Raw genomic sequence first — 57,671 nt, 5'->3', positions numbered from 1 at the left:
CCGCCTCGGCCAGCACGCGGCGGTGCGTTGCGAAGCGTGGCGCTTTGAGGGCGAAGACGAAATCGTCGGGCGTTTCGTCGCGCCACTTCGCGAAGCTTTCGGGCTTTTGGGCGCCGTAGAACGTGCCGTTGACCTCGATGGAGGTCAGCTTGCGGCTCGCGTATTCGAGTTCGCGCTTTTGCACGAGTCCTTCCGGATAGAAGGTCCCGCGCCACGGTTCGTAGGTCCAGCCGCCGATACCTATGCGAATATCGGCCGTCGAGTGTCGGGCAACTTTCAATATCGGCTCCGGTCGGGGTTGCATACCGCGCCGCGGCAGCCGGCGCCAGAGCCCATTTTAGGCAAAGTCGGCCGGGTTGGCCGCCAACTGCGCTATGCCGGTTGCCAAGCCCTCAGCATTGCTGCCTGGGCCCGACAAGGTATTGCTCGTCGGTCACCGGCTCCGAACAGGCCCGGCCCGGCGCAGCGCAGATCAGTCGGAGACGAATGCGCGCGAGCGAGCGCTCGTCGTTGCACCGGCGAGCACTGCCGCCGAGCGGCGGTGCGTGTTCCCGAGTCTGCGCATCAGTGGCAACAGCAGGATGGAGATTAGCGCACCTGCGGCGGCGAGCCACCCGAGTTTTGCAAAAAGATCGATATAGAGCGGAAGCGATTGCACCGCGGGCAAATCGTTCGATGGCAATTGCGCGAGATTGGCGACGACGCTGCCCAGATATTGCGCGACACCCGTTGCAACGAAGTACGCGCCCATCATGAAGCCGCCCATGCGCGCCGGGATATAGCGGGCGATCATCGCCAGCCCCAGCCCGCTGACGAGCAGCTCTCCGAGCGAATTGAGCCCATATCCCAGCACCATGAACCACGACGAAACACGGCCGTCCATCGCGTAGCGGCCGCTTACCGCATAGACGAAAAAGCCGGCCGCCACGGCGACGAATCCAAGCGCGAATTTCGTCGCGATGCCGACGTCGCGTCCGCCTTGTGCGAGGCGCGTATAGAGCCCCGCGAGCAACGGACTCATCAGCATGACCCAGATCGGATTGAGCGCCTGGAACTGGGCGGGGCTCCACGAAAAAAGCGTGACGCCGGCAATCGAGAGGGCCGGGTCGACATTGCGCAAAGCGAAGAGCGTCAGCGAGGTCGACATCTGTTGATAGAACACGAAGAAGAGAATCGATTGCAGCACCAGTACGAACGCCGCCACGAGTCCGGCACGCTCGGCGCGCTCGCAGGTCAGCGTCATCAACGCGAAGATCGCGACGATTGCCACGGCGGCGACGTAGACGCACGCGACGGCAAGCGCCCGATGCTGAAGAACGAAGACCGTCGCAAGTGCCAGCGCTGCGCCCGCCGCCAGCACCATGGCGAGGCGCCGACGATGCACGGGCTTGTCGTCGGGCGCCGAGCCGATCCGCACGAGCGTGCCGTATCGCGCGAGACAGCAGAGCACACCAACGGTCATGCCTGCACAGCACACGCCGAAAGCCGCATGCCAACCCCAGCGGTCCTTGATCCACGGCGTGGCGAGCATCGATACCGTGGAGCCGACGTTGATCGCCATGTAATAGATCGTGAATGCGCTATCGATGCGGGCATCGTCGCCTTCATAGATGCGCCGCACGAGGTTGGCCGCGTTGGCTTTGAAAAGACCGTTGCCCACCACGATCACGCCGAGCGCGGCATAGACGAATCCGAGCCTGTCGTCGGGAACGGCGAGCATCAGGTAGCCGACGATGAGCACCACCGCGCCGAGCAGCATCGTGCGACGCGTGCCCAGCACCTTGTCGCCGATCCATCCACCGATCGAAGGCGCGGCGTAGACGAGCGCCGTGAAGGCACCCCATGTCAAGTTGGCATTGGCGTCGCTAAAACCGACGCGCTCGATCATGAAAAGCACGAGTAAAGCGGCCATGCCGTAATACCCGAAGCGTTCCCACATTTCAATCATAAAAATGGTGGTAAAGGACCGCGTTTGCGATCTAGAGGAATTCATCGATTAGGACTCCTTTATGCGGATTGTCATCGCGAGCCGCGGTTGCGATGCTCAAACCGTGTTTCGCGAGTGGGCGCGAGCGCGCCGGAAGGTGGCTAGGCGAGGCCGCAGCGCCAAGGCGGAATCCGTGGTGCGCCTGAGCCATCGCAATGCCGCGGCGATTCTCATGAAGCGCCCGAAGTGCGTCACCTCGGGAATACACGGAGCACATCCTCCCCCGCACAGTTGATAGCTGCACACAGGCAATTTATCGTGATTTGATGCCGCCTTTCTAAGCACGTATCAGCTATTTAGGTTTCCTAACTAATTTTATGCGTATAAAAACACTGATAGAAGAGCGGTGAATGAAAAAAGACAGCTTGTTTGCGGCTCGCCGTATCGCGTCGGTGCTTGCGATCGGGGCAACGACGTGGGCCGGCGCCGGGTTGGTTCGCGCCGACGAGCCCGCGGTACCGCCAGTGCCCTCGGCCGTCGCCAATGCCGATCAGATCGAGGGGTTACCTCCCGAATCGATGCCCATGTCGGCGCAGCCGGCAATGGCCGGGCTGCTTGCGGGCAGCCGCCTCGATTTCGAGTTCCGCAATTACACTGACTATCTGCATAGCGTGGGCGGCCTGTCGCGCCATGCGTGGGTCGAAGGCGCGCAACTCAGATGGCAATCCGGCTTTACGCCGGGCTTGGTTGGCCTGGGCATCGATGGGGGTCTGTTCGGCGCACTAAAGCTCGATGGAGGAAACGGCTCGGGCAACATGGTGCACGTGGCCCGGCGCGGCGGTGGGGCGAACCAGCTCGCATGGGCGTACCCTGGGCTCTATGACGTCAAGGCACGTGTATCGGAAACCGTACTGAAGTACGGCGTGCATGCGGTTTCCAATCCGTTTCTCGAACCTCATGACAATCGTGCGTTGCCACCGACCTTTCTCGGCACGTCGCTTTCGAGCAGCGACGTGCGCAATCTCACGCTCCAGGCGGGCAGCTTCACCAAAGTGAACGCGCGAGGGCGCACCTCGTTGTCGGGCCTGCGCACCACGTACGGAGGCGTGCCGCTCGATCGCGTCAGCTACCTGGGCGGTACATGGTCGTATTCGCCCGAGGGCAGCGTTTCGTTTTTTGCAGATCAGGCCGACGATGTCTGGCGGCAATATTATGCGTCGATTCAACAGAGTACCGGCCATGTCGATACCGTGAAACTGACCGGCACCGCCAACGCCTATGCGACGCACGATGCGGGCGCGGCGCGCCAGGGACCCATCGGCAATCGTGCTTACAGCCTTGCACTATCGGCGCAGCACGGCCCCCATGCGCTGCTCGTCGGCTACCAGAAGATTGCCGGCGACCAGTTTTTTGATTATGTGGACGAAACGGCGGGCGATTATCTGATCAATTCGATGGACGTCGACTACAACGCGCCGCATGAACAATCGCTGCAATTGCGCTACACGTTCGATGGTAAATACGCGAACATGCCAGGTTTTTCGACACTGGTATGGGCACAGCAAGGCTGGGGCGCGGATGCGAGCGCATCGGCTACCCGTTACGGAGCCGGCGGCCCTGCCCACGGTTCGATCTACTTCAAGAACGGCCAGGCCGTGCATGGCCGGCACCACGAATTCGGCATCACGCCCACCTATGTCGTGCAAAGCGGCCGCTTCAAGCAAACGAAAATCGCCCTGATTGCGATGTGGCACGTCGGGTCGACCTATTATTCGGATCCGACGAGTCAGGTCTATCGCCTGGTCGTCACCGTTCCGGCCCGGGTGTTCTGAAATCGATATTCGCGCACAAAGAAAAGCGGCGGGCATCGAGCCCGCCGCGATCGGTCGAGACAGTCCGGGAGGCGGCTTCAGCGCGCGTGCTGTTCGCCTGGCAGCTCGGCGCCGTTGGCGCGAATGGCGGCGATCAGCTCCGCCGGCGTGATTTCGTACCGCACCTCCCGGTGAATGCCGGGCTTGCGTTCGTCGATTTCGATGAGAAGGATGCTTTTGCCGTCTTCCGCCGGCTCCAGCCGCAGCGAGCGCACTTCGCGTCCGCTAGGCTCGTCGATTTCGGTGAGCAGGGTCATGGCCCCGGTGCAACGGGTGGTGCGCATCGAACGTTTCCTCGAGTCGTGAATGAATTGATTTTACGGGCAGATCGGCCATGCGGACAGTGCCGCACGGAAAGCCTGCCGGCGCGCCACGCAACTCGGCCGCGCCATGCCGGCGACCGTGCTGCATGGCCCGATTCATGTCGATGAGTGTAACGCGACTTTTGCGCGCGTCAGTGGGTTTTTAAGGTGCTCGAACAGTGCCCGGCATGCAAGAATCCGTAGGGAGCGCTCAGCCCCTCCCGGTTGGTGCCGCCAGGCCTGCCGAGCCGGGCGCCGTCAGACGCAGTGCACGCGCTCGCTCTCGATCAGCGTCTGGGCGACCTCCCACGCGTCGCGTGCGGCGTCGGTGCGGCCACTCAACTGCCGTGCGAGCGTCGCACCGTCGAGCAGCAGCGCGCAGCGTTGTGCGAGCCGGACGGCAGCCGCACCGTCGAAGCGTTCGCCGAGAATACGCTCGAGCTGATGAACGAACGCCCGCCGTTGCGCAGCCGAGGCGGCAAGAATTTCGTTCTCCTCGGCGTGAAATTCCGATGCGGCATGGATGAGTATGTTGCCCGTGAACGATTCGGAGCGGAACCAGGCGTCGTGCCAGAAGAAGATGGCGCGCAGTTTGTCCAGTGGTTCGGTATGCGATGCCGTGGCGGCGGCGATTCCCGCGCTCAGTGCCGCCCCCTGCTCGTTGATGACCTCGACGACGAGACGGCTTTTCGATGGGAAGTACTTATACATCGTCATTTTCGCCACGCGCGATTCAGCGATGATCCGATCGATTCCCACGGCATGAAAGCCGAACTTTGCAAATAACCGGGTGGCGGTATCGATCAACGCTTTCTTTTTCTCACTCATTTTCGGCCCGCTTAATATATGTAGAAGTTGTGCATCTTCGCGGTAATTCCCGGTTGCCGAGAGATTTCTTCGAAGAAAACGTTGTTTCCCAAAAAAATATTTCTCGGCAGACGGCTTGCGACCCGGACGTCCCGCGCACCTCTCAATGCGCGGCGGATCGTAAGTGATGTCATTCAAATCGAAGCGCGTGCCGAAATCAAGTCCCGCGTTTTAAATCGCCTCGATTCCCACGTTTTGATTCGCGCGACACCAACGGGATCCGCCCGCCCCGCTGGGCGCCGCACCGAGCAGGGCATACAATCGGTAGGCGTGCAAATTTGTTCGGGCGAGAGATGGTCACGCTTTATGACGTGCTGGGTGTGCGCGACGACGCCACCGAAGAGGAAATCAAGCGGGCGTACAGGAGGGCGGCGATGCGCTCGCACCCCGACCGCAACGTCGGGCGCGAGGCAGCCGCGCATGCCGGCTTCCAGCAGGTGAAGGAAGCCTATGCGATTTTATCGGACCCCGAGCAGCGGCGCATCTACGATGCCGTGTATGCGGAGGAAATGGGGCGTCTTACCCGTCACCGCGAAGAGGAGCGCCGGCGAGCCGAGGAGGAGGCCGAGGCCGAATATGCCCGGTATGTGACGCTCGCCATCCGATTCGCGGACCAGGGCCATGCGCGCGATGTGCTGTTCGGCGTGCTGCTGGGTCGTGACTGCGAGCCGGCGCTTGCGGCTCGCATTGCCGATGGGGTGGCTGCGCTGCAGGCATCGCGTGCGGCCGAATCCGTTGCGGCGGATCCGGGGGCGCAAGCTGGCCCAGGCGACGACCTTGCTCGGGACGCACATGCGGCGCGTGAGGGCGGGGAGGACCGCGAGGTCAGCCGAGACGACGAAGGCCGCGAAGGCGACGAAGGCCGCGAAGCGGGCGATGCTATGCGAGCGCGCAGCGAAGGCGGACACACGAACCTTTTCAGCGCGCTTTGGCATGGCATGTTTGGCCTGCGGCCGTAGTCTTCACTAGCGAGCGGGCGTGCGCCTACGCCTTTATGCAACGCTTTGACTCGGCGCGCCGGCCTGATTCGCATAGTCTGTCTGGGATAAACGGGGATCACTCGCATTCCAGCGAATTGGCACGAAGCCCGATTGCGTCGCAATGTAATAACAAGACGCTGGCAGCGTGGCATACTCCGCCCATTCAAAAAGAATTGGGATTGATTCGATGAGACTCGCATTGCTTCGGGCGCGGGGGCGCCACGTGCTCTGTCACTCGGCTCATGCGGCCGCACTGTCTCTGATGCTTGCCGGATGCGGCAGCAGCGCACCGCTGTTTACGCACGATGGGCGCCCCACGATCCTCGTTCAGTGCGCGGCGCAGGGTCCGGCGAGCGCATGCATGGAAAATGCACGCGGCATGTGCGGCGGGGATTTCGACATCATCCAGCAATCGATCACGGACGGTACACGCAATCTGCTTTTTGCATGCAAGGCCAAATGAAATTGCACTTTTGCGCGTACCACCGGTCACAGCGGTACTATTCGGCCTAACAAAAGGAGGCGTATATTCATGGCAACGTATAGGCAACTCACCGAACAGCTTGCAAAGGTCCAGGCGCAAATGGCAGCAGCGCGAGAAAAGGAACTAGCCGCGACGATTGCTCAGATCAAGGAGCAGATTGCGGAATACGGAATCACGGCCGAAGAACTCGGCTTCTCCGGCAAACGCACGCGCAAAGCTCAATCGGGCGGATTGCCGCCGAAGTACCGCGATCCGAAGACAGGCAAAACATGGAGCGGCCGGGGCCGGGCACCCGCATGGATCGGTAAGCGCCGCGACCGGTTCCTCATTCAGGAATGATCGTTCAGGCGTTCGCCCTCGTCAGCAGGCAAAGCCATCGGAACGACGAAGGTAGAATTGCTCGGGAGCGGGCGATCGATTGGCGGATGCCTTTTCCCTAAAGATCGATGAAACATAAAGTCATCTACGATACGGATCCAGGCATCGATGACGCGATGGCGCTCGTCTTCGAGGCGCTGCATCCCGACATCGAACTGCTGGGCGTCACGAGCGTCTTCGGTAATGCCGCGATCGAAACGACCACGCGCAATGCGCTCTATCTGACATCGCGTTTCGCGCCGGGCGTGCCCGTCGCCCGCGGCGCGGCGGGGCCGCTCGGAGGCAATGCGCCGACTCCGCTTCCGGCGATACATGGTGACGACGGGCTCGGTAACATCGAGCCGCATTTGCCCGATGGCTGCCGCGCCGATGAGCGCGCTGCGTCCCGGTTCATCGTCGATACGGTGAAAGCCCATCCCGGTGAGGTAACGCTGATTGCCGTTGGGCCGATGACCAACCTCGCGCTCGCGCTCGACGAAGAGCCCGCCTTGGCTTCGCTCGTCAAGCAGGTCATCGTGATGGGCGGCGCGTTCGGCATCGGCGGTGTCATGGGTAACGTGACCCCGGCCGCCGAAGCGAACATGCATGGCGATGCGCAAGCGGCGGACCGTGTGTTCGGTGCCGGCTGGCCCATCGTTATCGTTGGGCTCGATGTAACGCAGCGCACGGTCATGTCCACGGACTACCTCGCGCACTTGCGCGACACGGGCGGAGAGCCCGGACGTTTCGTATGGGATATCTCGCGGCACTACGAAGTGTTTCATCGCGCAAGCGAAGGAGTCGCCGGCATCTACGTACATGACGCTTTGGCCGTCGCCTATCTGCTCGCTCCACAATACTTTCAAACGCGCAATGGGCCGGTACGGGTGCTGACCGAAGGTATCGCCGCGGGACATACGATCCAAAAACCCGAGGGGATGCCCGTTCCCGCGCCCGAGTGGGACGCAAGGCCCGCGTGCACCGTCTGTGTCGATGTGGATAGCGACGCAGTATTGGCGCTTTATCGGCGCACGTTGTGCCCCAGCTGAACGCCGCCCATGCCGCTCCCCGAAAACACTCACCTTTAGCGCCGCGGCCAACCCCGCGCACGCGTACACGGCCCCGTCCAGCGGGGCTTTCGCGGCGCGACCCGCTTCGTTTTTCCCCTGCTCCCGAAAACGCTCACCTTCCGTTGCGGACGACGCCATTGGCTATCGACATTCGCAGCTATCAGGTCGAGCAGTTGTTTCTGCGCCGCGCGCTCAATAGAGTGAATCGGACTTGACGATCGGCGAAAGCGCGCCGAACCGAACAACGACACCGATTGCCGTGCGACCGCCGAGCGCTCAAAGCAAGCGCAAAGCGCTGTCTCTCGACCGCCACGGTAATGGGACAGGAGACAAAGCGCATGGAACGTCTTTTATCGGCCCTTTGCGGCGGATTGCTCTCGCTCGCCCTGGCAATGAGTTCAGCAACGGCGCTGGCCGCACTAGGTCCCGGCGCGCCGATCGACACCCGCAGCGGACATGGTGAGGCAAAGCGACCTCCGATGCCGCGCCCGCCCTCGCTCTTGCCGCGCTCGCGCGAAGAGTGGCTTTTCGATCTGGCGCCGTCCGAACGGTTGCGTCCCGAACTGATGACGCCGGAGATGCGGCGCCGCGCGAGAGCGAAACGGCAGGCGGGGGGCGAGGCGTGCCCATCGATGGACGCGATGGCGGGCCTGCGTGGCGAAGCGCTGGCCGAGCGGGTAGCCACGCTTGCCGACTCGACCTGTGCGAATGCGTTCTTCGAAGCCACCCGCGAACAGGCCCGGCAGTTGTTCGGCGACGAAAATCTGAGGTCTGTCGCGACGCGTTTCGCAACCGAGGGTGCCGCATATGGGCCCGGCAATCGCGCCCTGTTGAACCTGACGCTCTTTCTAAGGGCTGCTTACTATCTGGCGAACCAGGGAACGGTACCGCCGCTTCCCGCCGATATGACCGACAGCTTGCGCCCTGTCATCACGCGAGTACTGACGGGCAATGCGATTCTGCTCCCGAACCCGAGCGCTGCGACGAGCGCCGGTGAGCTCATCACGCTCGTCGTCAATATGCACGACGAACCGGCGTACCTGCCGCTCGCTCGGCAATGGGTCACGCGCTTCACGAATAGCGCGCAGTCTCCGGCAATCGCCAGTTCGCTGGACGAGCCCGGTCTCGCCTATGCGTTCACAGCTATTCTCAAAGTGTTTTACTTCGCGCACTATCGTCACGACGCGGCGCAGATCGTTGGAAACGACCCTTCCTATGCGCTCGCGTTATACGGCTTCGTCAAAGCCAATAAGCGCGATTTGCTTGCCGCGCGGCACGCGAGCTACTTGCTCAATCAGGCGGCGAGCGAAGCATTTCGCTTCGCGACCTATCCGAGCCTGCTGCCGACGATCAGACCGCTCATTCAAGACGCGCTGGCCGACTCGACGATGGCGGGGCCGGACCGTCTCGTTTGGCTTGCCGCGGCGCAGGCCGTTCAGGCTTACGACGCCGATCATTGCAGTGTCTATGGCACGTGCGGGTTCGAAGGGCCGCTGGCGGACGCCATTCTCCCGCGGCGTTATCGCTGCGCGAATGGGGCGATTGCACTGCGCACGGCATCGCTGACGCCCAGTGAGGCGGATCAGGCGTGCACCCTCATGCGGAAAGAAGCGCCTCGTTTTCATGAAATGTTGCGTACTCATGAGATTCCCGTGGCCGATGATCACAATACGACGCTCGAGGTCGTTGTCTTTTCGGATAATGCAGAGTACGAGAACTATTCACCGGTACTGTTCGGAAACGAGACGGATAACGGAGGCGTCTATCTGGAAGGCGACCCCGCGGCACCGAAAAACCAGGCGCGCTTCATCGCGTTCGTGGCAACCTGGTTGAAGCCGCATTTCGAAATATGGAATCTACGGCACGAGTTCGTCCATTACCTGGATGGGCGATTCGACCTCTATGGCGATTTCGAAGCGTCGACGAACGTGCCGACAGTGTGGTACATCGAAGGGCTCGCCGAATACATCTCGCGCGGCAACGACGACCCGGAATCGATCGAGGCGGCGAAGACGGGGCGCTACCGGCTCAGTGAGATCTTCGCCAACACCTATACGATGGACGACTATGTGAGCCGGGCCTATCGTTGGGGATACATGGCCGTGCGCTTCGTCTTCGAACGGCATCCGGAGGTGTTGTCGACGATCTTGCCGATGTTTCGTAACGGAGACTACGCGGCTTACTGGAGCTATATGTCGGGTTTGCCGTCGCAGCTGGACGGGGAGTTCGCCGTATGGGTGCGCACCGCGACGGCCGACGGCACCTCGGATGACGATTGATCGCGCTCGAGCGCGTTCATGCCGCGGCGACGCGCGCGATATCGGCCTCGACCATCATCTTGCAGAGCGCCTCGAGCGACGTTTGCGCATGCCAGTCGAGCTTCTCGCGTGCTTTGTCGGCGCAGCCGATCAGCAAGTCGACTTCCGCCGGGCGGTAGAACTTCGGATTGACCTCGACGAGCACCTTGCCTGTCGCCACATCGATGCCGCGCTCGGTCTCCTCGCGACCGCTCCATTCGAGTTGATAGCCCGCCGCGGCGAACGCGATGCGCACGAAATCGCGCACGGTCTCGGTGCGCTGGGTCGCGAGCACGTAGGTGTCGGGTTCGTCCACCTGAAGCATGCGCCACATGCCTTCGACGTATTCGCGCGCAAAGCCCCAATCGCGTTTCGCATCGAGGTTGCCGAGCTCCAGCTTGTCGAGCTTGCCGGCCTTGATGCGGGCAACGGCGTCGGTGATTTTGCGGGTGACGAATTCGAGGCCGCGCAGCGGAGATTCGTGATTGAACAGGATGCCGCAGGCGCCGAAGATGTCGTAGGACTCGCGGTAGTTGATCGTCGTCCAGTGAGCGAACAGCTTGGCGACGCCATAGGGGCTGCGTGGATAAAACGGCGTGCTCTCGACTTGGGGGATGGCTTGGACCTTCCCGAACATTTCCGACGTGGAGGCCTGGTAGTAGCGAATGCTCCTGTCGACGATCCGGATTGCCTCGAGCAGATTGAGCGCGCCGATGCCCGTGACTTCGGCCGTGGTGACCGGCTGATCGAACGAGACGCCGACGAAGCTCTGGGCGGCCAGATTATAGAGCTCGTGGGCGTGCGTTCGAGCAGCCTGACGGTCGAGCCGAGATCGGTCAGATCGTGTTCCACGAGTGAGAGATTGGGATGTTGCTCGATGCCGAGCTCGGCGATTCGCCAAAAATTGACCGAACTGGTCCGGCGATAGGTGCCGACAACCGAGTAGCCCTTTTCGAGTAGAAGTTGCGCGAGGTAGGCGCCGTCCTGCCCGGTTACGCCGGTGATGATCGCTTTGCGCGCGGGGTTCATCGGAATCATGGAAGTGCTCCTTTTACGTGTAATCCAATGGACGCCGCTTAATCACGGGCCAGCGCGACAGACGAAAGACCCGACCGGCGCTTTTCGCCGCGCACGAGGCGTTTCTCGAGCAGGAACCAGCTCGCGGTTGCGAACGCGAGCGTGAGCGCCAGCGCCGCGAGCGCGCTGGAATACTTGCCGTAATTGAATTTCCACATCAGGCCGATGAATGTCACATGCACGAGATAAACCGTGTAGCTGATCGTGCCGAGATAGACGAGAACAGGGTGGGAAAGCACCCGCGTGACGATGCCGCGGCTGCGCAGGGCGAGAATCACGACCGACGTGGACAGCACGAGCGTCAGGCTGTAGAGCCCCGCATTCGACAGCGGCCGATTGGAGTCGCGGATGTCCGGATAGTGGAAGTGCAGCCATGCCAGGATGGCGAGCGTACCGGCAAGCATGGCCCATGCGGCCCAGCGGAGCTGTTCCGGCAACTCGGGACGCCGGCGCATCAGTACTGCGAGCAGCGCGCCTGCGCAGAGCAGGTCCATGCGAAACGGGGTAAGAAAATAGATGGGCCAGAACGAGCTGAAGAGTGGTGTGGCGGCCGCGCGCAGAATCGGCGCGACGATAATGCCGGCAGCGGCGACGATGCCGAGCGTGCGCTCGGAGACCAGCAGGACCACGATCGGCCAGACGAGGTAGAACTGTTCCTCGACCGCCAGCGACCACAGCACACCGAATCCCGGGTTGCCCGAATCGCCCAGCGATTGCCCGATATTCGTGGCGAAAAATGCGTACCACCACCACTGCTTGAGCCAGCCGAGGCCGAAGAGCAGCGACGACAAAATCAGCAACAGGATGTACGGCGGCAGAATACGCTTCGCGCGACGTGCGTAAAAATAACCGAAATACGATTGATTGCGCGATTTTCGATCGACCAAAATACCGGTTATCAGGAAACCGCTGAGCACGAAGAAAAGATCGACGCCCATCCATAGGGAAACGCCGAACGCGTGGTTCATGAATACCGCGAGCACGGCGACGGCGCGCACGCCATCGAGCGAGACGATGCGCGCGTGCGGACGGGCGATATCGGTTTGGGGCCGATGAGGCGTGAGCAACTCAGACATGGGTATCCTTGCGAATTCCCTTCGCCGGCGCACATCCCCGGCTTGGGCCAAAAAAGTCCGCCCCATTCTGCGGAAAAAGAAATTGACGAAAAACCACTGATCGTGCAGCGGATGCCTGCCGACCGGAGCGGGGCGGATTCCATTCGAAATAGAGTGCCGCATGGCACGGCGCGCGCCCAATGGGCACGAGAATTTTTTGGAATTATTTGCGCGTTTCCGCCAAATAGTTTGTTCGTACGCTAGCGGTCGGCTCTCTCTCGAATTCAAGGAGGCATTTCGTGCGTGTTCTGTCTCGCGCGGCGCTTTTCGCCGTCGCCCTCGGCATCGGCGCGGTCGCAGGCCTGTCCGCGTATGCGGCGGACGAGGACAACGATAACGTCCTGCCTGCGGTCACGTCATGGATCGGTAACACGTTCGGTTACGGCCACGGCATGTGGACCCAGATCGATATCACGTCGATCGCGGTCTCGCCCGACGGCAAGGTCTACACCAATTCGCCTTGGGACGAAAGCGGCGCCGAGGCGAGTGTCTATCAGAACGGCAAGCAGCTCGAATTCGCGGGCGGCACGCACGGCTGGGGGCGCGCGGGCGGCGAGGCGGTGGCCATCAACAGCCGCTATGTCTTCGTGGGCACATCGGTCGGCAACGAGCGCGGCAAGCTCGTTGCCGAGGGCGTCTGGCCGCCAACCGGCGAGCATTGGTTCGGCATTTCGCGGCGGGAGCTCGCGAGCGTCAAGAAGACGGTACCGTTTCGCGCGGTGGCGCGCGCGGACGCGCACGGTCAGCTTGCAGCTGGCTTTCTTCCGGTCAACCGCGTGTCTTCGGGTACCAAAGCGCCGATCTATGGTTTAGCCGCGAGCGAGACGACTGTCTACGCGTCCAATACCACGCGCGACGAAATCGACGTGATCGACGCGGAATCGATGCAGCAAAAAAGCGCGTGGAAAGTTCACGAACCGGGGCGGATTGCCCTCGCGCCGGACGGCACACTGTGGGTGCTGACGGACAGCCTGAGCGGCCCCGCGGCTCGTCTCGCGCATTACACGGCCGACGGCAAGCCGCTCTCGGACAAGGTCGCGTTGCCGCAGGACGCCATTCCGGTCGATATCGCCGTCGACAAGAAAGGGCGCCTCTATGTCGCTGACAACGGTTGGCGTCAACAGGTGCTCATCTTCACGGCATCGCATCCCGGCCAATACGAGCTGACCGATACGTTCGGCGAGCGCTACGGCATCTGGGCCGGCAAGCCGAGCGAGCAGGGGCGGCCGGGGCCGCTGCGATTCAATGGCTTGACCGGCGTCGGTGTCGATGCGGGCGGCAACATCTATGTCTCGATGAACGGAGTGGGCCCGCAACTGGGCTCGACCGGCGCGGGGCTCGGCGCTTCGCTGCAGAGCTACGCGCCCGACGGCAAACTGCGCTGGCAGGTCGATGGGCTGCTTTTCGTGGACGGTGCCTGCATCGATCCGTCTCGTCCCAACAGCGTATTCACGGGCAACAAGCGCTTCGAACTCGACTGGTCGAAGCCGCCCGGGCACGAATGGAAATATGCCGGCTTCCTGTCGAACCGGTTCAAGTATCCCGAAGATACCGTCTTCCATATGGATCAATGGCCCGGTACGCCGATGGCGCGACAGGTGAACGGCAGAACGTTCCTCTATCTGACGGACATGTACGCCGATCACCTGAAGATCTATCGCTTCGATCCGGCGCACGACGGCGAGACGGCGATCCCTTCGGGCTTCATCGCGGGCCGGCCCGGTCCGGTGCACGCGATCACGACTGCGCCGCCGGGCGGCGAATGGATCTGGCGCAATACCAATGGCGACGGCAAATTCAATCCGCAGGAGTTCCAGCGCAATAGCACCGACGAGCATCTAGCGGGGGGCTGGGGCTGGTGGGTCGATGCGAAGGGCGACATCTGGCGCGCGAACGACACGCGTATTCATCGCTTGCGCTTCGGCGGCGTGGACCGCTCGGGCAACCCGATCTACGCGTACGACAAGATGACGACCTACGCGATTCCCGCGCCGTTCAAAGTCGTGAAGCGCGCGGTCTACGATACGAGGACCGATTCGCTTTACGTCACCGGCTATACCGACGACGCCATGCCCAACAGCAACGACGTGCCGAAAGAGATCGGCCGCGTGCTGGCACGCTACGACGGATGGTCGACCGGCAAGCCGGTTCTGCGCTTCAAGACTCAATTGCTGTGGCAACCGCAGGGCAAGGAGCGCCGCACACTCGTCAGCGTGACGCAGGAGGGCGACTACGTTTTCGCCGTCGAGTTCATCGGCACCGTGCATGTATTCGACCGCAATACCGGTGCGCAGATCGGTGTCATCAAACCGGGACCCGAAGTAGGTAATGCCTCGGGACACGTGGACGTCGCGAATGCCATCAGCGCGTATAAGCGTGCGAATGGCGAATACGTCGTATTCGTCGAAGAGGACGCACGCGGCAAGGTGCTCATGTACCGCTGGACGCCCGCCGCGGGCCAGAAGAGCCAAGGCGGGAAGAAAGGCGCGAAGGATCAGGCAGCCGGCAACGGCATCGGCGAGGACTAATGACTGGGCATTCGATGGATAAAGGCATGCTCAAGAATGTCGCGATCAACTTTTTCGGGTTGGTCCTGCCGACGTTCGTTTCACTGGTGACCGTGCCCAGCTACATCAAGCTGCTCGGTGTCGAACGTTACGGCGTCGTGAGTCTCGTGTGGACGTTCATCGGCTATTTCGGCGTGCTCGATCTCGGCATGAGCATGGCGGCGCAAAACCATATTTCGAAGGCGCGCGCCTCCAACGACGAAGGCCAGAGCGCGCTCGTTTTCTGGAGCGCGTTCTGGCTCAACCTCATCACCGGGATTGCCGGCGGCGTCATCATCTATATCGGCGGTTATCTCTATACGGCGTATTTCACACACCTTGCGCCGCTGATGCGCGCGGAAGTCATACATGCGTTGCCGTGGCTCGCGCTGGCGATTCCGATTGCCAATGTTTCGTGGGTTTGCGCGGGCGCGATCAACGGCGCCGAACGCTTCGGCGTCTTCAATACGAATCAGACGCTCGGTACGTTCCTCTTCCAGTTGATGCCGCTGGGCGCCGCCTGGCTCATCGCGCCCACGCTGCCGAACGTGCTGGCCGCAGCCGTGGTTGCACGTGCGATCGCCGCACTGCTGCTCGCGCGTGCGAGCATGCGTGTGCTCGATATCAAGCGCGTGATGATGCCGAGTCTCACCGTGGCCAAGGAGCTCTTCCGCTTCGGCGGATGGATGCTTGCGGCAAGCATGGCCATCATGGTCGGCGATACGCTCGATCGTGTATTGCTGGGTGCCGGACTCGGCGCGCGCTACGTGACCTATTACACGGTGCCGCAAAATCTGGTCACGCGACTGAACATGCTGCCGACGGCCTTCGTGCGCACCCTTTTTCCGCGCTTGTCCGCCGTCGAGCGCGACCACGCGGACGAGCTCGTGCGGCAGGCGCTGGAAGTCCTGAACGGGTTGTTCACACCGGTCATGATCGTCGGCATGCTCGCGCTGGGGCCTTTTCTCAATCTGTGGGTGGGCAGCGAGCTCGCTGCCGCATCCGTGAACGTGGGGCGCGTGCTCATCATCAGCGTCTGGCTCGTGGGGCAGGCCGGTGTGACGCGTCTTCTCATTCAATCGCAGATCGATCCCGCGCGCGCAGCCTGGATCGGCATCATCGAGCTACCGTTTTTCGCCGGCATTCTGATGCTGGGTATCGCGCATTTCGGTCTGACGGGGGCCGCCGTCGTCGTGGTCGGTCGTTCGCTGCTCGACTATGGCGTGCTCCTTTATCTGTCTCGAATCCGTGCGCGACAGATTCTGTTCGACATGCTCGGACATCTGGCGTTTCTCGTGGTGGCGGGCTACCTCTCGCATGAGGTGACGAATCTGGCCGCGCTCGTCGTATTGGCGGCGGGATTGTGCCTGCTGAACATGGTCTGGTCCATGACGACGTCCCCCTCTCTGCGCAACATGGCGCGCGCGCTGCTGTTGCGAGTCAATGCAAGGAGAAGCGCATGAGCGACGAAACCCTTGCCGCCGCGGAAACTGCCGCATTCGTACCCGCAACACAGCCGCGGCGCCTCACGCCGGCCGTCGTCACATCGCACATTCCGCGCGTTGCGATCGTGCACGATTGGCTCGTCACCTATGCGGGTGCCGAGCGCGTGCTCGAACAGATCATCGCTTGTTTTCCCGATGCCGATCTCTACAGCCTCGTCGATTTTCTCGACGACAGGCGGTTCGTGCGCGGCAAGCATGCGACGACCTCGTTCATCCAACGCATGCCGTTCGCGCGCAAGCGTTATCGGGCCTATCTGCCGTTGATGCCGCTCGCGATCGAGCAGCTCGATCTCAGCGCGTACGACCTCGTCATTTCGAGCTCCCACGCGGTGGCAAAAGGCGTGCTGACCGGGCCCGATCAAATCCATATCAGCTATGTCCATTCGCCGATCCGCTACGCGTGGGATCTGCAACATCAATACCTCGAGCAATCGCATTTGACGCGGGGGCTGCGCTCGGCATTCGCGCGCCTGGTGCTGCATTACATTCGAAATTGGGACATCCGCACGTCGAATTCGGTCGATCATTTCATTTCCAATTCGGAATTCATTGCGCGCCGGATCAAGAAGGTTTATCAGCGCGACGCGCAGGTCATCTTTCCGCCCGTGGACGTCGATGCGTTCGAGCTCAGCGAACAGAAGGACGATTTCTATCTGACCGCATCGCGGCTCGTGCCGTACAAGAAGATCGACCTGATCGTCGAAGCGTTTTCGCGCATGCCGGACAAAAAGCTCGTCGTGATCGGCGATGGGCCGCAAATGAGCGTCGTACGTGCGAAGGCCGGCGCGAACGTCGAGGTCATGGGCTTCCAGCCGTTCGACGTGCTTCACGACCACATGCGCCGCGCGAAGGCGTTCGTTTTCGCAGCGGAGGAAGACTTCGGTATCGCTCCGGTCGAAGCGCAGGCGTGCGGCACGCCCGTCATCGCTTATGGCAAGGGCGGAGCGCTCGAAACCGTACGCGATTTGTCGCAAAGCCGGCCCACCGGCATCTTCTTCCACGAACAGACACCCCAGGCCGTGATCGCGGCCGTCGCTGCCTTCGAGCGCGAGCCACGCCGGTTTTCGCCGCGCGAGTGCCGCGCGAATGCCGAACGCTTTTCCGCCTCGAACTTCCGCGATCGCTTCACCGCTGCAGTCGAGGCGATGTGTCCCGGAGCGACACGTCGGGGTGCGGCCGGCGTTGCCGGCGCTGCGGTACCTTCAACGAAGATCCTGGCGATCGATCAGACGGGCGTGCTCGGCGGTGCCGAGCTTTCGCTGCTCGAATTCGCGCGGCACAGAAAAGAGAGTGTCGATGTCGTGCTGTTCGACGATGGACCGTTTCGCCGCGCGCTCGCGGATGCCGGCGTGAACGTCGACGTGCTCGATGCCTCACGGCTGCGTGGCATGTCTAAACAAGGCGCGCCGACGCTCCGCTCGCTGACCGGGATCGCCTCGCTCGTACGCGAAACGGTCCGGCGCGCGCGAAACGCCGATGTCATTTATGCCAATACGCAACGCGCGATGGTCGTCGGCGCGATTGCGGGCGTCATTGCGCGCCGTCCCGTCGTCTGGCATCTGCGCGACATCGTCAGCGCCGAGCATTTCGGCCGGATGCAGCGCATGACGATCAAATGGTTCGGCAGGCTCACGCTCGATCACGTCATCGCCAACTCAGCCGCATCGGCTGCGGCGTTCGTGCAACTCGCGAAGGTGCCGCTCGAACGTGTCGACGTCGTATTCAATGGCATATCGGAAGCGCCGTTTCGCAAGCACGACAACACGCCGCAAACGGTGTTGCGCGAACGCCTCGGTCTGCCAGGCGATGCATTTATCGTCGGTTCCTTCAGCCGCCTCGCGCATTGGAAAGGACAGCACGTGCTGCTCGAAGCGGCGTTGCAAGATCCTCAATTGCACGTTGCGCTCGTCGGCGCGCCGCTTTTTGGCGAGGACGCCTACGAAGCGGCGCTCAAGGCTTTCGTCGAAACGCACCACATGGCCTCACGCGTGCATTTTCTCGGGTTTCGCGACGACGTGGCCGCCTGCATGCGTGCCGTCGACGTGATCGCGCATACCTCCATCGCTCCCGAGCCGTTTGGCCGCGTCATCGTCGAAGGCATGCTGGCGAAGCGGCCCGTCGTGGCGATGCGGGCGGGCGGCGTGACGGAGATCATCGACGACGGCATGAACGGCCTGCTGTGCGAGCCTGACAGCGCGGACGCGCTTTCGGCCGCCATCACGCGTTTGCGCACCGATGCGCAATTGCGTGCACGGCTCGTCGACACGGGCTACGACATCGCGCGCCGCAGGTTTGGCACACGCACCTACATCGATGGCGTAAGCCGTATTCTCGCGGCTCACGCCAGGCGGCGTACGGGCTGAGCGGCGCGCGCAATCCACGCTTTGGCTGGCGGCAATCTCTCGCCTTGCCCCGCATATTGCCGGGGCAAGGCCTGCGGCTTCACGCCGCGGCGGGCTGCTCGACGTTGGGCCGGCGTCGCCGGATGCTCGACGACCAGCGCATCGCCGGACGTTCGACACACAGATAAAACAGGCAAGCCGCGCCGATGGCCACAGGCATGAATGCGAACGTCGGCAAGATCGACAATTGCAAGGCCGAGCGGAAGAAAACGGCCTGCAGGCAAATGAAAATCGGCAGATGGATGACGTAAAGCGAATAGCTGAACAGCCCACAGCGTGCGAGCGCGCGCATCAGGAAAGAGCCATTGCCGAGGGGAACAGCTTCATTTTCGGCCGTAAGCGTCGTGCGCATGAGGCATGCGAAAGCGATCGCCCATAACTGGAATGCGATGTACTGGCCGATATAAACGCTGTAATTGAAGATTGCGCAGCCGAGTACTGCGAGGGCCGCTGCGGCCAGACGCCAGCAAAGCGTTTGCCGCCGCGTCAGCGTCAAGTCTGCCGCGGCGACTCGCCTTTCGGCAAGATACGCGCCGAGCGTCCACGAGAACCAATAGGAAGTGAAAAAGTAGATCCATACCGGCTCCAGCAGATAGCCGGAGATGACGTTGATTGCCGCGATGACAGCCATGACGGCCGGCATGCCGAAGCGACGCCGCGCGGCGAAAAGCAGCGGATAGACCACGTAGAACTGCACTTCGATCGCAAGCGTCCATAGGGCGCCGTTCGAACCGTAAGGATGCGCAAGCACGCCTTGCAATGAGAGCAGGCTGATCAGGAAAGCCTTGGGGCCGATGGACAGAATCTTGTGATTGACCGGCGGCAGGCTGAGGCTGATCGAATCGAACGCGAGCGTGAGCAGCAACGCCGCGAAGAGGACGGGGTAAATACGCGCGAACCGCCGGGCCCAGAATATCGGAGCGTCGAGGCGATATGCGGGATCGGCGGCCAGCCGGGCGGCAGGATTGCGATGAATGCAGTAGCCGCTGATGACAAAGAAGATCGAGACGCCGGCCGAACCCCAGGCGATCGGCATCGTGAGATAGCCGAGCAGGACGCTCGGCGCGAGCGAGAAGCCCATCGCCTGATGGAAGTGATGCAGCCCGACCCAGGCGACCTGGCGGCAATGGAAATAGGCGACGAGCAGCGCCGCCATGCCGCGCATGGCATCGATGAAGGTCTCTTTCGCGGCTGCCGCGGGCCGCACCGCGTCGATGCGTTGCGTGGGTGCGGCGGCCGGCGCGGTCGCGGAAACCGGGAAAATCGACGAATCGCTCATACAGTGCCCCGACCGATGCGCTCGGAAATAATGACAGATTGTCTTATCACGGAGATATAAAAAGTTCCGAATCCGCGCCTATCGTAGAACGAAAAAAATCGCCGAAAACCGGTTTTTAACAAACGCTCACAACCACCTGCTGTGCCTTGCCCGGCAAGGCCTCGCAAAAAATTTCGCACGGCCGCAGGAGATTATTGTTCGGTTTTTTCGTGTTAACTTGCAGTCACCGACAAATCGCAAATGGAGCCGCATCATGGATTTACATTGGATAGCCGGCGTGGCGGTGCTCTTGATTCTCGTAGCCATTTCCGCTTATCGCGAGGCCCTCGAATCCGACGGGACGATGCGGATCGGCGCGTTCAAGCGCGAGCGACCGGTGCCGCGCGAAGCGGACCAGGCGATGGAACGCGTCTGATCCACGGATGTTACGAATTCCTTCATGGAGCCTTCATACACAACGACTTTCCCAAGAGGGGATGAACGATGTTGAAAGTCACCAAAGCGGTATTTCCTGTGGCAGGTCTCGGCACGCGGTTTCTGCCTGCCACGAAGGCCAGTCCCAAGGAGATGCTGCCGATCGTCGATAAGCCGCTTATTCAGTATGCGGTGGAGGAGGCAATCGACGCGGGTATCACGGAACTGATTTTCGTTACCGGCCGAAGCAAGCGCGCTATCGAGGACCACTTCGATACGTCGTACGAGATCGAGGCGGAGCTCGAGGCGCGCGGCAAAGAGAAGCTGCTCGATCTCGTGCGCAACATCAAGCCGAGCCACGTCGATTGCTTCTATGTGCGTCAGCCGGCCGCGCGCGGACTCGGTCATGCCGTGCTGTGTGCCGAAAAGCTCGTATCCGACAGTCCGTTCGCCGTGATTCTGGCCGACGACCTGCTTCATGGCGAACAGCCTGTCATGAAGCAGATGATCGATGTGTTCAATCACTATCACAGCTCGATCGTCGGGGTGGAGGCGATCGCACGGGAAGACAGCCGGTCTTACGGCGTCGTCGAAGGCCGCGAGTGGGAAGAGGACATCTTCAAGCTGTCAGGCATCGTGGAAAAGCCGTCGCCCGAAGCGGCGCCGTCGAATCTCGGTGTCGTCGGCCGGTACGTCCTGATGCCCAGCATCTTTTCGCATCTGCGGAAAATCGAAACGGGCGCACTCGGCGAGCTGCAACTGACCGACGCGCTGCAGGCGTTGCTCGCCGAAGAGCAGGTGCTGGCCTATCGCTACTACGGCACGCGTTTCGATTGCGGCAGCAAGCTGGGCTATCTGAAAGCGACAGTCGAATTCGCGCTGCGCCATCCCGAGATCGGCGCGCCGTTCGATGCCTATCTGCGCGAACACATCACGCAGATGATTTCCTGACGTCGTTCATCGCCTGAGCCCGCTCGCGGCCAGCGCTTCGCTTTACTCCCCTCTCACCGGTACGCCCTGACGGGCGTACCCTTTACCGCCTCGTGTATTGCCGATCGCACTTCGCATCGATGCGTCATGTGCGTTTCATGCAAGAAGGGGCGGGATTCATTGCATCGAGTCTCTCCTCTAACGCACGCTTGCCACATTGAGACGAATGCGTGTTTCGCGCATAACGTTCTTCATCAAGGCGACACGATTCGTTTTTATCGTGTCCGCCATCCGAGGGCCTGTTCACTACAGATGTGCGCTGTCGAGGTCCCATCGTGGGAGGTTCAATGCCAGAGCGTCGACCCTGCAGAGCATGTGGCCGATGTATTTCGTTCGCGCTTGCACGGGCGGTATGCGTGGGACTCGTCGTAGCGCTGGCCGGCTGCGGCGACGATCACGGCAGCCGCGCGGACGATGCGCTGTCGCGCGACGCCGAACGCGTGCCCACGTTGCCTGGCGCCAATCCGGCGCCCCACACTGTCGAGCCCGCGAAAGCGGTTTTCGCGCAGCGTTTCGGCGCGGGCGGGAGCGCTGTTGCGCCGCCGCCCGCGTCGGGCGCGCTATTGCCGCCAGTCATGCACTCCGCCGACTAGCGGGGGTCGTCAACAGACAGGGTTCGTTCGGCGCGGGTTGCCCGCGGCCGACGACGGTTCAGTTTCAAGTAGTCCGCATGTGTTCGTGCGTGTTCGCTTTGGCCTTACCCGTCGACGTGTCCCGCTTGCGCGAGACCGTCTCGTTCCACTTCCGCCCTACGAATCGAAAATGACCTCGACAAGCCGCCGTGACTTCCTGCGTGCCGCCGCTCAAGCGGCGGGCGCCGCTGCCGCCATGGGTGCATTGCCCGCCGGTATCCGCAATGCGCTCGCCATTCCCGCCAACGATGCGACGCGCAGCATCGACGACATCGAGCACATCGTCATCCTGATGCAGGAAAACCGCTCGTTCGACCACTACTTCGGCACCCTGCGCGGCGTACGCGGCTACGGGGACCGCCGCGCGATCACGTTGCCCAACGGCCGGCCCGTCTGGTACCAGCCGGCTGCGGCGGATCTCGGTTACGTCTTGCCGTTTCGGCCGAGCGCGCCGGAGCTCGGCATGCAGTTCCTGCAAGACTTGCCGCACGACTGGACGACGACGCATGCCGCATGGAACGGGGGGCGCTACGATCAGTGGGTACCGGCCAAGAGTACGACGACGATGGCTTATCTCACGCGTGAAGACATTCCATTTCACTACCAGCTTGCCGATGCCTTCACGATCTGCGATGCCTATCACTGCTCGGGCATGACGCCGACGGATCCGAACCGCTACTACATGTGGACGGGCTGGGTAGGCAACGACGGCAGCGGTGGCGGTCCCGTGATCGATAACGCCGAAGCCGGCTACGGTTGGTCGACGTTTCCGGAGAAGCTCCAGACGGCCGGCATCTCGTGGAAGATCTATCAGGACGTCGGGACGGGCCTCGACGCGAAAGGCTCGTGGGGTTGGACGCAGGACGCCTTCATAGGCAACTACGGCGACAACTCGCTGCTCTATTTCAACCAGTACCGCAATGCTCAGCCGGGCGATCCGCTTTACGACAATGCGCGCACGGGCACCCATGTCGCGGTGAGCGGCGACTACTTCGACGTTCTGAAGCGCGACGTGCAGGGCGGTAAGCTCCCGCAGGTCTCGTGGATCGTTGCTCCCGAGGCGTACTCCGAGCACCCGAATTGGCCTGCGAATTATGGCGCCTGGTATATCGATCAGGTGTTGCAGGTTCTGACATCGAACCCGGCGGTATGGAGCAAAACAGCGCTTCTCATCACCTACGACGAAAACGATGGCTTCTTCGATCACGTCGCGCCGCCGTTTGCGCCATGGTCGCCGAGCGTCGGCCGCTCGACAGTGGACACGATCGACGAGTACTACCCGGGCAAGGACGGCAATCCTGCGGGGCCCTACGGTCTGGGGCCGCGGGTACCGATGCTCGTTGTTTCGCCGTGGTCGAAGGGCGGCTGGCTCTGCTCGGAGACGTTCGATCACACGTCGATCATTCGCTTCATCGAGCGCCGGTTCGGCAACGGCGGAAGCCGCAATCTGAGTGAACTCAACATCACGCCGTGGCGCCGCGCGATCTGCGGGGACCTCACGCGTGCGTTCGATTTCGCTCATCCGAACGCCGCATTCCCGGCGCTTCCGGCAACGACCGGCTATGTGCCGCCCGACAAAGCACGCCATCCGGACTACGTACCGGTGCCGCCGCTCGTTCAGGCGAAGCCGAATCAGGAACCGGGCGTGCGACCGGCGCGTGCGCTGCCGTACGAGCTGTTCGTCCACTCGCGCGTCGAAGCGGCGCAGCGCGCGCTTCGCCTCGAGTTCATCAATACCGGTTCGGCCGCGGCCGCGTTTCTCGTCTATCGTGCAAAAAGCCTCGACGCCCCCCGCTCGTACGCCGTCGAAGCGAAAAAGCGCGTTGCCGATACACTGGCGCTGCCCGTCGACGGGCGGTACGACTACACCGTGCATGGTCCGAATGGGCTGATGCGCCGCTTCGCGGGTGCGGCCGTGCCGATTGCCGCAAGCGGCTGGAACGCGGGCACGGCGATGCCCGAGGTCACCGAGTCGTACGACGTGGCGAACGGAAACATCGAACTGCACTTGAAGAACTTCGGCAGCGCGGCTTGCGTGTTTACCGTCGTCAACGCTTACGATGGGAGCCTCGTCAAACGCAGGGTCGCCGGTGGAGAAAGTGCGGACCTGTATATCGATTTGCGGGCATTTCATGCGTGGTATGACTTGAAAGTCAGCATCGATACCGATCCGGCGTTTCATCGAGCACTTTCCGGTCACGTCGAAACCGGCCGCGACAGCATGAGCGATCCGGCCTTCGGCGCGCCTTGATCGATCGAACGGGTTCGCTCTTGGGGCGGACCCGTCCTTCCGTTCAACGTCACCGCTCCCTTCTCTCAATAACGTTTCCCCCGTTCCCTTTCCCGTCCCTCTCCTCTAACACGGCCGCCGCGCATTGCGATGGACCGATCGATGGTCCATAACGTCGCTCATCTCGTAATTGCGGGGTCCAGCTCATGACGTCGATCAGCCGCCGCGTTTTCATGCGGGCAGCCGCGCAAGCGGCAGGTACATTTGCCGCTGCCGGTTTGTTGCCGACGGGCATTCGCAATGCACTCGCGATTCCCGCCCACGATACGACCCGCAGCATCGAGGACGTCGCGCACGTCGTCGTCCTGATGCAGGAAAACCGCTCGTTCGATCATTACTTCGGTACGCTTCGCGGTGTGCGCGGCTACGGCGACCGCCGCGCCATGACGCTGCCGAGCGGCAACCCGGTCTGGAATCAGCCGGTCGTCGCCGGATACGGTCAGCTTTCGCCCTACCGGCCCGGCGTGGCCAACCTCGGCATGAAGTACATGCAAGGCCTGCTGCACGATTGGGCGACGACTCACTTCGCCTGGAACGGTGGCCGCTACGATCAATGGGTGCTGGCGAAAGGGCCGACCACGATGGCCTACCTCACGCGCGAGGACATTCCGTTCCACTACGCGCTCGCCGACGCCTTCACGATTTGCGATGCCTACCATTGCTCGAGCATGGCGCCGACGGACCCGAACCGCTATTACCTATGGACGGGCGGACTGGGCAACGACTGTACCGGCGGCGGCCCCGTGATCGATAACGCCGAGGCGGGCTATACGTGGTCGACTTTTCCCGAGAAACTGCAAGCCGCCGGTGTCTCGTGGAAGATCTATCAGGACATCGGTATGGGCCTCGACGCAAACGGTTCCTGGGGGTGGACGAAGGACCCGTTCATCGGCACTTACGGCGACAATTCACTGCTCTTTTTCAACCAGTATCGCAACGCGCGGCCAGGCGATGCGCTATACGACAATGCGCGCACCGGTACGAATGCGGCGAGGGGAGACGGTTACTTCGATATCCTGAGGGTCGACGTGCTGAACGACAGGCTGCCGCAGGTATCGTGGATCGTTCCGCCCGAGGCGTATTCCGAACATCCAAATTGGCCGCCCAACTTTGGCGCCTGGTACATCGACCGGGTATTGCAAGCGTTGACGGCAAATCCGGCGGTATGGAGCAAAACGGTGCTCTTCATCGCCTACGACGAAAACGACGGCTTCTTCGATCATGTCGTGCCGCCGTTCGCGCCATGGTCGGATCAGACCGGACGTTCCACCGTCGACACATCGAACGAATACTTTGGCGGTGCGCCGGGCAAAGCGTCCGGTCCCTACGGATTGGGCCCGCGCGTACCGATGCTCGTGGTGTCGCCGTGGTCGAAGGGCGGCTGGGTGTGTTCGGAAACCTTCGACCATACGTCGATCATCCGCTTCATCGAACGCCGGTTCAGCCGCGCCGGCAGCGGTGCGCTGCGGGAGTCGAACATCACGGCATGGCGGCGGGCGATCTGCGGCGATCTGACGAGTGCGTTCGATTTCGCCAATCCGAACACCGCGTTTCCAGCGCTGCCCGGTACGGATGAATATGGGCCGGTCGATCGCCAACGCCGTTTCAGCTATATTCCGCTGCCGCCGCTCACCGCATCGCAACCGGCTCAGGAGGCGGGTGTACGACCCGCGCGAGCGCTGCCCTACGAGCTCTTTGCTCATGGTTACATCACGGCGAGCGAGCGCACGTTACGGATCGAGCTGACGAACCGCGGCCGCGCGGGTGCCGCGTTTCTGCTTTATCGCACGGGCAGCTCCGACACCCCGCGCGCGTATGCCGTGGAGATCGGCAAGCGTCTGTCCGACGATGTCCCGCTCGATGCCGATGGTCATTATCACTACAGCCTGCATGGGCCGAACGGGTTTTTCCGGCGTTTCAAGGGCTCGGCAAAGGCGACACGCGGGTGGGGCGGCGGTGTTGCGCTGCCCGAAGTGACCGAAGCGTATGACGTCGCGAACGGCAGTATCGGCTTGCGGCTCCGAAACATCGGCAGCGCGGCTTGCGAATTCACGGTGCGCGATGCCTACGGTTCTCCCTCCGTCAAACGGCGCGTCGTGGGCGGCGAGATTGTGGACGTCTACTTCGATTTGCGCGCTTCCCACGGCTGGTACGACCTTGCGGTGTTCGTGGACACCGATTCCTCGTTCGAGCGCGGGTTCGCCGGCCACGTTGAAACCGGCCGCGGCAGCATGAGCGACCCGGCGTTCGGCATCGGTTGAGTACGCAAACGTAGGGTTCGCCCCAGGGCGGGTCCGTCTCTTGCGCGCCGAGCGCTTTGCGTCCAAACGATTTCGAGGGGGGACGTCCGCCGTTTTTCGTGACTTCCGTTGCGCGAGACACGGGCATACAGTCTGCCGAACGCAACAAATTCGGCGTCTTGGCAGGCCTTCATGCATAAAACAGATGCATGAAGGCGCGCGGCGCTTGTAGAATCCGGCCTTGAAGCGCCGCGCATGTTGTGCGTGCTTCGTGCGTTCAACGACCAACAGGTAGGAGAAACATGTCGACTTCCGCAAACAAGGTTGCGAAAAAGGCTGCCGCCGCACCGGCGAAGAAAGCAGCTGCGAAGAAAGTGCCCGCGAAGAAAGCCGCGGCTAAGAAGGTCGCCGTGAAGGCGTCCGGTGCTGCGTCGCCGATCAAGGACACCTTCACGAAGGCCTCGCTGGCTGCCCACCTTTCGGAGCGCTCGGCTGTCGAGCCGAAATCGGTGAAGGCGGTGCTCTCGGCGCTCGAGGACACGATTCTCGGCTCGGTGCACAAGAAGGGTGCCGGTGAGTTCACGCTGTCCGGCCTGCTGAAGATCGTCGTGCAAGCTGTGCCGGCGAAGAAGAAGCGCTTCGGCAAGGATCCGTTCACGGGCGAAGATCGCTGGTTCCCGGCAAAGCCCGCGTCGGTGCGCATCAAGGCACGTCCGCTGAAGAAACTGAAGGACGCGGCTTCGGCCTAAAACCGCGTTACATCGCGCGTTTTTCGCAAAAATCCCTGTGGGCCTCGACGGCTCACAGGGATTTTTTATGCGAAAGCGCGCTTCACCGCTGTCGCTGTGGCTTCGATGGCGGCACCGCATAGCCGTCCGTCAACGTCTTCAGGAAAGCGATGATGTCGGCAATGTCGGCGGGTGTCATAGCCGGCGTGTCACCGGGATTGCGATCGAACGGCGCATCGGTCTTGTCGATGTTCGCCCGGTATTTGAAGGGCAAGTCGTCGTATTGCTCGACTTTTCCCTTGGCGTCGCGCGGATAGATCTTTGCGGGATCGAGGTCGCGCAGGTTATAGAAGGTCAGCACCTCGTCGAGCGAGCGGTAGACCCCGTTGTGGAAAAAGACACTGCGCGTGGCAACGTTGCGCAAGCTCGGCGTGAGGAACATGCCGCAGTACTGAGTCTGATTCGCGAGATCGGTCCGGTGGGGACCGCACAGACCGAGGTCGTGATAGTTCGCGTTACGGTTGACGGCCAGCAGGCGGTTACGGGGCACGCCGAGCGCTTCGTACTCGAAGTCCGTGAACATCGGCGGTTGGCCGTCTTGGGTCGGCGTGGATAGATGGCAACCGGCGCAATTGGCCTTTTTCGGATCGTTGAAGAGGCGCAGGCCACGCATTTCCGCACGGGTGAGACGGACTTTGCCCTCGAGCCAGTAATCGTATTTGCTCGTGTAGGGATGGAACGTCGGATCTTCGACCTGATAGCGTGCCACGGCGAACATCGCCTCGGAAAGCAGCAAACGCGGATCGCTCAATACACTCGCGCCGAAGAGCTTCGCAAACGCATCGCGGTAAGCGCTGTGGGCCAGTTTGTCGGCCGCTTCCTGTTCGCTTGCATTGGCCATTTCGACCGGATTGAGCAGCGGACCGTACGCCTGCTGCTGCAAGGTATCGGCGCGCCCGTCCCAGAAGAGGCCGCCTTGCGGCACGAGCTCCGGAGCAGCGGGCGCGGTGCCGGCGGTTTTTTGCGCACGCGTCGCGCTCGATGCCTGCTGCGCGGCTTGTGCGAGATTGGTGGGCTCGTCGGCATCCGCTTGCGAAGGACCGATACCGAAATTCGGCTGGCGATACAGATACATGAGCGAGGGCGGGGGACGGTCGCCCTGAAGCGTCATGTCGCTGCCGCCAAACTGCACAGGCAATGCATTGGGCGGGCCGTATGCGCGCGCGGGGCTATGGCATGACGCACAAGAGAGCTTGCCCGAAGCCGAAAGCGTCGGATCGAAGAAGATCGACTTGCCGAGCATCGCCATTGCGCTCAGCGGAGCGGTTTGCGGGCGCTGCAGACGGACCGGGTGCAGGTTCACACCGGTCAGTTGGGCGACGATCCTTCCGATCGGGGCAGGCGCCGAGCGCGGATACGCTGCGGCCAGCGCCAGTGCGCTGGCCGCGAGGAGCGCAGCCGCGGCCGCGAGCACGGTCCATCCTCGGCGGCGCGGCATCGATCGAGCGGGAGGGGGCGCGTGGGTAACGTTCGTTTGCATGGCGTCATGGCGCGCAGGACAGTGCGCGAAAGCGCGTTTTCATCGTCACGATCCAAACAAGCCAAGGCCCGCGAGGGGGCCCTGGCTTGCAAACGTCGCGGTGTGGGGCGGACTACTTACTGCTCGTCGCCTTCATGGCGTCCATGGATAGGCGTGCCCAGCGTCGGATCGAGAATGAGGCGCTGGGGATGCGGTCTATGGAAGTCGAACATATCGGAGATATCGCCGGCCGTCGCGTCGAACGAGCCTCCCCCGATGCGCGAGCCGTCGAGCCAGTTGTCTTCGATGAAACGGACGATCGAAGCCTGCGAAATCTGCGTGTGGCTGACGTAGTTCGGCTTCGTCCACGGCGAAATCACGAGGAACGGAATACGCGTGCCCGGGCCGCAGCGGCCATTCACGGGTCCGCCGTTCACCCCGAGCGGCTGCTGACCCGTGCCGCACATTCCCGAGCCGTTGAGCTGATCGGCGACCGGATCGAACGATGCGCTCGTCGGTTTCACATAAGCATGGTCATACCAGCCGTCCGAGTCGTCCCACGTCACGATCACCGCCGTACGGTCCCACTCTGGCTGCTGCTGCAGGAAATTGACGACCTTCGCCGTGAACGCCTGCTCGTCGAGCGGATCCGAGTATCCCGCGTGACCGTCCTGATAGGCGGGCGCCTTCAGGAAACTCACTGCGGGGAAGTTACCGGCCTTGACCGCCGAGAAAAAGTCATCAATATCGTACTGGTGGTTGGCCGGGTCCCTGGTCCTGCCGTCGTCCGCCAGCGAGAAGCCGACCGATTGCAGCGAGCTCGGACGCGAGTGTTGCGGGTTCGACGTGGACGCGTAGTACTGGAACCAGTTGTGGTGCGGGATGTAGTCGGCCGTCGAAGCGTTGACCACGTTCGACAGCGAGCTGCGAGCGCAGCCCGTCGTGCCGTTCGCGTTCATCGCCGACAAGTCGAAGCCGCCCATGAAGCCGCCCCACGGGATCGCCTTCGCATTGAGCAGATCGCCGATATTCTTGCCCGACATCATGGCCTGATCGGTCGCGCTCGAGCAGAGGTCATAGGCCGGATCGACGTCGTTGATCATCGTCAAGCCGCCTTGCGTATCGTTCACGTAGTACGAGTTTCTCGACGATTTGACGATCTGCATGCCGTTCGTCTGGCCCGCAATCGCTTCGAGCGCGCCAGGCGTCGACGGACCGTAAGTGTCCGTATAGGCGTTGTCGCTCATCGCGAAGCGCTGGGCATAGTTCCACATGGCCGCGACCGTATTGCCGTCGTAGTAGCCCATGACTTGGCCCTTGGTGCCGAAGGCGCCCGCGCCGCCGCTCGAACCCTTACCCGTGTACTTCGGAAAGAGATCGGCAGCACCGTTGTCGTAGGCCTGCTCTTCGGCCGTGTAGGCGTGATTCTGGTCAGCCGTTGCCGCTTGCGTGCGGTCGAGGCGGAACGGATTCGCGGCACCGGTGCCGTTGGCCGTGTTCGTAGAGTTCGGATTGCTCGTCAGCAGTGCGCCGCTCAGACCGTTGACCTTCGGCGTGCCCGGCGCGGCCACGAATACCGGCTCGCCGGCGGGGTTCGTCGCATGCGGGTAGGTCGCGAAGTAGTGGTCGAACGAGACGTTCTCGTTGTAGATGACGACGAGGTGTTTGATCGGCGTAGCGGTCGGGAACGTATCGGCGAACCGGTGCCAGTGCCGTGCCTGAGAGTTGTCGCCGTACGCGGCAAACGCGGTCAGCGACACCGCGGCGAGTAGGGCAGGAAAGTACGTGCGGCGAAACATGGGGCGTGCTCCTGATCGTGGGGGAACGGGCGCATTGGAGCACGCGCAAATTAAGGGACCGAGGCACCGAGCTTTCAGAAGTCGATCAACCAGCTTTCTAGTTGCTTCGCGTTTGCTGGCGATGCCCCCTGCTCTGCGTTGGGCAGGAGTAACCGCTGAAGCGGTAACTCGGGCCTAGCTCTGCGTTGGGCAGGAGTAACCGCTGAAGCGGTAACTCGGGCCTTGCTCTGCATTGGGCAGGAGTAACCGCTAGAGCGGTAACTCCGGCCTTGCTTTGCATTGGGCAGGAGTAATCGCTAAAGCGATAACTCCTGCCGTAAAAAAAAAAACCGGCCGGGAACGATCCCTGCCGGTTTGGCATTGCATCGGAGTCCTGACGATCGCTCGTCGCGACCCCGTTCGACTTCGATTAGAACTTGTGGCGCAGACCCACTGCCACGAGTTCCTGGCTGCTCGTGCCGGCGTAGCCGTACGAACCCACCGACGCTTGCGCGTTGACAACCGCCGTGCCCGTCGCGTCACGCGTCTGGCCGCTGGCATGTTGATATGCGCCAACGAGGTACACGTCCGTGCGCTTCGAGAGCGAGTAGTCGGCACCCAGCGAAACCTGGTGGTACTTGGCCGACGTATCGCCGCTCGACTTCGTGTAGCTATAGCCGAGGCCCAGCAGCATCGCCGGCGTCAACTGGTAGTTCACGAAGCCTTGCCCCGTGTTGTACTTCTCGGTCGAACCGAACGTCGACAAGCCGTCCGACTTGTATTGCGCATTGCTGTAGCCAGCGCCGACCGTGAACGCACCCACCGTGTACTGCGCGGCAACGCGAGCGATATTGATCGACTTCGCCGTCTGGTAACCCAGGTTGATCGGGCCGTTGAACGTGCCGTCCGACGTGCCGTTCCAGCCGCCGCCCGATGCCGTCGGCGTGCGCACGCCGTTCGTGTTGTCAGCCTTGAAGTAGCCTGCTGCAACGCCGAGCGGGCCGTTGTTGTAAGCCGCAGCCACCGACCACGTTTGACCCGAGCCCGTCTTGCCGGCGACACCGCCCAGCGAGTACATGCCCTCGACCTGGAAGCCGGCGTAGTTCGGCGACAGGTACTTGATCGAGTTGTTCGTACGCGAGCTGTTGTCGTAGTTGTCGACGTCGCCTGCCGTTGCGAACACGCTGCCGAAGTAGTTGTCAGCCGTGATGCCTTGCACCAGGTCGACGAGCGGATCGTATTGACGGCCCAGCGTCACCGTACCGAATTGCTTGCTCTCGAGGCCGACGAACGCCTGGCGGCCGAACATGCGGCTACCTTGACCCAGTTGACCCGTGGTGGAGTTGAAGCCGTTTTCCAATTGGAAAATCGTTGCGAGTCCGCCGCCCAGATCTTCCTGGCCCTTCAGGCCCCAGCGGCTGCCGGACAGATTGCCGGTGCCCATGTTCCAGCCGTTGTCGCTACCCGACTGGTGATGTACGTACGTGATGGACGTGTCGATCACGCCATACAGCGTCACGCTGCTCTGAGCTTGAGCAGCACCCGCGGCGCCGAGCAATGCGAGCGAGAGCGTCGACAATGCGATTTTTTTCATCATTTCTCCACGCGAATGATTATCGAAGACTGTTGCGAAGCGGAGAATATCGCAATGTCCTTACAAAGGTGACAGGAAAAAAAGAAAGTGTCTCCAAAAGGAAACACCCGTGTCACGTGGCCGCGGTAAGCCGCCACGCGACGCATCGTTGCGTAATGCGAAATTGTCTATTCCTAAATGAGGAATAGTTCACGTTGTGATATTTAATTAATCGAACGCGCGTAATTGTCTGGCTAAAGCGCCACTTAATTCATCAGCGTAGCGTTTTACCGGCTGCCGGACGGACGGGGCCCGCACGCTGCCGTTCCTTTCGGCGCTGATCTCTCGCGGCACGCCTCGTGCGATCGCGGGACGCGGCGAACTCCGCGCCGAACAGCAGGACGAGGGCCGAAAAGTAAAGCCACATGAGCAGTGCCGCGAGCGAGCCTGCCGCGCCGAACGCATTGGCCATTCCGGCATGCGCGAGATAGAGCGCGAACAGCTTTTTGCCGCCAGAAAACAGCAACGCGGAGACGACGCCGCCTATCAAGGCATCGCGCCACTCGACACGAGCGTCGGGCAGGAATTTGAGTAGCGCTGCGAACGACAGCGCGAGTACCACGAGCCCGAACGTCAACTGCAGGATGTCGCCGACTGCGGCATACGAGGTACCGCCCCAGAGCCATTCGCCGACGAACGTGATGATGGTATCGAGCACGAGCGATACGATCGCGAGAAACGCCACGCCGAGCACGAGTCCGAATGAAATGAGCCGCACCTTGACGAGCGCGACGACGCTGGAAAAACGGCTCGTCGCACCGATCGGCCATACGACGGCGAGGGCGCTGTTCAAAGAAGCGAAGGTCGCCGACGCGCCGAGTGCGAGCGCGACGAACGACACGAATGCGGCGAAGCCGCCGCTGTCTTTGTGCGTACGGGCATTGGCGACGATCATCTGCACCGCGGCGGCCGCCTCGTCGCCGATCAACTGATGAACGTCCGAGAAGATTTCTCCGCGGATGGCGTCGGCGCCGAAAAACCAGCCCGCGACGGCGATTACCATGACGAGTAGCGGCGCCAGCGAAAAGGCCGAAAAAAAGGCGATGCCGGCTGCCATCGTCGTGCATCGGTGTTCGCCGAAATGCACGACCGCATCGGCGACGCAGGCGACTTCGCGCCGCGCGGCATCATACGTTCTGCGAAGTGAAAGCGCGGTCATGGCGTGCCCCGACAGAAAACCGAGCGATTGCTCCACATCCCGCAGGGGACGTGCCAGCCCGAGGTGTGGCGGCGCAGGAATTCCGCCTGTGCCGGTTGCCGCGCCGACGGCATTGCGTGCGTTCCGATATGGCACTCAGCCGTATCGCGCGCGGCGCTCGATCGGCGCCGAGGGCTCGCCATCGTGGCTTTGCTTGGCGGCGCGCATCATGTGCCGCGGCGTGGTGCCGAGCAAACGGCTCATCCAATGCGCCATATGGCTTTGGTGCGCGAAACCGGTTTCCAAGGCAACCTGCGTGGCGCTCAGCTTGCCTTGCAAGATCAACTCGCGGGCGCGCTCGACGCGGCGTTGAACGACGTAACGATGCACCGGCATCGCAAACGTCTCACGAAAGAGGACTTTGAAGTGCGGCACGCTAAGTTCGACCAATGCGGCGAGATCCGACAGCGTCAAACGCTGGTCCAGATGGCTCTCGATGAACTCCGCAACGAGTCTGGCCGCGCGCGGCCCGAGCGTTTGCTTGCGCTCGCCAAGGGCGGGCGCGCCTGCAGCCAGTCGCACCGTCATCGCGGTGCACAGGCTCTCCGCGAAGAGCGGATCGGACGGCAGATCGGATTCGAGCTCGGCACGCAGCGCCCACGCGAGATGCTGCAAGCGCGGATCGCGTAATTGGAATTGCGGGCGGATGCGCGCTTGCGAAGCTGTGAGGCCAAGCTGATCGAAAGTGGTTCGTGCGAAGCGATCCGTCACCCAGATGCGCAAGATCGTACTGTCGGACTCGTCGATCCACTCGCCGTCGAGCCCGGCGGGAACGACATCGGCATCGCCGTGCGCCTGGATGCGGGCGCATCGGCTCCCGTCGCAGCGGCAGCGGGCCTTGACTGGCGCACCGACGTGAAAGGCGATGCGGTGGGCCGTACTTGCCGGAACCTGGTAGGCCCCGGCGGGGAACGCCAACAATTCGGCGCCGAACCCAGTCCATCCCAGGCCGGTGCTCGAGTGCAGCACGTACCGCGCGAGGGGCGGCGGGAGTTGATCGCGTGTCGTTGCGTTCATGGCATCGAGGGGCTGGGCGTCGGTTCGAATGGTCGACATTGTGCGACGTTTTCACCGGGTCCGCTCCGGCATGCCCTACATGCGGCGCGCGGCTGGGTGGCCCATCGTCGCCATCCATATCTGCGAATTGCGATCCGGGCATGCGCGCGAAACCTCCGATGCCGCGATAGGATCGGCCTCACCTTAGTGGACGGAGCAAATCGTGTTCGTCATTTTCGGTGCATCGGGAAATGTGGGGCGCGCGACGGTAACGGCGCTCGTCGAGGCGGGAAAGCCCGTGCGCGCGGTGGTACACGACCGCGCGCAGGGCAACGCGTTTGCACGCATGGGATGCGACGTGGTCGTGTGCGAATTGGCCGATAGCGCCGCGGTACAACGTGCGCTCGAAGGTGCATATGCGGTGCAGATGCTTTGCCCGGTGCCACGCGGCGACACGGAACCGGCCGATACGATGCGTCGAGCGATCGATGCGGTCGAGACGGCGCTGCGTGCGCGGCCACCTTCCGTTGTGCTTGCGCTGTCGGACTATGGCGCGGAAAAGCCGCGCGGAACCGGGATCACGGTCCTCTTTCACGAACTGGAGCAGCGGTGGCGCGGTATTGCGGCGCGCTCGATCATGCTGCGTTCGGCCGAGCATATGCATAACTGGGCGCGCGTGATGCCGCTTGCGTTGCAAACAGCGGTGCTACCGAGCTTTCACCATCCGCTGAGCAAGCAATTTCCGACGGTGGCGGCATCCGATGTCGGGCGCGTCGCGGCCCAACTGCTGCTCGACGAATCCGAGCAGGCATTGCGCGTGGTGAGTGTGGAATGCGAGCACCGCGTCAATGCGTTCGAGGTCGCGCAAACACTTGGCCAGGCGAGCGGCCGGCACATCGATGCCGTCGCGGTACCGCGCGAAGCTTGGGAGCAGACGCTCGCCCATGCGGGACTGAGCGCCGCGCATGTGGCGTTGATCGTCGAGCTTTACGACGCGCATAACGCCGGCATGATCGACGTCGAAGCCGGCGCGGGCGAACGCCGTTTCGGTTCGACGTCGCTGCGCGAGGTGTTCGACGAGATCGTGCCGCGCGTGATGGCGATGCGTAACGCCTCGGTAGGCGGCGAGCAGTTGTGAGGACGATCGAAGCAATCGTGTCGCTCGCCTGGCAATGGGCCCTGCGGCTGGCGTCGATACCGGAAATGCTGGCGGGAATTCCAAACAGTAATGAGGATTTTTCGTTGCATTAGTCTGACCGGCGTCAGACCGGCCGCTTGCCTTCCTCGAGATATTCAACGATCAGTTGCCGAAGAGCGGCGATGCGTTCGTAAGGCGTGGCAGCGCTGGCGCCGAACGCGCGTCCGTACGCTGCCCCGTGGCCCCGAGCTTGCAGCCATGCTCCGGGAAGCCAGCGCCGTATTTTTTCCGCCAGCATATGTGTCGCCTGTTGCGCAATCGCCGAAGGTGCGGGAGGCTGCCCAGTCGATTCGCCCTGGCGCGTTCCGATGCTGCCGAAGAATGCCTCGTAAAAACGCTCGACGGTGTATCGCTCGCCATTTGGAAACTGGAGACGGTCGGACATCGGCGAGGCGTAGGCCATGTCGTTCGTCTGCACACCGCCCCATCGCTCCCTATGTCCAGCCGCCGCAATTGCACGGTAGTCGAGGGCAATATCGCTCAGGTCCTTCACGAGGACGTCGACAACCCGCCCGTGAACGTCAATCACGACATCGATATTCTGCTCGTGCAATTGCGGATGGGCATGCGTGTCGGTGAGCGTGTTCATCAGGATAGCCGCGAGCTTCGGCGCCAACTCGCGAACGAGCCACGATCCTTGAAGTTCGCCGATCGAAGTAGCTCCCCGCGCGCCGGTACCGAAAATGGTTCGTCCTTGCTCGCTATCGGCAAATGCGGGGTCCGTCAGCACGTGAACGGGGGCGACGAAGTCGCCATTCTTGAATCCACGACTGGCCACGGGCATTTCGCGCCAAAGCGCGGTGATCGGTGCCGCGCCATCGTCGAATCTCAGCGCGATGCCGGCCGGCTCACGGATATAGTGGGGGTTGCCTTGCAGTGCCGCGGAAAATTGGACTGCGGCTTCGACGTCCCGCGGCAACAATCGCTTGTGGGGCGCGTTGAAGGAGAAACGTGGGTTGTCAGGTATCGAAAATTTGAACTGCTGCCAGCCCGAGCCTGTTTTGATCAGTACCGTTCGATACGAACTGCGCATGAAAGCGGGCTCTCTCTGCTCCAGGGTCGGCTGGCCGAAATGTTCGCTCAGGCGCTCGAGATTGGTCCGGTCGCCATAGTGCAAGCGGATGCGGACCTTCCCGTCGGGTGCTTCGAATGGCGAGCCCCTCACGTCGCCGAATACCGTCAGACTGCCCCCCTTTTGCGCAATCGTTCGCTCGTCGAGATCCCAAAACGGCGAGACACCGCGTACCGTCGACGGCATGAACTGCGACGCCAGCCGTTCATTGGGGCGGCTGCCGTTGAACTGGCCTTCGTGAAAGACCAGGCCGATTGCGTACTTGTCGTAAGGGGTCTCGATGAGCGGGTCCGATAGCGTTACCCGCGCTCGCTTATGGAGGTATACGGAGGAGTTGTTCGCCGGCCTGGCATTCAGCGGCTGTAGCGCAGGCGGCAAGCTTCGCGTCGCGGGCGCCGGCTCGGGCGGATTCGAAGACGTGCGTCCGCCCGCGATTGGCTGCTCGCCGTCGGGACGATTCTCGCAGCGGTCCTTTCCAATCCGTGTCATGTCCGAGGAGCCCTCCAATGCAAGTCGACCCCGTCGCTTACGCTCGATGGTGCTCAGTATCCGCGTCCAAGGCTCGGCCTTATGCGAACTGGTTTGCGGGAAAACGCAATTCCGGAGCGGCCGCCGTGCACTGGGTGTAATCGTGTGAATAATGCATCGGGCGATGGATTTCGCGGCGCCAGCCGGATTCTGTCGCGGCTGGCTGGTGCGGCGTCCTAACCCATCTGTCGGTGCGAATCTGCGCGGCCCAAACGACGGATGCGGCGGGTGAACAACAGCACGCCCGCCACGACGGGAACGATGAGCAGGCCTTCCAGCACCTCGGGGTCCAGCGGCAGTTGTGCCGCGTGGAGCGCGCGTAGCGCCGCGCCCGAAAGATTGAGGACGTAGTACGAGATGGCCGCCACGGAGAGGCCCTCCACCGCATGTTGCAGATGCAGTTGCGTGCGTGCGGTGCGATTCATGCCTTCGAGCAGCGCAGTCGTATGTTCCTCCTGTGCCAGATTGACGCGCGTACGCAGCAGATCGACGGCCCTCGCAACACGCGTGGCGGACTGTTGATGCCTCGACCACACGGAACTGCACGTTTGCATGGCGGGCAATAACCGGCGCTGCATGAATTCCGCGATCGTAGGGAACCCTTCGATCCGCGCTTCCCGCAACTCGGCAATGCGTGCGAGCACGAGCTTCTCGTAGGCCGCGGACGCGCTGAAGCGCGTCTCCAGGCCAGCGTGCGCCTCGATCTGGCCGGCCAGGCGGGTGAGCTCCCTGAGCAGATAGGCGTCGTCGTGCTCGGGGCCGGTCTGCTCCATGCGCCGCATGAGCATCGATAGCGATCCGTCGAGTTTGCCGAGAAACTGGCTGTGGCGGCGGGCGTCCGGTAACGCGAGCAACGCCATCATCCGATAGGTCTCGATTTCGAAAAGCCGCTGGATCAGGCGGCCGGCCTGCGCCTCGCGAAAGCCGAGATCGAGTACCAGGAAGCGAGAGAAGTGATCGTCGTGGACGAGCCAGTCGCAGTAGACTTCACCGCCCGAAAGAACCTTGGTACCCACGAGTACGGGCCCAGGCAGTAACGCCCGGACTTCACGGCGTGCCGCTTCGGCTTCGGCGTTGCAGAGCAATTCGGCGTGGACGGCGACAAAGACGCTTTTTTCGAGCAGTGCGAGCCATGAGCGCGGAATATCCGCCATCGCTGCGCCATCGAAAAGACGCTCCTGTGCGGCCGTGCGCACGAAGGTGAAGGTGGAAAACTCGGTGTGCTTTTCCCACTTGACTTGCCAGTCGCCTTTTCCCGCCGCGTAATGATTGTGCTGGGCAGAAGGCGCCGGAAGTTCCATCGCGGCGGCCAATGCCGCCAACAATCGGCCGTGGATGTCTTCGTCGTGCTCGGAATAGATGGCGAGATGGCTCAGTGACGCCGGGCCGGTAATTCGCAGGAAGGGGCGTGCGTGAAGTTCCTTGGAAAGCGGATCTCTGAGCGGATGATTGAGCGAGGCGAACATCGTGAGGAATCGGTAGCCGGGTGCGCCAGTGTACCGTTTCCTCGTGGCCGTTTCGAATGGCGGCGACTGCCGCCAGCCTGCACAGCCGCGCGCAATCCTGCGCTCAACGGCGTCCGGCGGGCATCGGCGGAAGACTACCGGCGTCGGTACGGATGGGCCTCGACCGTCACCTTGCTGCGCTCGAGCCTCGTTGCGACACGCGGGCTCGCGCCGCGGATGAACAGGATCGCGCAAGTGGCGACCATGAACCAGATGGAGAGAATTGTCGCGAAAGCGCTCATGTCGGCCTCCCAGAGTGTCGAAGATCGCGACCGGGTCTCGGGCTTGTCAGCCATCCGGTCTGTCGATGATTGGCAGTCTGCGCGCGCGACGCGGGCTTCGATTCGATAAAAAGAGGCCGAATTCAGGGCTAATCCGAGCCATGGGAGGCGATGGCTCGAATCTGGAGACTGCAGGGGCTGGGAAAACGCGGGGCATCGAGGGGTTCAGAAAGTTTTACGGCTGCCGTTGATCAGATAGCGTCGCCCGCGTTCGTTCCCTGTAATTGGGCTGCGAGATGGCGCCTCCCCTTGGCCGAGCTCCGAAGAAGGAATTGCCCTATGCTGCCCCGTTTCCGTGATCTGCGCATTGGCGCTCGTCTGGCCATCGCCTTTTTCATCGCCGCTTTGCTGACAGCGGTGCTTGGTGTCGTGGCGTATGGACGGTTGTCCGCCATCAGTGGGGAATGGCAGGAGTACGAATCGGTCACAGTCGCGAAACTCCGCTTGCTCGAGCACGCGAAAGATATGTTCGGCGAGGCGGTGCACAGCTACAAGGATTACGTCCTTCGCGGCGGTGCATATCGCGCGAAGTTCCTCGCGAACCTGGACGAGATCGATAACTCGGCTCGAACGTCATTGCGCTTGGGTTCATTTGGGCCTGCCGAGTCGGCGGGTGTCGACACGCTGATTGCGGCAACGGCCGCTTACCGTGCGACGCTCGTGGCCCTCGATCCGCTGATCGCGTCAGGTGCTTCGATCGAATTGCGCGACCGTAACGTCGCGGGAGCGGACAAGCCCATCGGCCGTGCCCTCGATGCCTTGATCGCCATCGGGACCGCACGCACGCATGAAAAGGGGGCTTCGATCACAGAAGCCGCCTTGTTCGCGCAACGCACGATCATCGGGGTAACCATCGCGGCCTTGGTGTTGGCCATCCTGTTGGCGTTTTTCATCGCCCGGGGCATTACCGTTCCGATCGGCGCAGCCGTATCGGCCGCCGAGGCGGTAGCGCGTGGCGATCTCACGCAAGCGATCGTCACCGATCGCGCCGACGAGACAGGCAGGCTTCTAAGCGCGCTCGGCGATATGACCGGGTCGCTTCTCCGAGTCGTGGGCCAGGTACGTCGCGGCGCCGATGGCTTGGCGACGGCGACCAGCCAGATCGCCGCGGGCAATCAGGATCTCTCTTCGCGCACGGAGGAGCAGGCGAGCTCGCTCGAGCAGACCGCCTCCAGCATGGAGGAACTCGCCGCGGTGATTCGGCGCAATGCGGACAATGCGCACCAAGGCACCGCAATGGCCGGCAATGCGGCCGAGGTTGCGCTCAAAGGCAGCGCCGTGGTGGGCAACGTCGTCGATACCATGGGCGAGATCAGCGAGCGCTCGGGCAAGATCGCGGACATCACCGGGATCATCGAAGGGATCGCGTTTCAGACGAACATTCTCGCGTTGAATGCGGCGGTGGAGGCAGCACGCGCCGGGGATCAAGGGCGCGGTTTCGCTGTCGTGGCGTCAGAGGTGCGCAATCTGGCCCAGCGTTCGGCTGGCGCCGCCAAGGAAATCAAGGAGCTCATCGCCACGTCCGTCGCGAAAGTCGACGATGGTGCACGACTGGCATCGGAAGCTGGCGAGACGATGGACGAGGTCACGCGAGCGATCACGGCGGTGCGCGACATCATGAATGAAATTGCAGCGGCTTCGGCAGAGCAAAGCCGTGGCATCGAGCAAGTCAATATAGCGGTGGCCCAGATGGATCAGACGACGCAGCAAAACGCGGCGCTCGTCGAAGAGGCCGCAGCTGCCTCGACTTCGCTACACGAGCAGGGGCGCCAACTGAGCGAGGTCGTGGCATTTTTTCAAATCCCGTCGACTCGACTACTGTAGACACCTTCAAGATCTCGAGCGCCGCGGCGCTACCGGCTCGCGCTGGAAACGGATTGCGCGGTCTCGTCCGGATGAGCTACCGTTTCATGGGGCCGCGTCCGCACGAACGCGCCGGCCAACACCGCGGCGATCGTGGCGGCAATCGCGCCGAGCAGGAACGCGAGATGGTAACCGCCGTTGAGCGCGCGGTTGAGGTCCGCCCCCGCGGCGGCAAGCCGATCGCTGCGCGCAGCCGCCAGGCTGGCGAGAATCGCCAACCCCAGCGCGCCGCCCATCATGAACGACGTGTTGACCACGCCGGAGGCCAGACCCGACTCGTCGGGCGCCACATCGCTCATGGCGGCCAGCAGAACCGGGTTGAACGCCACACCGGCACCGAGGCCCAGCAGGATCATGCCCGGCAGCACGTGTAACGCAAAGCTGCCGTCCACGGGTGCGCGCGCAAACGACGCAAGGCCGAGCGCCGCGACGAGAAGACCGATGCACAACGGGGCGCGAATACCGAAGCGCATGACGAGCTTCGCCGATAGCCCGAGGGAAAAGACGGCCATGATGATGTTGGCCGGCAGGAATGCCAGGCCGACTTTCATGGCGCTGTAGCCGAGCACCCGCTGGAGATAGAGCGCCGAGATGAAGAACCATGCGAACATCGCCGCGGCCCAGAGCACCCCCACCACGTTGGCGGTCGCCACATTGCGCAACGCGAACATGCGAAGCGGCATGAGCGGATGTGACACGCGCGATTCGACGATCAGAAAAACGACCATCAAGCCGATGGCGAGGCCGAGCTGTGCAAGAGTCGGTACGGACGTCCAGCCCGCTTTGTTGCCATGCACGATCGCATAGACCGCGAACATCAACGAGGTCGTGACGGCGAGCGCGCCCGCCACATCGAGTTTGCCGCGCTCAGCCAACGGCTTGGCGGCCGGCAGCAGCGCCAGGCATGCCACATAGACGCCGACACCGATCGGGACGTTGACCAGAAATATCCAGTGCCAGCTGAGCGTACTCGTCAGCAGACCGCCAAGCAGCACGCCGATACTGCCGCCGCTCGCGCAGACGAAGCCATAGACGCCCATCGCTTTCGCGCGATCGCCCGGCGAGGTGAACAGATTCATGATCAGCGACAGCGAGACGGCGGAGACCACCGCTCCGGCCACACCTTGCACCGCGCGCGCAGCGACCAGCAGGCCTTGCGAATAAGCGAGCCCGCATCCGGTGGACGCCAGCGTGAAAAGCGCGATGCCTAGCAGGAACAGCCTCCGGTGCCCGAACAGATCGCCGAGGCGGCCGCCCAACAGTAGAAAACCGCCGAACGTGAGCATGTAGGCATTGACCACCCATACGAGCGACGTTTCGGTGAACCCGAGATCCGCGCGGATGGACGGCAAGGCGACGTTCACGATGGTCGTATCGAGTACGATCATCAGCACGCCGAAACAGAGCAGGATCAGCGCGAGCCAACGCCTGCGTTCGTCGATGCCATGTTCCATGAGCCACTCCTCTCGTATTCGCGATTGCTTTTGGGGTGATGTCCATATCTCTGACTCGGCGGCGACAATAGTGGGGACCGTGGCCGCCGCGCCATTCGACGCGAGCAATGATAAATGCTCGGCGCATTCTTCAGCGCCGAGCTGAGCGGGCGCCAATTCGTCACTACGGCTTTTAGTAGATATCGGCAATGTTTGAATGGGAACGGTGTGCGTGCTTCGCTTTTCCGTAGTTCCACTTCTGGTTTGCGTAGATCATGGGGCCGCTAACGTGACACACTTCGGATGCAGCGCGACTTCAACGAGGTGCTTCAGGTAAAACGGTGCAAATCGATGAATCAGGTGGACGATCTAGCAGAAATTTTACCGAGCCTGTTGCCGCGATTGTGGCGGTTCGGACTGCGGCTTGCCCGCAACAAGGAAGACGCCGAAGATCTCGTCCAGCGTGCTTGCGTGCGCGCGCTGGAGCGGCGACACCAATTGCAGCCGGGCACGTCGGCGCTGAGCTGGACGTTTTCGATCATGCATTCCGTCTGGTTGAACGAGGTGCGAGCGCGCCAGATTCGCAGCCGCGCCAGTCTCGAATGGAGCGAGGAGTTGGTCGATACCATTGCGACCCCGGCCGGTTCCAATCCCGAGCTGAAAGTGCTGCATTGGGAAATCATGAAAGCGGTGGACGAATTGCCGGATGCGCAGCGCGTCGTGATGTTGCTTGTTGCGAGCGAAGGACTAAGCTACCAGGAAGCGGCGGACACACTTGGCATTCCGATCGGGACCGTCATGAGCCGGCTCGCCCGCGCCCGGCTTACGATCGGGCAGCGTTTCCACAACGACGACCGCCGGGCGGTTCGCGCTCCCGCCAACCGGCAAGCCGGCAATATGCGCGATCCGAGGGTGGTATGACGTTTGCGGAAATCGAATGCGTGGGGTTGGCGCAAACGATGACAGGAGAACCTCAATCATGAGCGTCGACGAGATCGTGCTGATGGAGTATGTCGACGGCACGGCCAGTCCCGAAGTGCGGGCCGAGGTCGAGGCCGCGCTCGAACAGTCGCCGGATCTGGCCGAGCAGCTCGTCATCATGCGCGCTTCCGCTTTGCCGTTTCAGGCTGCGTTCGAACATCAAGTGCTGCCCGACGTCCCGGCGCAGCTTCGCTCGAACGTCGAGCGGCTTGCCTCGAATGCCCCGCGTGGCCGCCAACGCATGATGCTGCCCTGGCTCGCCGTCGCGTTCGTTGCCGGTGCATTCAGCGCGGGTATCGTGTTCAGATACCTTCCGCCGGTCACGACTGGCTCGCTGCTGGCCGCCGCCGATACGAGGGACTCGCAAGTTTCGCCATGGGTCAAAGCCGTCGTCGATTATCAGGTGCTGTACTCGCGCAAGACGCTCGCCGATCTCGTTACGGACCGCAATGCCACCGCGCGGACGGTGGATCAGATCCGCCGCGTCGACGGTATGCCGACGCTCAGCATTCCCGATCTGCGTGCGGCCGGTCTCACGTTCAAACGCGTACAGCGATTGAACTATGCCGGCCAACCGCTGGTGCAGATCGTTTATCTGCCCGAGCGGGGCGATCCCGTCGCGCTGTGCGCGATTGCCGAAACAGGACCCGACGAGCCGGCGCATGCGGAGCAGGTGGGCGGGATGGACGCCATCACCTGGCGGCGCGATCGTCTCGCGTATGTTCTCGTTGCGAAAAACGACAGCGTCGATCTCGCGCGGCTCGGCACGCAGATCGCACAGGGTCGTACTCCGGAGTTGGCGCCTCAGCTCTACGGGAGTGCCGGCGTGTAAGCGCCCGGCGATGGTGATCGCTGAGCGGGCGTGAGTTCTGGCGATAGCTCCGTTGTCGTGTCGATCCCGACCGGAAATCTTTCTGCACTTCCTGTACAAAGACCCATAGCGGCGCGCATAGCGCGCGCTCGCCCATGCGCGCTTTCGTAGTCGCGGAATAAAGTCGGTGGCCGCTGTGTTTTGCAAGTACGCAGCAACGTTATGCGTTCGGTATGCAGCGGCGAACGTGCGCGCCGATTTACGGAGTTTTCATCCTTCCAGGAGCTAGTCCCCATGATTCGACGATTCGCAAAGCTTCTTCTCAATTTGGCGATATGCGCGAGCGTCTCCACCGGCTCGATGAGCGCGCAGGCGGCCGCGGGCGTCGGTTTTGTCGAGCCTGCCGATGGCGCGACAGTGAGCAACCCCGTGCACGTCAAATTCGCCGTCAGCGGAATGCGCGTCGCGCCCGCGGGCGAAGTGATCGAAGGGGCGGGGCATCACCATATCCTCATCGACGGCAAGCCGCTTGCGAAAGGAGACGTGATACCTGCGAACGATCACGCCATTCATTATGGTAAGGGCCAAACCGAAGCCGAACTGACGCTGCCGCCGGGCGACCATACGCTCACGTTGCAGTTCGCCGATGGCGCACATCGATCATACGGACCGGAATGGAGCCAGACGATCAAGGTCCATGTGAAGTAAAAACCGCACCCTCGGACGCCGACGAGATGGGTATCCAACCCGGCGTCCGGCCGGCTCATCGGGAAATCCCTCGTTATTGGAATAGTCCAATTTTTCTGGATCTTTTTGCAAGTCGGCTGCGTGCCTTCCCTCTACAATGGCTCGACCACACCGGCCGGGCCCGTTCGACGGATCGCATCAGGACGACTGCCTAACGCGCAACTTCGTCACCCCGGTCAGAAAACATAAGACAAGACATGGAGGAAGACGATGACAGTTGCCCACGCCGTCGACATTCAGGATTTCATCAACGCTCGGCGCTTTTCGAAGTTCCAGTGGCTGATTTTTTCCATGTGTTTCGTCATCGTGCTGCTCGACGGCTTCGATACGGCCTCGATCGGCTTCATCGCCCCTTCGCTGCTCGGCGAATGGCATCTGACCAAGCCCTCCCTTGCGCCAGTCTTGAGCGCCGCATTGTTCGGTCTGGCCTTCGGTGCGATCGTCGCCGGTCCTTTGTCCGACCGGCTCGGCCGACGCAAGCTATTGATCGGTTCCGTCGCCATCTTCGGCGTGGCCTGCCTGATATCGGCCTTTGCCGGTGACCTGAGTCAGTTGACGATCCTGCGCTTCATAACCGGCATCGGCCTCGGGGCTGCCATGCCGAACGCGGTCACCATGATGAGCGAGTATTGCCCCGATTCGCGTCGCTCCACACTGACCAACCTCATGTTCTGCGGCTTCCCTTTGGGTGCGGCGTTGGGTGGCTTCCTGGCCGCCTGGATCATTCCGCATTACGGCTGGCGCAGCGTGCTCGTCCTGGGCGGCCTCGTGCCGCTGGCGCTCTTGCTGGTCATGGCTGCTGCTTTGCCCGAATCCGTCCGCTTCATGGTGCTGCGTGCGCAATCCAAGGAGAAGATCCGCGCCGCGCTGCGGCGCATTTCGCCGGATGCGGATGCGGTCCATGACTTCACGTTGGGCGAGGCGGCTCCGGCGCATCACGGCAATGGGATCGGTGTCGTACTGTCCCGTTCGTACATCTTCGGCTCCATCATGCTGTGGATCGCCTATTTCATGGGGCTCGTGATTTTCTATGCGGCAATCAATTGGATGCCGATCCTGCTCAAGGATGCAGGGCTTGCGCCGCAGCGAGCCACGCTGATCTCCGCATTGTTCCCGCTCGGCGGCATCGGTGCCGTGCTGTCAGGCGCGCTGATGGATCGGCGTAACGGAAACCGGATCGTCGCGGCCTGCTTTGCATTGACGGCCGTCAGTGTTTTCATGATCGGCCAGACGGCCGGCAATATCGGTGGCCTCGTGCTGTTGGTATTCATGGCGGGTGTGTTGATGAATACAGCTCAGTCGTCGCTGCCGGCGCTCGCGGCTGCCTTCTATCCGACCGCCGGACGCGGTACCGGCGTTGCCTGGATGCTCGGCATCGGCCGATTCGGCGGAATCGCCGGCTCTTTTCTCGTAGCCGAGCTGACACGTCTGCACTTCAGCTTTGCGGGCATCTTCGCAGTCCTGGCCGTGGGCGGCATCATTTCCGCCGTGGCGCTGCTCGTGAAGCAGGCAGTCCATCCTCAGCAAGGCAGCAAGGGTCCGAGCGGCGATCGCGCGCAGGCCCTTGCGCACTGATTGGATTGTTGAAGACAGGCGCAACGGGAACGGCGCCGACGCCGTCGGACGCGATCAGGCAATGAAGCATTCGACCTTGCACGACATTCCGATCTTCAAGCTCTATGGGGAAGGTCATGACTGGCGCACGCCGGACCTGCTTCACTGCGAGTCGATCCCGGAGCGCAGCAGCCTGTATGACTGGGAGATTCGCGAGCACCGTCATTCCGACCTCGCGCAACTTCTCTACGTCCGCAGAGGAACGGCTCTGATCGATATCGAAGGCGAGCGCACGGAAATCAAGCGGCCAGCGATCCAGATCGTGCCGCCGCTATGCGTGCATGGCTTCAGGTTCAGTCCGGACGTAGATGGATTCGTCATCACGATCGCAGCTCCGCTCGTGAACTGGCTTCAAGAACAGATCGACGCGCCGCGCCCCGTGCTGCAGTATCCCGCCTGCTATCCGGCAGGCGCGGATCGGAAATACCTGGATATGCTCTGCGCGGCATTGAACCGCGAATACCGCAACCCGGCGCCTTCGCGAGATTTGCTGCTGCGCTCGCTCGTGAGCGCATTGATGGTATGGGCCAGCCGCCAGGATCGTCAGCGCGAAGTGGCCAACGAACGGTTGGATCGCGGACATACCCACCTGAAGGCGTTTTCGAGGCTGCTCGAGCAGCGCTATCGCGAGCAACGGCCGATCAGCGAGTATGCGTCGTCGCTGGGTATCACGGCTGTCCATCTGAATGCGGTTTGTCAGCGCCTGGCCGGCCAGAGCGCGCTTTCGATCGTGCATCAGCGGCTGCTGCTCGAGGCCAAGCGGAATCTGATCTATACGACGCTGAGCGTGAGTCAGATCGCCGATTTGCTCGGGTTCTCGGAACCCGCGTACTTTACGCGCTTCTTCAAGCGCCTGACAGGCACCACGCCGAGCGGATTCAGAAAGGGCGATTGAGTCGCGTCGTCCGTTGCAGGCCGATGGCTCGGAACACGCCAAGCTATTTTTATTTCGACGCGTCAGCGCCGTGCAAACCGACTCCGGGGGGCACTGGCCGACGCACGTTCGTCTTTGTGCCGGAAATTGATGCGCCCTTTGGTCAGGTCGTAGACCGACAATTCGAGGCGGACGCGATCGCCCGCAAGGATGCGGATATGGTGTCGACGCATGCGACCCGAGGCGTACGCCCCGACTACCGCGCCGTTTTCGAGTGTGACGCGAAATCTGCTATCGGGCAGCACTTCGTCCACCACACCGTCGAGTTCGAGCAATTCTTCTTTTGCCAAATCCATTTCTCCGTGAGTGAGCCATCGCGAACACGACGACACGCCGAATCCCGGATCCCTCACGGGAAGCGGGTTCGGCAAGTTTTGCGCGCGATTTGGCGGGCGCAGCGGGTGCTGTGAAGCACCCTGCCTATTTACAGAGGCGAGATGTTCGAGGCTTGCATGCCTTTGGGGCCACGCTTCGTCTCGAAGCTGACCTTTTGGCCTTCGGCGAGCGTTTTGAAACCATCGCCGCGAATTTCCGAGAAATGCGCGAAGAGGTCGTCGCCGCCGTTGTCAGGCGTGATGAAGCCAAAACCCTTGCTGTCGTTGAACCACTTGACGGTACCGGTATCCATAAAAGTTCTCCTGATAATGGACAAATGTAGAGATGCGTCGCGAAATCGACGCGGGGAAAAGAATCAAGGAGGGAGAGGACAACGAATACCGCGTTCCGCGGTCAATGATGAACAGCAATCACGCTTCTTGAAGACTTCGGCCCTCACCCTACGCTTGACGTATGCCTCTGTCAAGGTATTTCGCTGAACGCCCCGCGCCGTACCGTATGATTGCCGTCGTGCGCGCTGGCGGTCAAGCCGGCGCAACCGGGACGTGTTGCGCATGATTCTCATGCCGCGGCGGCCCATACACTCACAACGCCAAGAGGAAAGCCCCATGACCGCTGCAACGCAATTCGATCAAGTTTCCATCGTCAAACGAGCCAACGTTTACTTCGACGGCAAATGCGTGTCGCACACGGTGCTGTTCGCGGACGGCTCGCGCAAGACGCTCGGCGTCATTTTGCCCGGCACGCTCAACTTCGGTACCGATGCACCCGAACTCATGGAGGTGCAGGCGGGCCAGTGCCGTATTCGTCTCGAAGGCAGCGACGAGTGGAAGACATACGGGGCGGGCGAATCGTTTTCGGTGCCGGGCAAGAGCCGCTTCGATATCGAGGTGGTCGAAACGCTCGACTATGTCTGCAGCTATCTCTGACATTCGGAGGCAGTGCGAGCGATGAGGCGACCGATTGATCGCCGCACCGCTCAGCCTTCGAGCCATGCGGCTACGTCGACTGGCCCCACGATGGGCCCGCCCAGCACGAACGTCGCGTCGGGCTGCGCCGGGACCGGGTGCGGCTCGGCCCCATAGTTGACGGCGAAGCGCAGCGCACCGCGCCTGCGCAGCCGCAGGCCTTCGGGCAACGCCGCCGCGTCGAGGCCTGCATCGCGCGCGCAGCGCATCATCAAGGCGCCCAGCAGGGCACGATCGAATCCGGCTGTCGCAAACGTCACCCGTCCGTGTCGAAGGATGGCGGGCACGCCATCGTCGAAGCGCGCGATCGTTTCCGTTTGCTCGCCGGGTTCCGCGTGGTCTCGCCATCGCAGTGCCGATCCGGTGACGCCGTCCAAGCGCAGAGTCGGACGCAACGAGGGCCGCAATGACTCGGCGGCAACGATGCGCATCGGCAGCACTTCCTGAAGCTTGCCCGGTGGTAACTGCGGCACGATCGAAAACGTCTCGGACTTCGCGCCGGTGCGCGGTCCAAAGAGCCAGTGGTTCGATCCTTTACGAATCTGTTCGACGACGTGCTCGGGCAGAATCGGCAGCGTCGGTGCGACGACGAGCGCATAGCCGCTGACATCGGCGCGTGCCGATACGATATCGACATCGAGCCCGCATTCACGCAGTGCGCTATACCACTCGAAAACCAGATGCTGATAGTCGATGTCGACGCCGTGCCGCTGCGTGGCGATGAGCCAATCGGCCTCATAGTCGAATAGCAGCGCAACGTGAGCTTTTGAACTGCTTTGACCGAGCGAAGCGGCGAGCCCGCGTAGCTCCGCGCCGACTTGCTCCACTTCGCGGCCGCCCGCCGAGAGCGCGTCGTCAGGTGTATGGAGGCCGGAATGCATTTGCTCTTGCGCGTAGGGACACTGCCGCCAGCGGAAGTACGACACGAGCTCGGCGCCATGCGCGAACGCCTCCCACGTCCAAAGCCGCACGATGCCGGGTTCGGGCACCGGGTTCCATGGCGCCCAATTGACGGGTCCAGCCTGCTGCTCCATGACCCACATGCGCCCGTTGCCCACACCGCGGTAGAGATCGTGGCTGAATGCCGAAACGTCGGGATGTCCGGTGCGTGCCCAGCGGTGCTTGTCGGCTTCGGGAAGCGGCAGGACTTCGGTGCGCGGTACCGGATAGCTGTCCCACGCAGCTACGTCGAGTCCGTCGCGCGCGAATGCATAGTGATCGAATGCGGCGTAAAAACCCATGAAATTGTGGAGCACATCGCGTCCCGGCGAATGCGCGCGAATCAGCTTTGCTTGCAACGCATGAAAGCTCGCGACCTCGTCGGACTGAAAGCGTCGGAAATCGAGCACATGGGCAGGGTTGGGATCGGTCGGGGTTCGGACCGGCAGTTCGATCTCGTCGAAGCTGCGGTATTCCATGCTCCAGAAAACGTTGCCCCACGCCTCGTTCAGTGCGCCGATGTTTTCATAGCGCGTGGCGAGCCAGCGTCGAAAGCGAAGCAATGCGGCTCGCGTATACGAGGGAAGCGTATCGTGGCAGCCGATTTCATTATCGGTTTGCCACGCGACGACAGCCGGATGCGCGCCGTAACGGCGCACCATCTCGCCGACGATCCGCGCACAGTGATCGCGATAGACCGGGCTCGAAATGTCGTAGTGGCGACGCGAGCCGAATTGCATCGTGGTGCCGTCGCTTGCAACCGGAAGTATCTCGGGATGCAGGTCGACGAGCCACTTGGGCGGCGCCGCGGTCGGTGTGCCGATGACGAGGGTCAACCCGTGGCGCGCCAGTGTGGCGATGGCATTGTCGAGCCAAGCCCATTCATAGCGACCCGGCTCGGGCTCGATCCGGCTCCATGCGAATTCCGCGATGCGAACACGTGCGATGCCCATCTCCGCCATGCGGCGCGCATCGCTTTCCCACTGGTGCTCGGGCCAATGTTCCGGGTAGTAACAGACGCCAAGCTGCATTGAGCGTTCCTCGATTCGTTTGTGAAAAATGGTCGACGCGCGAGCTGGCGGTGCGCTACCCCTTCGTTGCGCCGAACGTCAGGCCGGCAACGAAGTGTTTCTGCATGGCGAAGAACATCAGGACGGAGGGCATGGCGGCGAGCACCGAGCCGGCCGACACGAGATTCCATGCGGTGGTCCACTGCCCCCTGAGCGCCGCTACGCCGACGGTAATGGGAGCTGCTTCGTCGCCTTGTGTGAGGCAGAGCGCCCAGAAGTAGTCGTTCCAGACGAAGGTGAAGACCAGAATGGCTAGCGCGGCGAGCGCCGGCCGCACGAGCGGCAGCACGACGCGCGCGTAGATCGTCCACTCGCTCGCCCCTTCGATGCGCGCGGCCTCGATGAGTTCGTAGGGAAGCTCGCGGATGAAATTGCGCATGAACAGTGTGCAAAAACCCGTCTGGAACGCGGCGTGGAAAATGACGAGCGCCCAGACCGTGTTGTAAATGTTGAGTCCGAGCATCAATTCGCGCACGGGAATCATCAAGATCTGAATCGGCACGAAGTTGCCGGCGACGAATAGGCCGAGCAGCACCGCATTTCCTCTAAAGCGATAGCTGGCCAGCGCATGACCGGCCATCGAGGCGAGCGCGATCGAAATCGCCATGGCCGGCAGCGTGATCAGGCAGCTGTTCCAGAAGTAATGCAGCATCGGCGTCTGCGTGAGTGCCGTGCCGTAATTTTCGAAGAGCGCGAAGTGTCTGGGCCATGTCCAATACTGGCCTGCCAGCAATTCGTCGGTCGAGCGCACGGAGGTGACGAGTACGGCGAGCAGCGGCACGAGCCATAACAGGAGCGCGACAGGCAGCGAGACGCAATAGAGCAGGCGCGGTAGGGGCCGCCACCGGGCGATAGGCATCGGATACATCGAACGCTCCCTAGGCTGTGTTCAGGAATCGGTGCGCACGAGGCGGCGCAATTGCCACGCGATATAAACGAGCATGATCGCGAACAGCACGACCGCGATCGCGGCCGAATAGCCCTCGCGGTAGTACTTGATCGCTTGGTCGTACATGAAATAGGCGAGCACCGTCGAGCTGTCGAACGGACCGCCGCCGCTCATCACCGAAATGAGGTCGAAGCTGCGCAGTGCGCCGATGACGGTCAGCACGAACGCCATGAACGTGGCGGGCCGCAACTGCGGCAGGATCACGTGCCAAAGCAATGCCCAGCCGCCCGCGCCCTCCATGCGGGCCGCTTCGACGATTTCGGGATTGATGCCCGTGAGTCCGGTCAGATAGAGGATCATGCAGAACGGAATTTGCGGCCAAAGCGCGGCAAAAACGATTCCGAATGTCACGTAGCGCGGATCGCCGAGCACCGGGATGCCGTGACCGACGATGAGCTTCAACAAGCCGAAGGTCGGGTCGTAGAACCACGAAAAGACGAGACCCACCACCACGCCGGGCAGGACGAACGGAGCGAAGAACAACGACTTCACGAAGCGGATGCCGGTGACGTTCTGATTCAGGTAAAGCGCGAGGGCCAATCCGGCGGGCGGGGCAAGCAGAAACAGCGCGAGCCAGGTCAGATTGTTCTTCAGGGCGGTGTAGAACGTGTCCGATGCAATGAGTTCCCGATAGTTGTCGAGACCTGCGAATGTCTTCGCGGTCATGCCGTCCCAGTGATGAAAGCTGAGGACGATGCTGCTCGCGATCGGGTAGATGACGAACACCGTGAAGAGCGCGAGGCCCGGAAGCAGGAAGCAAAGTGCCGCGCGCGTGCGCCGCTTGACGAGCGGCGACGGAGCGTTCGTCGCCGGCCGCGCTACGCGCCGCGACGCTCGCGGAGTAATGGAAATGGACATCGATCGAAACTCCTGCATGCAAGGCGGGGGCGGTGGCGAGCACCGGCTCCGCCTGCTCGCATTGCCTACTTCTTGTAGATCCGCTTACGCGTGGACTCGAGGCGCTGCAAAATCGCATCGAGCTGGGTCGGATCGGAGAAGAACTGCTGCATCGCCTTCATGCCCTCGTCGGCCATTTCCTTCGTCATGTCGCGATCGTAAAACTGCGCGATGCCGCCCGGGGTACTCGAAAGGGTCTGGAAACCGACCTTCGATATCGGGTCCTGCGGCTCGGGGGCCTTGTTGTTGGACGGCAACGTTCCCCAGCCCTTCGCGAGCTCGCCGTTGATTTCCGGCTGACCCATGAACGCGATGAAGCGCCGAGCATCGGTTTTGTTTTTTGCCTTGGCAGGGACGATCAGCACATTGACGGGACCATCCTCGGCCAACGGAACGGAAGCATCGATGACGGGGAAACGGAAATAACCCATTTCCTGGCGCGTCGCCGAGGGCAATGCGGCCGAGAAGAACGTGCCCATCAGCATCATCGCGGCCTGACCGTTCACGAGCATCGGGCTGATCGAATCGACATCGTACGAGAGCGCGTTCTCGATGAAGTACTTGTCGTCGATGAGCGTTTTCCATGCTTCATAGACATGCTTCACGCGCGGGTCCGTATATGCGACGTCGCCCGCCATCAGTTGTTGGTGGAATGCGTAGCCGTTGATGCGCAGGTCGAGGTAGTCGAACCAGGCGGCAAGCGTCCACGAATCGCGCGCCGGCACCGCGATCGGCGCGATACCGGCGGCTTTCAGTTTCCTGCAGTCGTCGAGGAACTGCTGCCAAGTCGCAGGTTCGCCGGAAATTCCGGCCTTCTGGAACAGGTCCTTGCGGTAGAAGAACCCATATGCGTCGTATCCGAGGGGCACGCTGTACTGCTTGCCGGCGTAAGTCGACGATGACTTCACCGAAGCGTAAGTCTGGTTCCAGCCGTTCTTTTGCCAATCCCTGCTCAAATCTTCGAGCAGGTTGCGCCGGGCGAAATAGGCCATCCGTTCGCCGTTGTGCCAACTGAGCACATCGGGCGGATCGGTGGCGAGCCAGCCCGACATCTGCACCTTGTAAGCCTCTTCCCCAACATAGCTGATCTTCAGATCGACATCCGGATTCGCCTTCTTGAACTGATCGAATGCGTTTTGCCAGGTGGCGCGCTGATTGCCGCGCGCGGATACCGTGATATTCAGCGTTCCGGACCAGGCCGAAGATGCCGCTGCCAAAGTCACGCAGCTCAAAGAGGCCAGCGCGAGTGCGCGGACGTTGAGTTTCATCGTTGTCTCCTTTGTTGGTGTAATGCAAACGGCTGTTCGGAACGGCCTGAAATTTAAGCGCTTAAATTTTTATCGCCAAATTGGCGCGGTCGGTCGTACCATGTCGTCTCCTTGGTGCGCTTCTGATGGGACGGAAGTTAGCGCACCGAATTCGGTCGTGCAACGTTTGGGAGTGCATCCCACCATCTGGGAAAATGAGCTCGGGCAACAGGCGACGCCTGGCCGCTCGAATCGGGGGAACAGAATTTGGTCACACTTGCCGAAGTGGCGAGGCGAGCGAAGGTGACGGGGGCCACCGTTTCCAACGTATTACGCAATCCTCACAAGGTGAAGCCGGAAACGGTGGAGCGGGTGCTTGCGGCCATCCGCGAGCTCGGTTATCGGCCGAACCTGACGGCCCGCGCGCTCGCGCGCGGCCGTACGTCGACACTCGCGCTGATGCTTTCGAACATCACGAACCCGTTTTACCCGGAGTTCGTGCGCGCGGCGGAACGCGAAGCGCGTAAGCGCGGCCACTTTCTGCTCGTATGCAACACGGATGACGATCCTGCCATTACGCGGGCCTATCTGGAGCAGATAGCAGGTTCGCTCGCGGCCGGCGTCATCGTCATGAACACGGATCTGAGCGAGCGCGAACTGACGGAGATTGCGGGCAAAAGGGCGGCCGTCGTGCTCTGCATGTGGGAGCACGTCCACGCTTCACGCGCGCTGCCTTGCGTCACCATCGATTTTGCGGCGGCCGGCGCACTCGCGGCCGCGCACCTCTCGGAACTCGGGCACCGCAAGTTCGGTGCGCTGGTCGGCGCGGGCTCGGGCGGCCCGCAGACGGTGCGGCTTCGCGGCTTTACCGATGCGCTTGCGAAACACGGCCACGGCGAAAACGCAGTTGTCGTCGCGCATGCGCACGATTCGATCGAAAGCGGATACGAGGCGGCCACGAAACTGTTGCGTTCCGATCGAACCTTGACGTCGATCTTCGCGACGAACGACCTGATGGCCATCGGCGCAATGCAGGCGGCCGCGGATCTCGGCAAACGCGTGCCCGACGATCTGTCGATCATCGGATTCACCGATATTGCGCTTGCCCATCAATTTCGCCCGGCGTTGACTACGGTGCGGCTGCCCATAGCGGAGATCGCGGCGCGCTCCATCGCGCTCGCGCTCGAGATGGTGGAAGGCGCGAGGCCGGCTCGCGCCGCGCATGTCGTGCCTGGGATGGCGCTCGTCGTACGCGAATCGACAGGGCACGCGCCGCCGTTGCGGCGGAAGCGAACGCAGGCCCGCTCGCAAAAGCCGCGATAAATTTCCCGTGCCGCTATGGCTGCGGGGCGATTCGACGGCTTTGGGTCGACGACTTCATGCCGCTTTGCCTTTCGGTGGCTTCGTTTCCGTATCCGCAGGCGTCTTCCGGTTCTTCTTCAAGGCCGTCCGGTTATAGGCGATCGCTGCGCGCACGAGATTCTTCAACGCGCGCTTGTTCGTCTTGTCGCCTTCGAAAAAATCGATCGCTCGTCTTGCGTTGCCTTCGAGCCCCGCGTTGAAGAGCTTATCCGGATCGGGCACGTGCGCGCCGTGCAGAAAAGTGACCTTCACTTTCCCTTTGTGGGCGTTGGCGACGGCGATCATTCCATCGCAATACCAGACGGGGCTGCCCATCCACTTCCACTCCTCGACGATGTCCGGATCGGCTTCGAGGATGGCCGCACGGAGCTCGGCAAAGGTCTTGCCGCGCCAGTCCGTGAGGCCTGCGATCAGTTCGTCGATGCGTTCTGAAGGATTCATCCGGTCTCCTCGATGCGATGCACGCCGTCGCGCAGTCTACTCCAGCCGGCGCGACGGCGCAGCGCCGAAGCCGAACCGCATGTCGATCTGCCGGAGGAGCGTGCGCGCGAGCTCGGATGCGCCGCGTTGAATGAGCGTATCGGTGACGCGCGATAGGGCATACGAGGCTGCCACCGCAGCCGCGAGGGTCAGCATGAAGACAGTCAGCGACATCCACGATCCATGCGTGGCGAGGACGGTCGAATCCCTGAAGACGTACATCGCCGCGAATGGGAAGATGAAATGCCAGAGATAGACGCCGTAGCTTTCGCGCCCAATGGCGTCGGCAACACGGGCAGTCAGCGACCGGTCGACCCGCGAGCAGCATGCAAGCAACAAGGCCGCGGCCCCGCATGCCGCGACGATGGGGGCCAATTCGTGCGCGAGTCCCAGCCAGACGCCAAGGACGGCGGTGCCCGCGCCGCAGAGGATCGAAACGACGAGCGCAACGGCCATGCCACGGCGGCTCAATTGGGCTTGCCCGACGAGATATGGGCTGAACAGATTCCAGCACCAGAAACCCACGAGGAAACACGGTACTTGGACGGGAGGCCAGAAATAGAAGAACGTATTGTTTTGAACGCTGCATTCGAGGCGGCCACCGCACGCGCCGGTAATCAGGGATGCCGCGCAAGCGGACAAGAGCAGCACGCTCAGCGCCGTCAGGCGAGAACGCGAGCCGCCTGTGCAGAAGAAGACGAGCGGCGCGATCAGATAGAACAGCATCTCCACTCCGATCGACCATCCGCCCGGGACGACGTTGTTGATGGCCGAATCGGACAATGCGTGAACGAAGAACAGGTTCAGCAGGACGTCGGAGGTGTCGTGGGGCCCGAGAATCGAGGCGTGGTCGGCCTGAAACGTATAGGTGTACCAACTCATGAGACCGTATCCGACGATCGCGACGTAGTAGAGCGGCGCGATGCGGAAAAACCGTTTGACGTAAAAACGCAAGACGATCTGACCGGTGCTTGCATATCGTGCACGCTCGGTCTCCAGCGTCATGAAGATCGTAACGGCGCTGATCACGAAGAAAAGCTGTACTCCATATTGCCCCATGCGGGCGACGATCTTCGCCCAATGCGGCAGATGAGGAAATTGAAACGACAAGTGAACTGCGACGACTGAAACGACGGCAATGGCCCGACCGCAATCGAGACCCGGTACTCTCTTTCGATTCATCCACTCTCCTTGCATCGGCTCGAGCTGTTGTTTGCATGACAAGACAGCTCAGGCTCGCCGGCCTTCGAGGCGTTTATATGTGCATTGAGTAGTGTTCGGTTCGGGATCGCGCGAAAGTTCCCCTCGTGCTGGAACGCGTACCTCGGACGGTAGCCAGTACAAACCCTGTCATACATCCGTTTCTCGTGCTCATCCAGGCGAAGACATCATCCATCCCCTCGTAGAATGGCGCGGGCTCGAGACAGTGCGTACGCTTTGATACATGCTCCACGCGTTCTTGCAACGAGCATCGACTTTTCGGAGAACCACGATGTCTCGGCTGAACACATGGCTTTTGTTGGGCAGCAACGCCTACGACGAATATACCTACGTGCCATGGCTCGGCAAGAACGTCTATCGCCGCACCGTCGATCTGCGTCACGTCACATTGCTTTGACCGTTCCAGCGCGGCGCGCGACCTGATTGCCGCCGCGTCTTTTTCCCACACCGCTGCACCGAGCGAGGCGCCGCCGAACGAAGCGGCGAAGCGCCGGCAGCGCGTCCGCGTTTACCGGTTAATCCAGGAAGAGAAGGGAAATTCGCCGCATCGCGAGCGTTGAGCCGCGCGGGCAAGCGTGCGCGCTAGCGCGGCTCGCGTTCGTCTGACGATTGGTGCGTCGTGGGTTCAGTCGCTCGGATCGTCGAGCATCGCAAACATGCGTGCCGCGTCCGATTCCTTACGCAAGACGCATCGACGCGATTTCTCGATCGCCCGCACGGTACGCGTGCGGCCTGGGC

General features: G+C 62.1%; 48 protein-coding genes and 1 pseudogene (1 of these 49 only partly in view). 25 read left to right on the top strand and 24 right to left on the bottom strand.

Going from position 1 to position 57,671, the window contains the following annotated elements; translation table 11 throughout:
- Together ACO1XS_RS24955 and ACO1XS_RS24950 are read right to left on the bottom strand one after the other, a co-directional pair.
- Positions 1–304 carry the 5' portion of a DUF72 domain-containing protein gene (locus tag ACO1XS_RS24955; protein ID WP_486391947.1) on the bottom strand. The gene continues 560 nt to the left of window position 1, outside the view, so 304 of the gene's 864 nt are visible here — the first part of the coding sequence; it begins with the start codon at positions 302–304; the stop codon falls past the left edge of the window.
- Between the two features lie 168 nt (positions 305–472).
- Complete coding sequence (locus ACO1XS_RS24950; RefSeq protein ID WP_486391946.1) at positions 473–1,993, bottom strand: peptide MFS transporter; 1,521 nt, start codon at positions 1,991–1,993, stop codon at positions 473–475.
- Positions 1,994–2,337: 344 nt separating this feature from the next.
- Here ACO1XS_RS24950 and ACO1XS_RS24945 point away from each other — a divergent pair, with 344 nt between their 5' ends.
- Positions 2,338–3,759 (top strand): OprD family outer membrane porin, encoded by a 1,422-nt coding sequence (locus ACO1XS_RS24945; RefSeq protein ID WP_486391945.1) that lies wholly within the window; start codon positions 2,338–2,340, stop codon positions 3,757–3,759.
- A gap of 77 nt (positions 3,760–3,836) precedes the next feature.
- Here the strand turns inward: ACO1XS_RS24945 and ACO1XS_RS24940 are convergent, their stop codons facing one another.
- Positions 3,837–4,082 (bottom strand): hypothetical protein, encoded by a 246-nt coding sequence (locus ACO1XS_RS24940; protein WP_173260884.1) that lies wholly within the window; start codon positions 4,080–4,082, stop codon positions 3,837–3,839.
- Positions 4,083–4,358: 276 nt separating this feature from the next.
- The gene (locus ACO1XS_RS24935) at positions 4,359–4,928 is read right to left on the bottom strand and encodes a TetR/AcrR family transcriptional regulator (RefSeq protein WP_331571544.1); all 570 of its coding nucleotides are present in this window, start codon (positions 4,926–4,928) and stop codon (positions 4,359–4,361) included.
- 332 nt (positions 4,929–5,260) lie between these two features.
- On the opposite strand from ACO1XS_RS24935, the gene ACO1XS_RS24930 reads away from it, so the two are divergent.
- The 5 genes from ACO1XS_RS24930 to ACO1XS_RS24910 all read left to right on the top strand — a co-directional run bounded on the left by ACO1XS_RS24930 (position 5,261) and on the right by ACO1XS_RS24910 (position 10,137).
- Entirely contained in the window at positions 5,261–5,926 is a 666-nt protein-coding gene (locus ACO1XS_RS24930; RefSeq protein ID WP_486391944.1) for a J domain-containing protein, read from the top strand.
- Between the two features lie 208 nt (positions 5,927–6,134).
- The gene (locus ACO1XS_RS24925; RefSeq protein WP_440560296.1) at positions 6,135–6,410 is read left to right on the top strand and encodes a YgdI/YgdR family lipoprotein; all 276 of its coding nucleotides are present in this window, start codon (positions 6,135–6,137) and stop codon (positions 6,408–6,410) included.
- Between the two features lie 69 nt (positions 6,411–6,479).
- Entirely contained in the window at positions 6,480–6,770 is a 291-nt protein-coding gene (locus ACO1XS_RS24920; protein ID WP_440560297.1) for an H-NS histone family protein, read from the top strand.
- Between the two features lie 107 nt (positions 6,771–6,877).
- On the top strand, positions 6,878–7,837 hold the full coding sequence (locus ACO1XS_RS24915; protein WP_486391943.1) for a nucleoside hydrolase: 960 nt from the start codon (positions 6,878–6,880) through the stop codon (positions 7,835–7,837).
- Between the two features lie 359 nt (positions 7,838–8,196).
- Entirely contained in the window at positions 8,197–10,137 is a 1,941-nt protein-coding gene (locus ACO1XS_RS24910; RefSeq protein WP_486391942.1) for a collagenase, read from the top strand.
- 16 nt (positions 10,138–10,153) lie between these two features.
- Here ACO1XS_RS24910 and gmd read toward each other — a convergent pair.
- A pseudogene (gene gmd / locus ACO1XS_RS24905) lies at positions 10,154–11,184 on the bottom strand (GDP-mannose 4,6-dehydratase).
- A 47-nt stretch (positions 11,185–11,231) separates the two neighbouring features.
- Positions 11,232–12,308 carry an acyltransferase family protein gene (locus tag ACO1XS_RS24900; RefSeq protein ID WP_440561747.1) on the bottom strand — a complete coding sequence of 359 codons (1,077 nt, stop codon included), beginning with the start codon at positions 12,306–12,308 and terminating at the stop codon, positions 11,232–11,234.
- A 323-nt stretch (positions 12,309–12,631) separates the two neighbouring features.
- On the opposite strand from ACO1XS_RS24900, the gene ACO1XS_RS24895 reads away from it, so the two are divergent.
- From ACO1XS_RS24895 to ACO1XS_RS24885, 3 genes are read left to right on the top strand one after another with little or no spacing between them, the layout of a single operon-like run.
- A complete protein-coding gene (locus ACO1XS_RS24895) occupies positions 12,632–14,875 on the top strand; it encodes a hypothetical protein (protein ID WP_486391963.1) in 2,244 nt (747 codons plus the stop codon).
- 14 nt (positions 14,876–14,889) lie between these two features.
- Complete coding sequence (locus ACO1XS_RS24890; RefSeq protein WP_486391962.1) at positions 14,890–16,356, top strand: oligosaccharide flippase family protein; 1,467 nt, start codon at positions 14,890–14,892, stop codon at positions 16,354–16,356.
- Positions 16,353–18,761 carry a glycosyltransferase family 4 protein gene (locus ACO1XS_RS24885; RefSeq protein ID WP_486391941.1) on the top strand — a complete coding sequence of 803 codons (2,409 nt, stop codon included), beginning with the start codon at positions 16,353–16,355 and terminating at the stop codon, positions 18,759–18,761. Before ACO1XS_RS24890 ends, ACO1XS_RS24885 begins: the two co-directional genes overlap by 4 nt.
- Before the next feature lie 79 nt (positions 18,762–18,840).
- On the opposite strand, the gene ACO1XS_RS24880 is transcribed toward ACO1XS_RS24885, so the two are convergent.
- Entirely contained in the window at positions 18,841–20,079 is a 1,239-nt protein-coding gene (locus ACO1XS_RS24880; protein ID WP_331573322.1) for an acyltransferase family protein, read from the bottom strand.
- Between the two features lie 253 nt (positions 20,080–20,332).
- Here ACO1XS_RS24880 and ACO1XS_RS24875 point away from each other — a divergent pair, with 253 nt between their 5' ends.
- From ACO1XS_RS24875 to ACO1XS_RS24850, 6 genes are all read left to right on the top strand, one after another.
- A complete protein-coding gene (locus ACO1XS_RS24875; protein ID WP_331573320.1) occupies positions 20,333–20,494 on the top strand; it encodes a hypothetical protein in 162 nt (53 codons plus the stop codon).
- Positions 20,495–20,562: 68 nt separating this feature from the next.
- Positions 20,563–21,444, top strand: a complete 882-nt coding sequence (gene galU, locus ACO1XS_RS24870) for a UTP--glucose-1-phosphate uridylyltransferase GalU (RefSeq protein ID WP_331573318.1) — start codon at positions 20,563–20,565, stop codon at positions 21,442–21,444.
- A 395-nt stretch (positions 21,445–21,839) separates the two neighbouring features.
- A complete protein-coding gene (locus ACO1XS_RS24865) occupies positions 21,840–22,076 on the top strand; it encodes a hypothetical protein (RefSeq protein WP_486391940.1) in 237 nt (78 codons plus the stop codon).
- 169 nt (positions 22,077–22,245) lie between these two features.
- Positions 22,246–24,366, top strand: coding sequence for a phosphocholine-specific phospholipase C (locus tag ACO1XS_RS24860; RefSeq protein WP_331573273.1), 2,121 nt, complete (start codon positions 22,246–22,248; stop codon positions 24,364–24,366).
- A 185-nt stretch (positions 24,367–24,551) separates the two neighbouring features.
- Entirely contained in the window at positions 24,552–26,666 is a 2,115-nt protein-coding gene (locus tag ACO1XS_RS24855) for a phosphocholine-specific phospholipase C (RefSeq protein WP_486391939.1), read from the top strand.
- A 281-nt stretch (positions 26,667–26,947) separates the two neighbouring features.
- The gene (locus ACO1XS_RS24850) at positions 26,948–27,394 is read left to right on the top strand and encodes an HU family DNA-binding protein (RefSeq protein ID WP_331568219.1); all 447 of its coding nucleotides are present in this window, start codon (positions 26,948–26,950) and stop codon (positions 27,392–27,394) included.
- Positions 27,395–27,476: 82 nt separating this feature from the next.
- Here ACO1XS_RS24850 and ACO1XS_RS24845 read toward each other — a convergent pair whose 3' ends face one another.
- The 5 genes from ACO1XS_RS24845 to ACO1XS_RS24825 all read right to left on the bottom strand — a co-directional run bounded on the left by ACO1XS_RS24845 (position 27,477) and on the right by ACO1XS_RS24825 (position 34,518).
- On the bottom strand, positions 27,477–28,871 hold the full coding sequence (locus ACO1XS_RS24845; protein WP_486391961.1) for a cytochrome-c peroxidase: 1,395 nt from the start codon (positions 28,869–28,871) through the stop codon (positions 27,477–27,479).
- Positions 28,872–29,029: 158 nt separating this feature from the next.
- Positions 29,030–30,691: a phospholipase C gene (locus ACO1XS_RS24840; protein WP_486391938.1), complete on the bottom strand. Its 1,662-nt coding sequence runs from the start codon at positions 30,689–30,691 to the stop codon at positions 29,030–29,032.
- 409 nt (positions 30,692–31,100) lie between these two features.
- Positions 31,101–32,264 (bottom strand): porin, encoded by a 1,164-nt coding sequence (locus ACO1XS_RS24835; RefSeq protein WP_481579672.1) that lies wholly within the window; start codon positions 32,262–32,264, stop codon positions 31,101–31,103.
- 253 nt (positions 32,265–32,517) lie between these two features.
- Positions 32,518–33,462, bottom strand: a complete 945-nt coding sequence (locus ACO1XS_RS24830) for a YihY/virulence factor BrkB family protein (protein ID WP_486391937.1) — start codon at positions 33,460–33,462, stop codon at positions 32,518–32,520.
- Positions 33,463–33,597: 135 nt separating this feature from the next.
- The gene (locus ACO1XS_RS24825; protein WP_331573732.1) at positions 33,598–34,518 is read right to left on the bottom strand and encodes an AraC family transcriptional regulator; all 921 of its coding nucleotides are present in this window, start codon (positions 34,516–34,518) and stop codon (positions 33,598–33,600) included.
- Positions 34,519–34,720: 202 nt separating this feature from the next.
- On the opposite strand from ACO1XS_RS24825, the gene ACO1XS_RS24820 reads away from it, so the two are divergent.
- Positions 34,721–35,635, top strand: coding sequence for an NmrA family NAD(P)-binding protein (locus ACO1XS_RS24820; RefSeq protein WP_331573726.1), 915 nt, complete (start codon positions 34,721–34,723; stop codon positions 35,633–35,635).
- Between the two features lie 124 nt (positions 35,636–35,759).
- On the opposite strand, the gene ACO1XS_RS24815 is transcribed toward ACO1XS_RS24820, so the two are convergent.
- From ACO1XS_RS24815 to ACO1XS_RS24805, 3 genes are all read right to left on the bottom strand, one after another.
- On the bottom strand, positions 35,760–37,256 hold the full coding sequence (locus ACO1XS_RS24815; protein ID WP_331573724.1) for a hypothetical protein: 1,497 nt from the start codon (positions 37,254–37,256) through the stop codon (positions 35,760–35,762).
- A gap of 215 nt (positions 37,257–37,471) precedes the next feature.
- On the bottom strand, positions 37,472–38,761 hold the full coding sequence (locus ACO1XS_RS24810; RefSeq protein WP_331573722.1) for a DUF3422 family protein: 1,290 nt from the start codon (positions 38,759–38,761) through the stop codon (positions 37,472–37,474).
- Positions 38,762–38,895: 134 nt separating this feature from the next.
- On the bottom strand, positions 38,896–39,042 hold the full coding sequence (locus ACO1XS_RS24805) for a hypothetical protein (protein ID WP_331573720.1): 147 nt from the start codon (positions 39,040–39,042) through the stop codon (positions 38,896–38,898).
- 318 nt (positions 39,043–39,360) lie between these two features.
- Here ACO1XS_RS24805 and ACO1XS_RS24800 point away from each other — a divergent pair, with 318 nt between their 5' ends.
- Positions 39,361–40,905, top strand: a complete 1,545-nt coding sequence (locus tag ACO1XS_RS24800; protein ID WP_331573718.1) for a methyl-accepting chemotaxis protein — start codon at positions 39,361–39,363, stop codon at positions 40,903–40,905.
- A 29-nt stretch (positions 40,906–40,934) separates the two neighbouring features.
- Here ACO1XS_RS24800 and ACO1XS_RS24795 read toward each other — a convergent pair whose 3' ends face one another.
- The gene (locus tag ACO1XS_RS24795) at positions 40,935–42,398 is read right to left on the bottom strand and encodes a DHA2 family efflux MFS transporter permease subunit (RefSeq protein ID WP_331573716.1); all 1,464 of its coding nucleotides are present in this window, start codon (positions 42,396–42,398) and stop codon (positions 40,935–40,937) included.
- A gap of 330 nt (positions 42,399–42,728) precedes the next feature.
- Between ACO1XS_RS24795 and ACO1XS_RS24790 the strand changes: the two genes are divergently transcribed.
- The 5 genes from ACO1XS_RS24790 to ACO1XS_RS24770 all read left to right on the top strand — a co-directional run bounded on the left by ACO1XS_RS24790 (position 42,729) and on the right by ACO1XS_RS24770 (position 47,425).
- Positions 42,729–43,298 (top strand): RNA polymerase sigma factor, encoded by a 570-nt coding sequence (locus ACO1XS_RS24790; protein ID WP_331573714.1) that lies wholly within the window; start codon positions 42,729–42,731, stop codon positions 43,296–43,298.
- Between the two features lie 58 nt (positions 43,299–43,356).
- Positions 43,357–44,190, top strand: a complete 834-nt coding sequence (locus tag ACO1XS_RS24785; RefSeq protein ID WP_331573712.1) for an anti-sigma factor family protein — start codon at positions 43,357–43,359, stop codon at positions 44,188–44,190.
- 339 nt (positions 44,191–44,529) lie between these two features.
- Positions 44,530–44,877, top strand: coding sequence for a DUF4399 domain-containing protein (locus ACO1XS_RS24780; RefSeq protein WP_486391960.1), 348 nt, complete (start codon positions 44,530–44,532; stop codon positions 44,875–44,877).
- A gap of 249 nt (positions 44,878–45,126) precedes the next feature.
- Complete coding sequence (locus tag ACO1XS_RS24775; protein WP_331573710.1) at positions 45,127–46,491, top strand: MFS transporter; 1,365 nt, start codon at positions 45,127–45,129, stop codon at positions 46,489–46,491.
- Between the two features lie 61 nt (positions 46,492–46,552).
- Entirely contained in the window at positions 46,553–47,425 is an 873-nt protein-coding gene (locus tag ACO1XS_RS24770; protein WP_486391936.1) for a helix-turn-helix domain-containing protein, read from the top strand.
- Positions 47,426–47,487: 62 nt separating this feature from the next.
- On the opposite strand, the gene infA is transcribed toward ACO1XS_RS24770, so the two are convergent.
- Positions 47,488–47,754: a translation initiation factor IF-1 gene (gene infA, locus ACO1XS_RS24765; RefSeq protein WP_331573707.1), complete on the bottom strand. Its 267-nt coding sequence runs from the start codon at positions 47,752–47,754 to the stop codon at positions 47,488–47,490.
- A 134-nt stretch (positions 47,755–47,888) separates the two neighbouring features.
- Entirely contained in the window at positions 47,889–48,092 is a 204-nt protein-coding gene (locus ACO1XS_RS24760; RefSeq protein ID WP_173259452.1) for a cold-shock protein, read from the bottom strand.
- Positions 48,093–48,408: 316 nt separating this feature from the next.
- Here ACO1XS_RS24760 and ppnP point away from each other — a divergent pair, with 316 nt between their 5' ends.
- Positions 48,409–48,729 (top strand): pyrimidine/purine nucleoside phosphorylase, encoded by a 321-nt coding sequence (gene ppnP / locus ACO1XS_RS24755; protein WP_481578671.1) that lies wholly within the window; start codon positions 48,409–48,411, stop codon positions 48,727–48,729.
- 50 nt (positions 48,730–48,779) lie between these two features.
- On the opposite strand, the gene ACO1XS_RS24750 is transcribed toward ppnP, so the two are convergent.
- From ACO1XS_RS24750 to ACO1XS_RS24735, 4 genes are all read right to left on the bottom strand, one after another.
- Complete coding sequence (locus ACO1XS_RS24750) at positions 48,780–50,738, bottom strand: beta-galactosidase (RefSeq protein WP_486391935.1); 1,959 nt, start codon at positions 50,736–50,738, stop codon at positions 48,780–48,782.
- 55 nt (positions 50,739–50,793) lie between these two features.
- Complete coding sequence (locus ACO1XS_RS24745; protein WP_486391934.1) at positions 50,794–51,645, bottom strand: carbohydrate ABC transporter permease; 852 nt, start codon at positions 51,643–51,645, stop codon at positions 50,794–50,796.
- Between the two features lie 21 nt (positions 51,646–51,666).
- Positions 51,667–52,584 carry a carbohydrate ABC transporter permease gene (locus tag ACO1XS_RS24740; protein ID WP_486391933.1) on the bottom strand — a complete coding sequence of 306 codons (918 nt, stop codon included), beginning with the start codon at positions 52,582–52,584 and terminating at the stop codon, positions 51,667–51,669.
- Between the two features lie 65 nt (positions 52,585–52,649).
- Positions 52,650–53,891, bottom strand: coding sequence for an ABC transporter substrate-binding protein (locus ACO1XS_RS24735; protein ID WP_486391932.1), 1,242 nt, complete (start codon positions 53,889–53,891; stop codon positions 52,650–52,652).
- Positions 53,892–54,137: 246 nt separating this feature from the next.
- On the opposite strand from ACO1XS_RS24735, the gene ACO1XS_RS24730 reads away from it, so the two are divergent.
- Positions 54,138–55,193 (top strand): LacI family DNA-binding transcriptional regulator, encoded by a 1,056-nt coding sequence (locus ACO1XS_RS24730; RefSeq protein ID WP_331573695.1) that lies wholly within the window; start codon positions 54,138–54,140, stop codon positions 55,191–55,193.
- Positions 55,194–55,247: 54 nt separating this feature from the next.
- On the opposite strand, the gene ACO1XS_RS24725 is transcribed toward ACO1XS_RS24730, so the two are convergent.
- Together ACO1XS_RS24725 and ACO1XS_RS24720 are read right to left on the bottom strand one after the other, a co-directional pair.
- Positions 55,248–55,673, bottom strand: a complete 426-nt coding sequence (locus tag ACO1XS_RS24725; RefSeq protein WP_331573693.1) for a DUF1801 domain-containing protein — start codon at positions 55,671–55,673, stop codon at positions 55,248–55,250.
- 36 nt (positions 55,674–55,709) lie between these two features.
- Positions 55,710–56,894 (bottom strand): acyltransferase family protein, encoded by a 1,185-nt coding sequence (locus tag ACO1XS_RS24720; RefSeq protein WP_486391931.1) that lies wholly within the window; start codon positions 56,892–56,894, stop codon positions 55,710–55,712.
- Positions 56,895–57,204: 310 nt separating this feature from the next.
- Between ACO1XS_RS24720 and ACO1XS_RS24715 the strand changes: the two genes are divergently transcribed.
- Positions 57,205–57,330 (top strand): hypothetical protein, encoded by a 126-nt coding sequence (locus ACO1XS_RS24715; RefSeq protein WP_331573689.1) that lies wholly within the window; start codon positions 57,205–57,207, stop codon positions 57,328–57,330.
- The last annotated feature ends 341 nt before the right edge of the window (positions 57,331–57,671 follow it).

The organism is Trinickia sp. (assembly GCF_057351765.1).
Note: the sequence above shows the minus strand (reverse complement) of the source record. Positions and strands in the feature narration are given on the sequence as shown.

What these genes read in the sequence shown, in the direction of transcription:
- ACO1XS_RS24880 (WP_331573322.1), bottom strand. Translation starts at nt 20,079, where the DNA reads ATGAGCGATTCGTCGATTTTCCCGGTTTCCGCGACCGCGCCGGCCGCC.
- ACO1XS_RS24855 (WP_486391939.1), top strand. Translation starts at nt 24,552, where the DNA reads ATGACGTCGATCAGCCGCCGCGTTTTCATGCGGGCAGCCGCGCAAGCG.
- ACO1XS_RS24885 (WP_486391941.1), top strand. Translation starts at nt 16,353, where the DNA reads ATGAGCGACGAAACCCTTGCCGCCGCGGAAACTGCCGCATTCGTACCC.
- ACO1XS_RS24760 (WP_173259452.1), bottom strand. Translation starts at nt 48,092, where the DNA reads ATGGATACCGGTACCGTCAAGTGGTTCAACGACAGCAAGGGTTTTGGC.
- ACO1XS_RS24785 (WP_331573712.1), top strand. Translation starts at nt 43,357, where the DNA reads ATGAGCGTCGACGAGATCGTGCTGATGGAGTATGTCGACGGCACGGCC.
- ACO1XS_RS24780 (WP_486391960.1), top strand. Translation starts at nt 44,530, where the DNA reads ATGAGCGCGCAGGCGGCCGCGGGCGTCGGTTTTGTCGAGCCTGCCGAT.
- ACO1XS_RS24875 (WP_331573320.1), top strand. Translation starts at nt 20,333, where the DNA reads ATGGATTTACATTGGATAGCCGGCGTGGCGGTGCTCTTGATTCTCGTA.
- ACO1XS_RS24715 (WP_331573689.1), top strand. Translation starts at nt 57,205, where the DNA reads ATGTCTCGGCTGAACACATGGCTTTTGTTGGGCAGCAACGCCTACGAC.
- ACO1XS_RS24950 (WP_486391946.1), bottom strand. Translation starts at nt 1,993, where the DNA reads ATGAATTCCTCTAGATCGCAAACGCGGTCCTTTACCACCATTTTTATG.
- ACO1XS_RS24910 (WP_486391942.1), top strand. Translation starts at nt 8,197, where the DNA reads ATGGAACGTCTTTTATCGGCCCTTTGCGGCGGATTGCTCTCGCTCGCC.
- ACO1XS_RS24840 (WP_486391938.1), bottom strand. Translation starts at nt 30,691, where the DNA reads ATGTTTCGCCGCACGTACTTTCCTGCCCTACTCGCCGCGGTGTCGCTG.
- ACO1XS_RS24945 (WP_486391945.1), top strand. Translation starts at nt 2,338, where the DNA reads ATGAAAAAAGACAGCTTGTTTGCGGCTCGCCGTATCGCGTCGGTGCTT.
- ACO1XS_RS24720 (WP_486391931.1), bottom strand. Translation starts at nt 56,894, where the DNA reads ATGAATCGAAAGAGAGTACCGGGTCTCGATTGCGGTCGGGCCATTGCC.
- ACO1XS_RS24825 (WP_331573732.1), bottom strand. Translation starts at nt 34,518, where the DNA reads ATGAACGCAACGACACGCGATCAACTCCCGCCGCCCCTCGCGCGGTAC.
- ppnP (WP_481578671.1), top strand. Translation starts at nt 48,409, where the DNA reads ATGACCGCTGCAACGCAATTCGATCAAGTTTCCATCGTCAAACGAGCC.
- ACO1XS_RS24770 (WP_486391936.1), top strand. Translation starts at nt 46,553, where the DNA reads ATGAAGCATTCGACCTTGCACGACATTCCGATCTTCAAGCTCTATGGG.
- ACO1XS_RS24835 (WP_481579672.1), bottom strand. Translation starts at nt 32,264, where the DNA reads ATGAAAAAAATCGCATTGTCGACGCTCTCGCTCGCATTGCTCGGCGCC.
- ACO1XS_RS24810 (WP_331573722.1), bottom strand. Translation starts at nt 38,761, where the DNA reads ATGTTCGCCTCGCTCAATCATCCGCTCAGAGATCCGCTTTCCAAGGAA.
- ACO1XS_RS24775 (WP_331573710.1), top strand. Translation starts at nt 45,127, where the DNA reads ATGACAGTTGCCCACGCCGTCGACATTCAGGATTTCATCAACGCTCGG.
- ACO1XS_RS24750 (WP_486391935.1), bottom strand. Translation starts at nt 50,738, where the DNA reads ATGCAGCTTGGCGTCTGTTACTACCCGGAACATTGGCCCGAGCACCAG.
- ACO1XS_RS24925 (WP_440560296.1), top strand. Translation starts at nt 6,135, where the DNA reads ATGAGACTCGCATTGCTTCGGGCGCGGGGGCGCCACGTGCTCTGTCAC.
- ACO1XS_RS24800 (WP_331573718.1), top strand. Translation starts at nt 39,361, where the DNA reads ATGCTGCCCCGTTTCCGTGATCTGCGCATTGGCGCTCGTCTGGCCATC.
- ACO1XS_RS24860 (WP_331573273.1), top strand. Translation starts at nt 22,246, where the DNA reads ATGACCTCGACAAGCCGCCGTGACTTCCTGCGTGCCGCCGCTCAAGCG.
- galU (WP_331573318.1), top strand. Translation starts at nt 20,563, where the DNA reads ATGTTGAAAGTCACCAAAGCGGTATTTCCTGTGGCAGGTCTCGGCACG.
- ACO1XS_RS24790 (WP_331573714.1), top strand. Translation starts at nt 42,729, where the DNA reads ATGAATCAGGTGGACGATCTAGCAGAAATTTTACCGAGCCTGTTGCCG.
- ACO1XS_RS24915 (WP_486391943.1), top strand. Translation starts at nt 6,878, where the DNA reads ATGAAACATAAAGTCATCTACGATACGGATCCAGGCATCGATGACGCG.
- ACO1XS_RS24900 (WP_440561747.1), bottom strand. Translation starts at nt 12,308, where the DNA reads ATGTCTGAGTTGCTCACGCCTCATCGGCCCCAAACCGATATCGCCCGT.
- ACO1XS_RS24735 (WP_486391932.1), bottom strand. Translation starts at nt 53,891, where the DNA reads ATGAAACTCAACGTCCGCGCACTCGCGCTGGCCTCTTTGAGCTGCGTG.
- ACO1XS_RS24930 (WP_486391944.1), top strand. Translation starts at nt 5,261, where the DNA reads ATGGTCACGCTTTATGACGTGCTGGGTGTGCGCGACGACGCCACCGAA.
- ACO1XS_RS24845 (WP_486391961.1), bottom strand. Translation starts at nt 28,871, where the DNA reads ATGCCGCGCCGCCGAGGATGGACCGTGCTCGCGGCCGCGGCTGCGCTC.
- ACO1XS_RS24745 (WP_486391934.1), bottom strand. Translation starts at nt 51,645, where the DNA reads ATGTATCCGATGCCTATCGCCCGGTGGCGGCCCCTACCGCGCCTGCTC.
- ACO1XS_RS24795 (WP_331573716.1), bottom strand. Translation starts at nt 42,398, where the DNA reads ATGGAACATGGCATCGACGAACGCAGGCGTTGGCTCGCGCTGATCCTG.
- ACO1XS_RS24805 (WP_331573720.1), bottom strand. Translation starts at nt 39,042, where the DNA reads ATGAGCGCTTTCGCGACAATTCTCTCCATCTGGTTCATGGTCGCCACT.
- ACO1XS_RS24935 (WP_331571544.1), bottom strand. Translation starts at nt 4,928, where the DNA reads ATGAGTGAGAAAAAGAAAGCGTTGATCGATACCGCCACCCGGTTATTT.
- ACO1XS_RS24850 (WP_331568219.1), top strand. Translation starts at nt 26,948, where the DNA reads ATGTCGACTTCCGCAAACAAGGTTGCGAAAAAGGCTGCCGCCGCACCG.
- ACO1XS_RS24740 (WP_486391933.1), bottom strand. Translation starts at nt 52,584, where the DNA reads ATGTCCATTTCCATTACTCCGCGAGCGTCGCGGCGCGTAGCGCGGCCG.
- ACO1XS_RS24830 (WP_486391937.1), bottom strand. Translation starts at nt 33,462, where the DNA reads ATGACCGCGCTTTCACTTCGCAGAACGTATGATGCCGCGCGGCGCGAA.
- ACO1XS_RS24940 (WP_173260884.1), bottom strand. Translation starts at nt 4,082, where the DNA reads ATGCGCACCACCCGTTGCACCGGGGCCATGACCCTGCTCACCGAAATC.
- ACO1XS_RS24920 (WP_440560297.1), top strand. Translation starts at nt 6,480, where the DNA reads ATGGCAACGTATAGGCAACTCACCGAACAGCTTGCAAAGGTCCAGGCG.
- ACO1XS_RS24890 (WP_486391962.1), top strand. Translation starts at nt 14,890, where the DNA reads ATGGATAAAGGCATGCTCAAGAATGTCGCGATCAACTTTTTCGGGTTG.
- ACO1XS_RS24725 (WP_331573693.1), bottom strand. Translation starts at nt 55,673, where the DNA reads ATGAATCCTTCAGAACGCATCGACGAACTGATCGCAGGCCTCACGGAC.
- ACO1XS_RS24815 (WP_331573724.1), bottom strand. Translation starts at nt 37,256, where the DNA reads ATGACACGGATTGGAAAGGACCGCTGCGAGAATCGTCCCGACGGCGAG.